This window comes from Pseudidiomarina sp. WS423 (genome assembly GCF_050750165.1).
Taxonomy (GTDB): Bacteria; Pseudomonadota; Gammaproteobacteria; order Enterobacterales; family Alteromonadaceae; genus Pseudidiomarina; species Pseudidiomarina fusca.
Window position 1 is genome coordinate 1 of sequence record NZ_JBOJLN010000012.1, and the last position, 56,711, is coordinate 56,711.

The 56,711-nt window shown below is 49.1% G+C and carries 54 protein-coding genes and 4 tRNA genes (1 of these 58 running past the window's edge); 26 read left to right on the forward strand and 32 right to left on the reverse strand.

Features of this window, described 5'->3' with window-relative positions; translation table 11 throughout:
* Window positions 1-114: 114 nt before the first annotated feature.
* The 15 genes from ACQ661_RS09700 to ACQ661_RS09770 form a co-directional block, all read right to left on the reverse strand.
* Window positions 115-190: transfer RNA gene (locus ACQ661_RS09700), tRNA-Thr, on the reverse strand.
* Between the two features lie 14 nt (window positions 191-204).
* Window positions 205-279: transfer RNA gene (locus ACQ661_RS09705), tRNA-Gly, on the reverse strand.
* A 65-nt stretch (window positions 280-344) separates the two neighbouring features.
* A tRNA-Tyr gene (locus ACQ661_RS09710) sits at window positions 345-429 on the reverse strand.
* Between the two features lie 16 nt (window positions 430-445).
* Window positions 446-521, reverse strand: a tRNA-Thr gene (locus tag ACQ661_RS09715).
* A gap of 89 nt (window positions 522-610) precedes the next feature.
* Window positions 611-1,909 (reverse strand): adenylosuccinate synthase, encoded by a 1,299-nt coding sequence (locus ACQ661_RS09720; RefSeq protein ID WP_110076611.1) that lies wholly within the window; start codon window positions 1,907-1,909, stop codon window positions 611-613.
* A 91-nt stretch (window positions 1,910-2,000) separates the two neighbouring features.
* Window positions 2,001-3,167: an aminotransferase class V-fold PLP-dependent enzyme gene (locus ACQ661_RS09725; RefSeq protein WP_110076612.1), complete on the reverse strand. Its 1,167-nt coding sequence runs from the start codon at window positions 3,165-3,167 to the stop codon at window positions 2,001-2,003.
* Window positions 3,168-3,273: 106 nt separating this feature from the next.
* Entirely contained in the window at window positions 3,274-4,164 is an 891-nt protein-coding gene (gene hflC, locus ACQ661_RS09730) for a protease modulator HflC (RefSeq protein ID WP_110076613.1), read from the reverse strand.
* Window positions 4,165-4,167: 3 nt separating this feature from the next.
* Window positions 4,168-5,355, reverse strand: a complete 1,188-nt coding sequence (gene hflK / locus ACQ661_RS09735) for an FtsH protease activity modulator HflK (protein ID WP_110076614.1) — start codon at window positions 5,353-5,355, stop codon at window positions 4,168-4,170.
* A 43-nt stretch (window positions 5,356-5,398) separates the two neighbouring features.
* Entirely contained in the window at window positions 5,399-6,694 is a 1,296-nt protein-coding gene (gene hflX, locus ACQ661_RS09740) for a ribosome rescue GTPase HflX (protein ID WP_110076615.1), read from the reverse strand.
* Window positions 6,695-6,719: 25 nt separating this feature from the next.
* Window positions 6,720-6,971, reverse strand: coding sequence for an RNA chaperone Hfq (hfq, locus tag ACQ661_RS09745; protein ID WP_110076616.1), 252 nt, complete (start codon window positions 6,969-6,971; stop codon window positions 6,720-6,722).
* Window positions 6,972-7,172: 201 nt separating this feature from the next.
* Window positions 7,173-8,129, reverse strand: a complete 957-nt coding sequence (gene miaA / locus ACQ661_RS09750) for a tRNA (adenosine(37)-N6)-dimethylallyltransferase MiaA (protein WP_110076617.1) — start codon at window positions 8,127-8,129, stop codon at window positions 7,173-7,175.
* A complete protein-coding gene (gene mutL / locus ACQ661_RS09755) occupies window positions 8,129-9,928 on the reverse strand; it encodes a DNA mismatch repair endonuclease MutL (protein ID WP_431668246.1) in 1,800 nt (599 codons plus the stop codon). The genes miaA and mutL overlap by 1 nt, the downstream gene beginning before the upstream one ends.
* A 44-nt stretch (window positions 9,929-9,972) precedes the next feature.
* A complete protein-coding gene (locus ACQ661_RS09760; RefSeq protein ID WP_431668247.1) occupies window positions 9,973-11,289 on the reverse strand; it encodes an N-acetylmuramoyl-L-alanine amidase in 1,317 nt (438 codons plus the stop codon).
* Window positions 11,289-11,774 (reverse strand): tRNA (adenosine(37)-N6)-threonylcarbamoyltransferase complex ATPase subunit type 1 TsaE, encoded by a 486-nt coding sequence (gene tsaE, locus ACQ661_RS09765; protein ID WP_110076620.1) that lies wholly within the window; start codon window positions 11,772-11,774, stop codon window positions 11,289-11,291. Before tsaE ends, ACQ661_RS09760 begins: the two co-directional genes overlap by 1 nt.
* Window positions 11,774-13,333, reverse strand: coding sequence for an NAD(P)H-hydrate dehydratase (locus tag ACQ661_RS09770; protein ID WP_181394949.1), 1,560 nt, complete (start codon window positions 13,331-13,333; stop codon window positions 11,774-11,776). The genes tsaE and ACQ661_RS09770 overlap by 1 nt, the downstream gene beginning before the upstream one ends.
* 37 nt (window positions 13,334-13,370) lie before the next feature.
* Here ACQ661_RS09770 and queG point away from each other — a divergent pair, with 37 nt between their 5' ends.
* The gene (queG, locus tag ACQ661_RS09775; protein ID WP_431668265.1) at window positions 13,371-14,537 is read left to right on the forward strand and encodes a tRNA epoxyqueuosine(34) reductase QueG; all 1,167 of its coding nucleotides are present in this window, start codon (window positions 13,371-13,373) and stop codon (window positions 14,535-14,537) included.
* Window positions 14,538-14,552: 15 nt separating this feature from the next.
* Here the strand turns inward: queG and ACQ661_RS09780 are convergent, their stop codons facing one another.
* Genes ACQ661_RS09780 through ACQ661_RS09805 form a run of 6 tightly spaced genes read right to left on the reverse strand, consistent with a single transcriptional unit; the run spans window position 14,553 to window position 18,380 of the window.
* A complete protein-coding gene (locus ACQ661_RS09780; protein ID WP_431668248.1) occupies window positions 14,553-15,314 on the reverse strand; it encodes an OmpA/MotB family protein in 762 nt (253 codons plus the stop codon).
* Window positions 15,311-16,153, reverse strand: coding sequence for a motility protein A (locus tag ACQ661_RS09785; protein ID WP_110076623.1), 843 nt, complete (start codon window positions 16,151-16,153; stop codon window positions 15,311-15,313). Before ACQ661_RS09785 ends, ACQ661_RS09780 begins: the two co-directional genes overlap by 4 nt.
* Window positions 16,154-16,178: 25 nt before the next feature.
* Entirely contained in the window at window positions 16,179-16,739 is a 561-nt protein-coding gene (locus ACQ661_RS09790) for a DUF1415 domain-containing protein (RefSeq protein WP_431668249.1), read from the reverse strand.
* Between the two features lie 10 nt (window positions 16,740-16,749).
* A complete protein-coding gene (locus ACQ661_RS09795; protein WP_431668250.1) occupies window positions 16,750-17,667 on the reverse strand; it encodes a M14 family metallopeptidase in 918 nt (305 codons plus the stop codon).
* Between the two features lie 17 nt (window positions 17,668-17,684).
* Window positions 17,685-18,101 (reverse strand): MAPEG family protein, encoded by a 417-nt coding sequence (locus ACQ661_RS09800; RefSeq protein WP_369743130.1) that lies wholly within the window; start codon window positions 18,099-18,101, stop codon window positions 17,685-17,687.
* Window positions 18,102-18,155: 54 nt separating this feature from the next.
* Window positions 18,156-18,380, reverse strand: a complete 225-nt coding sequence (locus ACQ661_RS09805; protein WP_431668251.1) for a YheV family putative zinc ribbon protein — start codon at window positions 18,378-18,380, stop codon at window positions 18,156-18,158.
* Between the two features lie 71 nt (window positions 18,381-18,451).
* On the opposite strand from ACQ661_RS09805, the gene ACQ661_RS09810 reads away from it, so the two are divergent.
* A complete protein-coding gene (locus ACQ661_RS09810; protein WP_431668252.1) occupies window positions 18,452-20,362 on the forward strand; it encodes an ATP-binding cassette domain-containing protein in 1,911 nt (636 codons plus the stop codon).
* A gap of 9 nt (window positions 20,363-20,371) precedes the next feature.
* Window positions 20,372-20,599 (forward strand): YheU family protein, encoded by a 228-nt coding sequence (locus ACQ661_RS09815; protein ID WP_110076629.1) that lies wholly within the window; start codon window positions 20,372-20,374, stop codon window positions 20,597-20,599.
* Here ACQ661_RS09815 and cysQ read toward each other — a convergent pair.
* Window positions 20,580-21,437 carry a 3'(2'),5'-bisphosphate nucleotidase CysQ gene (gene cysQ, locus ACQ661_RS09820; protein ID WP_110076630.1) on the reverse strand — a complete coding sequence of 286 codons (858 nt, stop codon included), beginning with the start codon at window positions 21,435-21,437 and terminating at the stop codon, window positions 20,580-20,582. The two genes, ACQ661_RS09815 and cysQ, sit on opposite strands and share 20 nt — an antisense overlap.
* On the reverse strand, window positions 21,434-21,982 hold the full coding sequence (gene nudE, locus ACQ661_RS09825; protein ID WP_431668253.1) for an ADP compounds hydrolase NudE: 549 nt from the start codon (window positions 21,980-21,982) through the stop codon (window positions 21,434-21,436). Before nudE ends, cysQ begins: the two co-directional genes overlap by 4 nt.
* A gap of 104 nt (window positions 21,983-22,086) precedes the next feature.
* Here nudE and sthA point away from each other — a divergent pair, with 104 nt between their 5' ends.
* Window positions 22,087-23,493 carry a Si-specific NAD(P)(+) transhydrogenase gene (sthA, locus tag ACQ661_RS09830; RefSeq protein WP_431668254.1) on the forward strand — a complete coding sequence of 469 codons (1,407 nt, stop codon included), beginning with the start codon at window positions 22,087-22,089 and terminating at the stop codon, window positions 23,491-23,493.
* A 10-nt stretch (window positions 23,494-23,503) separates the two neighbouring features.
* Here sthA and envZ read toward each other — a convergent pair whose 3' ends face one another.
* The 3 genes from envZ to greB form a co-directional block, all read right to left on the reverse strand.
* On the reverse strand, window positions 23,504-24,826 hold the full coding sequence (gene envZ, locus ACQ661_RS09835) for a two-component system sensor histidine kinase EnvZ (protein WP_431668255.1): 1,323 nt from the start codon (window positions 24,824-24,826) through the stop codon (window positions 23,504-23,506).
* An 11-nt stretch (window positions 24,827-24,837) separates the two neighbouring features.
* Complete coding sequence (ompR, locus tag ACQ661_RS09840) at window positions 24,838-25,578, reverse strand: osmolarity response regulator transcription factor OmpR (protein WP_110076634.1); 741 nt, start codon at window positions 25,576-25,578, stop codon at window positions 24,838-24,840.
* 102 nt (window positions 25,579-25,680) lie between these two features.
* Window positions 25,681-26,154: a transcription elongation factor GreB gene (greB, locus tag ACQ661_RS09845; protein WP_431668256.1), complete on the reverse strand. Its 474-nt coding sequence runs from the start codon at window positions 26,152-26,154 to the stop codon at window positions 25,681-25,683.
* Window positions 26,155-26,274: 120 nt separating this feature from the next.
* Between greB and ACQ661_RS09850 the strand changes: the two genes are divergently transcribed.
* Window positions 26,275-28,608: a Tex family protein gene (locus ACQ661_RS09850; protein WP_431668257.1), complete on the forward strand. Its 2,334-nt coding sequence runs from the start codon at window positions 26,275-26,277 to the stop codon at window positions 28,606-28,608.
* 59 nt (window positions 28,609-28,667) lie between these two features.
* Here the strand turns inward: ACQ661_RS09850 and ACQ661_RS09855 are convergent, their stop codons facing one another.
* The gene (locus ACQ661_RS09855) at window positions 28,668-29,822 is read right to left on the reverse strand and encodes an acyl-CoA desaturase (protein WP_431668258.1); all 1,155 of its coding nucleotides are present in this window, start codon (window positions 29,820-29,822) and stop codon (window positions 28,668-28,670) included.
* Between the two features lie 201 nt (window positions 29,823-30,023).
* Between ACQ661_RS09855 and fabR the strand changes: the two genes are divergently transcribed.
* Entirely contained in the window at window positions 30,024-30,644 is a 621-nt protein-coding gene (fabR, locus tag ACQ661_RS09860; RefSeq protein WP_313933209.1) for an HTH-type transcriptional repressor FabR, read from the forward strand.
* On the opposite strand, the gene ACQ661_RS09865 is transcribed toward fabR, so the two are convergent.
* Window positions 30,613-32,391, reverse strand: coding sequence for an SLC13 family permease (locus tag ACQ661_RS09865; RefSeq protein ID WP_313933210.1), 1,779 nt, complete (start codon window positions 32,389-32,391; stop codon window positions 30,613-30,615). The two genes, fabR and ACQ661_RS09865, sit on opposite strands and share 32 nt — an antisense overlap.
* Window positions 32,392-32,506: 115 nt before the next feature.
* Here ACQ661_RS09865 and ACQ661_RS09870 point away from each other — a divergent pair, with 115 nt between their 5' ends.
* Window positions 32,507-34,513 carry a S9 family peptidase gene (locus ACQ661_RS09870; protein ID WP_110076640.1) on the forward strand — a complete coding sequence of 669 codons (2,007 nt, stop codon included), beginning with the start codon at window positions 32,507-32,509 and terminating at the stop codon, window positions 34,511-34,513.
* Between the two features lie 24 nt (window positions 34,514-34,537).
* Window positions 34,538-35,650, forward strand: a complete 1,113-nt coding sequence (locus ACQ661_RS09875) for a diguanylate cyclase (protein WP_431668259.1) — start codon at window positions 34,538-34,540, stop codon at window positions 35,648-35,650.
* Window positions 35,651-35,787: 137 nt separating this feature from the next.
* On the opposite strand, the gene pckA is transcribed toward ACQ661_RS09875, so the two are convergent.
* The gene (pckA, locus tag ACQ661_RS09880; protein ID WP_431668260.1) at window positions 35,788-37,389 is read right to left on the reverse strand and encodes a phosphoenolpyruvate carboxykinase (ATP); all 1,602 of its coding nucleotides are present in this window, start codon (window positions 37,387-37,389) and stop codon (window positions 35,788-35,790) included.
* A gap of 181 nt (window positions 37,390-37,570) precedes the next feature.
* Between pckA and ACQ661_RS09885 the strand changes: the two genes are divergently transcribed.
* Window positions 37,571-38,905: a sodium-dependent transporter gene (locus ACQ661_RS09885; protein WP_313933214.1), complete on the forward strand. Its 1,335-nt coding sequence runs from the start codon at window positions 37,571-37,573 to the stop codon at window positions 38,903-38,905.
* A gap of 63 nt (window positions 38,906-38,968) precedes the next feature.
* Here the strand turns inward: ACQ661_RS09885 and coaD are convergent, their stop codons facing one another.
* Window positions 38,969-39,475 carry a pantetheine-phosphate adenylyltransferase gene (coaD, locus tag ACQ661_RS09890; protein ID WP_153827026.1) on the reverse strand — a complete coding sequence of 169 codons (507 nt, stop codon included), beginning with the start codon at window positions 39,473-39,475 and terminating at the stop codon, window positions 38,969-38,971.
* A gap of 101 nt (window positions 39,476-39,576) precedes the next feature.
* On the opposite strand from coaD, the gene ACQ661_RS09895 reads away from it, so the two are divergent.
* Genes ACQ661_RS09895 through ubiA form a run of 6 tightly spaced genes read left to right on the forward strand, consistent with a single transcriptional unit; the run spans window position 39,577 to window position 44,474 of the window.
* Window positions 39,577-40,770, forward strand: a complete 1,194-nt coding sequence (locus tag ACQ661_RS09895) for a glycine C-acetyltransferase (protein ID WP_431668261.1) — start codon at window positions 39,577-39,579, stop codon at window positions 40,768-40,770.
* 12 nt (window positions 40,771-40,782) lie between these two features.
* Window positions 40,783-41,808 carry an L-threonine 3-dehydrogenase gene (gene tdh / locus ACQ661_RS09900; protein WP_110076645.1) on the forward strand — a complete coding sequence of 342 codons (1,026 nt, stop codon included), beginning with the start codon at window positions 40,783-40,785 and terminating at the stop codon, window positions 41,806-41,808.
* Between the two features lie 7 nt (window positions 41,809-41,815).
* Window positions 41,816-42,139, forward strand: coding sequence for a thiosulfate sulfurtransferase GlpE (gene glpE, locus ACQ661_RS09905; protein ID WP_110076646.1), 324 nt, complete (start codon window positions 41,816-41,818; stop codon window positions 42,137-42,139).
* Window positions 42,140-42,979 carry a rhomboid family intramembrane serine protease gene (locus tag ACQ661_RS09910; protein WP_110076647.1) on the forward strand — a complete coding sequence of 280 codons (840 nt, stop codon included), beginning with the start codon at window positions 42,140-42,142 and terminating at the stop codon, window positions 42,977-42,979. It abuts the gene before it with no gap.
* A 9-nt stretch (window positions 42,980-42,988) separates the two neighbouring features.
* Window positions 42,989-43,609: a chorismate--pyruvate lyase family protein gene (locus ACQ661_RS09915; RefSeq protein WP_431668262.1), complete on the forward strand. Its 621-nt coding sequence runs from the start codon at window positions 42,989-42,991 to the stop codon at window positions 43,607-43,609.
* A gap of 1 nt (window position 43,610) precedes the next feature.
* Window positions 43,611-44,474: a 4-hydroxybenzoate octaprenyltransferase gene (gene ubiA, locus ACQ661_RS09920; protein ID WP_418055315.1), complete on the forward strand. Its 864-nt coding sequence runs from the start codon at window positions 43,611-43,613 to the stop codon at window positions 44,472-44,474.
* Between the two features lie 59 nt (window positions 44,475-44,533).
* Here ubiA and plsB read toward each other — a convergent pair whose 3' ends face one another.
* Window positions 44,534-46,996, reverse strand: a complete 2,463-nt coding sequence (gene plsB, locus ACQ661_RS09925) for a glycerol-3-phosphate 1-O-acyltransferase PlsB (RefSeq protein ID WP_313933220.1) — start codon at window positions 46,994-46,996, stop codon at window positions 44,534-44,536.
* Window positions 46,997-47,141: 145 nt separating this feature from the next.
* Here plsB and lexA point away from each other — a divergent pair, with 145 nt between their 5' ends.
* The 6 genes from lexA to ACQ661_RS09955 all read left to right on the forward strand — a co-directional run bounded on the left by lexA (window position 47,142) and on the right by ACQ661_RS09955 (window position 52,694).
* Window positions 47,142-47,759, forward strand: a complete 618-nt coding sequence (gene lexA / locus ACQ661_RS09930; RefSeq protein ID WP_431668263.1) for a transcriptional repressor LexA — start codon at window positions 47,142-47,144, stop codon at window positions 47,757-47,759.
* A complete protein-coding gene (locus tag ACQ661_RS09935; RefSeq protein ID WP_110076651.1) occupies window positions 47,756-48,184 on the forward strand; it encodes a hypothetical protein in 429 nt (142 codons plus the stop codon). Before lexA ends, ACQ661_RS09935 begins: the two co-directional genes overlap by 4 nt.
* Before the next feature lie 296 nt (window positions 48,185-48,480).
* Window positions 48,481-49,605, forward strand: coding sequence for a cytochrome c oxidase subunit II (gene coxB / locus ACQ661_RS09940; RefSeq protein ID WP_110076652.1), 1,125 nt, complete (start codon window positions 48,481-48,483; stop codon window positions 49,603-49,605).
* Window positions 49,606-49,617: 12 nt separating this feature from the next.
* A complete protein-coding gene (gene ctaD, locus ACQ661_RS09945) occupies window positions 49,618-51,204 on the forward strand; it encodes a cytochrome c oxidase subunit I (protein ID WP_369743103.1) in 1,587 nt (528 codons plus the stop codon).
* A gap of 2 nt (window positions 51,205-51,206) precedes the next feature.
* Window positions 51,207-51,803, forward strand: coding sequence for a cytochrome c oxidase assembly protein (locus ACQ661_RS09950; RefSeq protein ID WP_431668264.1), 597 nt, complete (start codon window positions 51,207-51,209; stop codon window positions 51,801-51,803).
* 9 nt (window positions 51,804-51,812) lie between these two features.
* Window positions 51,813-52,694, forward strand: coding sequence for a cytochrome c oxidase subunit 3 (locus ACQ661_RS09955; RefSeq protein ID WP_369743102.1), 882 nt, complete (start codon window positions 51,813-51,815; stop codon window positions 52,692-52,694).
* A 27-nt stretch (window positions 52,695-52,721) separates the two neighbouring features.
* Here the strand turns inward: ACQ661_RS09955 and ACQ661_RS09960 are convergent, their stop codons facing one another.
* On the reverse strand, window positions 52,722-52,937 hold the full coding sequence (locus ACQ661_RS09960) for a DUF2909 domain-containing protein (protein WP_110076656.1): 216 nt from the start codon (window positions 52,935-52,937) through the stop codon (window positions 52,722-52,724).
* A gap of 26 nt (window positions 52,938-52,963) precedes the next feature.
* Here ACQ661_RS09960 and ACQ661_RS09965 point away from each other — a divergent pair, with 26 nt between their 5' ends.
* The 5 genes in view from ACQ661_RS09965 to ACQ661_RS09985 are tightly spaced (at most 29 nt apart) and all read left to right on the forward strand, a layout consistent with a single transcriptional unit that may run on beyond the window.
* Window positions 52,964-53,713, forward strand: a complete 750-nt coding sequence (locus ACQ661_RS09965; protein ID WP_313933223.1) for an SURF1 family protein — start codon at window positions 52,964-52,966, stop codon at window positions 53,711-53,713.
* Window positions 53,710-54,252 (forward strand): hypothetical protein, encoded by a 543-nt coding sequence (locus ACQ661_RS09970; protein WP_313933224.1) that lies wholly within the window; start codon window positions 53,710-53,712, stop codon window positions 54,250-54,252. Before ACQ661_RS09965 ends, ACQ661_RS09970 begins: the two co-directional genes overlap by 4 nt.
* A 4-nt stretch (window positions 54,253-54,256) precedes the next feature.
* Entirely contained in the window at window positions 54,257-55,231 is a 975-nt protein-coding gene (locus tag ACQ661_RS09975) for a COX15/CtaA family protein (protein ID WP_313933225.1), read from the forward strand.
* A 29-nt stretch (window positions 55,232-55,260) separates the two neighbouring features.
* The gene (cyoE, locus tag ACQ661_RS09980) at window positions 55,261-56,202 is read left to right on the forward strand and encodes a heme o synthase (protein ID WP_313933226.1); all 942 of its coding nucleotides are present in this window, start codon (window positions 55,261-55,263) and stop codon (window positions 56,200-56,202) included.
* A 24-nt stretch (window positions 56,203-56,226) separates the two neighbouring features.
* On the forward strand, window positions 56,227-56,711 hold the 5' portion of the coding sequence (locus ACQ661_RS09985) for an SCO family protein (protein ID WP_313933227.1). 133 nt of this gene lie beyond the right edge of the window; 485 of the gene's 618 nt are visible here — the first part of the coding sequence; it begins with the start codon at window positions 56,227-56,229; the stop codon falls past the right edge of the window.

Here is a 56,711-nt window from a genome sequence, read left to right on the forward strand (position 1 = left end):
AGCCTCTTTTGGACAACGTACGGTGGATTAAACACCAACATTTTTGAAATTAAACAAAACCGGGCAGATTATGCCGAATTTGATGAGATAAGGGAAGAGTTTGGCCGGTGAAAATGGTGCTGATAGGCGGATTTGAACCGCCGACCTCACCCTTACCAAGGGTGCGCTCTACCAACTGAGCTATATCAGCACTTTCAGATTATTTGGAGCGGGTAGTGGGAATCGAACCCACATCATCAGCTTGGAAGGCTGAGGTAATAGCCATTATACGATACCCGCATGCCTTGAATCGGGCCACCTCAAACCACTCTGAACTCACCGCATTCAACAACTAATGCAGAAATTGGTGGAGGGGGCAGGATTCGAACCTGCGAAGGCTGAGCCGTCAGATTTACAGTCTGATCCCTTTGACCGCTCGGGAACCCCTCCGAACCTAATTTTGAGTTGGTGCCGGCAGAGAGAGTCGAACTCCCGACCTACTGATTACAAGTCAGTTGCTCTACCAGCTGAGCTATGCCGGCACCCCGGTTAGGTGGAGCGCATTCTATTGTATCGATTTTGATGATGCAATAGAAAATGCTATTTTTTTTGCTTTTCTGCGTTCGTTTGGTTAAATAGCGAACGGATGACGCAAAATAATGGTTTCTGCACGGTCAGGACCCGTTGAAATAATGTCCACTGGAACACCGGTTAAAACCTCGATACGTTTAATATATGCAAGGGCTGCCGTTGGCAAATCTTTGTGTTCGGTAATGCCAACAGTGCTATCTTGCCAACCTGGCATGGTCTCGTAAATAGGTTCTACGTGATCATAATCTTCCGCGGCCATCGGCGGATACTCAGTGATGTCGCCATTAGGTAATTTATAACCCACACAGATTTTCAATTCTTCTAGGCCGTCCAAGACATCGAGCTTGGTTAAGCAAAAACCGCTCACTGAGTTAATTTGTACTGCCCGACGTGCGGCTACTGCGTCAAACCAACCGGTACGACGTTTACGCCCAGTGGTAGCACCAAATTCATGGCCTTTTACACCTAAATGTTCGCCAACGGCACAATCTAACTCCGTTGGGAAAGGACCACTACCAACTCGGGTGGTATAGGCTTTAACAATACCAAGCACGTAATCAATATAACGTGGACCGAAACCAGCCCCCGTCGACACCCCACCAGCGGTCGTATTTGATGAGGTGACGTAAGGGTATGTACCATGGTCGATGTCCAATAAGGTGCCTTGAGCCCCCTCAAACATGATGTGCTGGCCAGCTTTACGGGTTTCATCTAACAACGATGGAATGTCGGCGATCATGTCTTTTAGTTGCTTGGCAACTTCGTGGCAATAAGCTAATACCTGGTCGGCATCAACGGCGTCGACTTTGTAGTAGTTCACTAAGGTAAAGTTATGGAACTCGACCACTTCGCGTAATTTCTCTTCAAACCGCTCTGGGTTAAATAAATCGCCTACGCGCAGGCCTCGACGCGCTACTTTATCTTCGTAGGCTGGGCCAATGCCGCGACCGGTAGTACCGATAGCTTTGTTACCACGAGCCTTTTCACGAGCTTGGTCTAGGGCAATGTGATACGGCAAAATCAATGGGCAAGCTTCACTGATGAGTAAGCGGTCGCGTACGGGTACGCCACGCTTTTCTAACATCGCAATCTCTTCCATTAAGGCTTCTGGTGAAAGTACGACACCGTTACCGATAATACATTTAACGTTGCTACGCAAAATACCTGATGGGATCAGGTGCAGGACGGTTTTTTCACCATCGATGACCAGGGTGTGACCAGCATTGTGACCGCCTTGATAGCGAACCACTAACGATGCTTTATCGGTGAGTAGGTCGACAATCTTACCTTTACCCTCATCACCCCATTGCGTACCAAGAATTACGACGTTTTTACCCATGAGTTAGATACCAGCTGTGACTGTTAGAAAAACAGGTGTTGAAAAAACAGGCGCTGATTTTAACAGGAATTGCCCTTACAAGGTAGCCCGATCAGTGGCTGCTTAACGCCTTTTTTAAGCGTTGATAGTCGGCCACATCATGGTAAAGAGCAAAGCCAAACCTTAGTCGGTTGCCTCGGTAATCGGTTTCGATACCAGCTTTGGCTAGCTTTTCAGCAAGTTGCTGCACTTGGTCTGGATTATCCAAACGAAAGGTAAAGAAATGCCCATGCTGCGCCAACGAGTTAACTAATAAACGTTGGCGGTTAACTAAGGGGTGCCCTACTTCATCTAGTACGGCCAAAAAACCCTGCTGCAATTGCTGCACATAACCATGCATGTGGTCTACGCTTAACTGTTCTTGCTGCCACCATTGCAGCACACTTTCAAGCCGGTAGAGGGCGCTAAAATCCATCGTGGAGCCGGCGAAACGCAAGCCATCGTCAGCATATTGCACCTCGCCCTGTTGGGGCTTGGCTAAGTTCGCGAAATCAGCGAACCAACCAGTGTACTCTGGGCGTAACTGGCAGCCCTTAGGCACGGCCATGAAACAACAGCCCTCGCCCGCTTGTAGATATTTGTATGCACCAGCCAAGTAAAAAATTCGGTCCGCCACGGTACTTAAGTTGGTGGGTATGGCACCGCAACCATGATAGCCATCGACCACGATAGTACTTTCAGGATCAGCTTGAGGTACCCAATCATTTAAGTCTGGGCCAACCACACCTGAGTTATAGAAAACTTGGCTGGTAAAAATAAGCGTATAAGCATCAGCTGAGACTGCCTCTAACCAGCGTTGCGGGAAGCTAGCAAAGGGTTCTGTGGCAACCACAGTCACGGTTAAGTTACTGCGCTCTTGTAGCCGCCGCAATTGGCGAGAAAAGCTGTGAAACTCGCTATCTGTGGTCAAAATCGAAACGGGTTGGCTCAGGTCAAAACAACTCATCACTCGGTACAGCAGTTCGTGGGTGTTACTGGCGAACACAAATTGCTCAGGATGAGGATGCTGCAGCAGCTCGGCTAGCAAGGTTTGTACGGCGGGTACACGTTCACCAAAAATCTGGTTCCACTTATGATCGACACCTTGGGCGGTATCATCCCAATACTGGAGTTGCGCAGCACGCGTCACATCGGGCCAATAGTGATGACTATGGGGCGCGCAGTGTAAGCTATCCGGATGGCGTTGAAAGAAACCTTGGTAATACTGCTTGTAAGACATATCAGAAATTCTCAGCAAAGTAGTCGAGCGATGACCAGCAGCTTACCTACAAAAAACCCGCGGGACAACCGCGGGTTTTGATAGGTTTCAAAAGCTTAGCTAACAGCTATTTTTTACCACCAGTAACGTCTTTCAAATACTTGAAGAAGTCGCTGTCTGGTTCTAGCACTAACACATCATTGCCACTTTCAAAACTCTTCTGATACGCTTGCAAGCTGCGCAAGAATGAGAAGAACTCTGGGTCTTGAGTGTACACTTCAGCATAGATACCCGCAGCTTCAGCATCACCTTGGCCACGCAGTTCACGTGATTCACGCTCAGCATCAGCTAACATTACGGCTACTCGAGCATCTACATCAGCGCGGATGAATTCAGCTTGCTCACGACCTTCAGAGCGGTGTTCCATAGCTACTGCTTGACGCTCTGCACGCATCCGTTGGTAAATCGACTGGCTAACTTCGGTCGGCAAGTTGATTTGCATTACGCGCACGTCAATCACCTCAATACCCAGCTCTTGAGCGCTATCAGCACCACGAATAAGAGCTTCACGCATTAAGTTATCACGTTCACCCGACACGATTTCTTTAATGGTACGGCTACCAAATTCAGCCCGTAAACCGCTGTTCACCCGACGGGTTAACAAGGCTTCGGCTTGAGCTTGGTTACCACCATTGGTCGATAAATAGTAGGTTGCGAAATCAGAGATACGCCACTTTACATAAGTATCTACAATCAAGTCTTTTTTCTCGCTGGTTACAAAGCGATCGGGGTCACCATCAAGGGTTTTAAAACGCGCATCTAAGCGTTTAACCTGCTCAATAAAAGGCAGCTTAAAGTGTAAGCCCGGCTCAAATACGACGGCTTCGCCAGTATTTGCGTCACGTTGTACCTTACCAAATTGCACCACAATGGCGCGTTCGCCTTCTTTCACTACAAAGAGTGAAGAAACCCCAAGGGCTAAGGCGACTATAACTAAAATGGCTACTAAGTTTTTCATCGTTTACCCCCGGCCACTGTTGAAGCGGTCGCTACTACGTGTGGTATTGCTGTTAGTGCTTGCAGGGTTGTTATTCTGCGAACTTGGGTTCGTTGAATTAATCCCTTGCTGTGGCGCACGCTCTTGGCTTTGCGCTTCAGAACGGCTGCGTTGCTGCTGTTCTAAAATTTTATCTAACGGCAAGTACATCATGTTATTGCTACCTTCAACATCCACCATCACTTTGCTGGTGTTGGCATAGATAGCTTCTAACGTTTCTAAGTACAAACGTTCACGTGTAACAACTGGAGCGGCTTTGTATTGTGGCAGCAATTCTTTAAAACGTGCTACCTCACCTTGCGCTTTCAGTACGGTCTGCTCGCGATAAGCTTGCGCTTCTTGCAGCACTCGACGTACTTGACCACGAGCTAACGGCTCAATTTGTCGGGCGTAAGCTTCAGCTTCACGAATAAAGCGCTGTTCGTCTTCTTGTGCCGCAATAGCGTCATCAAAAGCGTCTTTCACAGCTTCTGGCGGACGCGCAGGCAACAAGTTCACATCAACAATTTGAATCCCTAACAGATAAGGTGCAATGATGTTGTCTAACAATTCTAGCGTGTCAGCACGAACACTTTCACGTCCTACTGTTAGTACTTCATCCATGGTGGTGTGACCCACCACGTAACGCAAGGCACTGTCTGTCGCTTGGGCAAGACTGCGGTCGGCGTTCTCTACTGCGTAGAGATAATCGCGCGGATTGATGATGCGATACTGTACGTCTAGCTCAACATGCACCACGTTCTCGTCTTGAGTCAGCATGAAACCTTCTGACTGGAACTGTCGCACATTGCTCACGTCAACGGTTTGTACGCTATCAATGAATACCGGGCGCCAATGCAGACCTGATTCTACTAAATTGTGGTATTGACCGAAGCGCAGTACCACCCCACGTTCGGCTTCTTTGACCGTATAAATACCCGCCAAAAACCAAACTAATAGGGCGATAATCGCAATCACACCAAAGCCCTTGCCGGATAAACCGCCACTGCTTCGATTTTGATTGTTGCCACTTTTCTTACCACCTAGGCCAAGTTTACCTAGGAGGTTACGCACTGCTTCATCTAAATCTGGCGGACCTTGATCGCGGCCGCCTTGTTGTTTCCATGGATCACGGTCATTGTTATTACCGTTTCCCGGTTGATTCCAGGCCATTGATTACTCCAACTCTGGGTTGCTGTTTAATTGTATTCGTTAGTTATTCTACAAAGCCTTGCAGGTTATCGCCATATTCTTCGGCGACCTGTTTACACAATCTACGCCAATCTACTTGAGACATACGTACCTGCATTGAAAATTGTCCATCGTCCGCAGTAGTTTCTGCGGTGACACTCTTAAGTGCATACAGCTTACCACGTAATTTACCCATCGAGGGTGGAATTCGTAAGGATACGTCAACCATCTGTGGACGCAAGCGTTGCACCAAGGCTTGTTGTAACAAATCTATTCCGGCCCCACTCTGAGCTGAAAGCCAGACCCGGATTGGCATGCCTTGATCATCAGTATCAATGCGCGCTACTCCATTATCAAGCTGATCGATCTTATTACAAATCAACAACTGCGGAATTTCGTCGGCACCAATTTCGGCCAGTACTTCTTCAACTTGATGGATGTTGTCTTGTTGACGGTCATCGGCCACATCAATCACGTGTAAGAGTAAATCCGCTTCTTGGGTTTCTTGTAGGGTCGCTTTAAAGGCGGCCACGAGTTCATGGGGCAAATGCCGAATAAAACCTACCGTATCAGCCAAAATAATAGGCCCCACATCGGTGAGTTCAAGCTTGCGCAAGGTTGGGTCGAGGGTAGCAAAGAGCTGGTCGGCCGCATACACCCCGGCTTCAGTGATCTTATTAAAGAGGGTAGATTTACCAGCGTTGGTGTATCCCACTAAAGATACCGTCGGAATCTCAGCGCGTTGGCGTGCGCGACGACCTTGTTCGCGCTGCTTCTGAACTTTGTCTAAGCGCCCCAAAATGTTTTTGATACGGCCACGAATTAAGCGACGGTCCGTTTCTAGCTGGGTTTCACCTGGGCCACGCAAACCAATCCCGCCTTTTTGCCGTTCTAAGTGAGTCCAGCCGCGTACCAATCGTGTTTGGATATGACGCAATTGCGCTAGTTCTACTTGCAGCTTACCTTCGTGAGTGCGGGCGCGCTGGGCAAAGATATCAAGAATCAAGCCGGTGCGGTCGAGCACGCGACATTGACACAACTTTTCTAAGTTGCGTTCTTGGGTAGGTGTAAGGCTGTGGTTAAAAATAACGATGTTAGCATCGAGCAAGCGCACCTGATCGGCAATTTCTTCCGCTTTACCCGAACCAATAAAATACTTAGAACTGGGTGCGCTACGCGAAGCAGTCACCACACCGAGGGTTTCAACCCCGGCGGATGACACTAATAACTTCAGTTCAGAGAGATCTTCACGATCAATTTCTGCAGGAAAATCAACGTGTACCAGGACAGCCTGTTCACCACTTTCAAACCTATCAAACAAGCTATCACTGCTCCCCTAACATCAATTAATCGATCGCTTCTTCAGAGCTTTCTGCCATAGGCAGATAATTCTGTGGAATGCGCGCTGGCACCACCGTTGAAATGGCGTGCTTATACACCATCTGGCTGACTGTATTTTTCAGCAAAATAACAAATTGATCAAAAGACTCAATTTGTCCTTGTAGTTTAATTCCATTTACTAAGTAAATCGAAACCGGCACACGCTCGCGGCGCAGTGCATTCAAAAAAGGGTCTTGTAGAGTTTGCCCCTTGGCCATAATAGTGCGTCCTTTTTTTTGTTATTGTGAGTGCCTAGCAACATACTACTGCGCTAAAACGTGCCAGCCACTTAAAATATAGACAATTTTTTTAAATAGTGTAACTCAGAACCATTTTATTTCAGTTAATACTGAATATGGGGATTAGTTTAAGCTTTTCAAGGAGCAATTGAACGATAGTTTGTTCGATTGCAGCTATCGCTAAAGCAACTCAGCGAATACTTCGCCTTGGTGTTGCTGACAGTAAGCAATCGCTTGGACCGCTAAATCATCCGCATCCGTATCTAACCAATGCACCCCGGGCCATTTGCGCAGCCAAGTTAACTGCCGCTTGGCTAATTGCCGAGTGGCGGCAATGCCGCGCTCGACCATCTCGTCATAACTGCACTCGCCAGCTAAATACTGCCAAGCCTGACGATACCCCACACAGCGTAACGCGGGTAAATCGAGATGCAAATCGGACCGCTGTCTTAATTGTTCGACCTCGGCGAGAAAATCTTGTTCCAACATTTGTAAAAATCTTACCTTAATACGCTCGTGCAAGACGCTGCGATTATGGGGCGCCACGGCTAATTGCAGTACCGGATAGGGTAATGCTCCAGTGCGCTGGGTGGTAAGTTCAGTAAGCGTTTGACCACTGCTTAAATAGACTTCCAGGGCCCTTACTAAGCGCTGGGGATCATGCGGATGAATCCGTGCGGCACTCACCGGGTCTATCTGTTCTAGGCGCTGATGTAGAGCATGGGTACCTGCGCTAGCAACTTGTTCAAGTAGCTGCTGGCGAATGGCCGGGTCTGCTTCAGGTAAATCGGACATGCCTTCTAGCAAGGCTTTGAAATACAACATGGTACCGCCTACCAGCAATGGAATGCGGCCACGCGCCAGAATGGCTTCTATTTCTTCGCGCGCATCGGCTGCAAATTGTGCCGCTGAATAGCTTTCGCTAGGGTCACAGATGTCAATCAATCGATGCGGTGCTTGCGCTTGTTCAGCGGCACTTGGCTTCGCGGTTCCGATATCCATACCGCGATAGATCAGGGCAGAATCCACCGAGATAATATCGCAGGGTAACGCCTGTGTTAGCGCAATAGCTAAGCCTGTTTTGCCGGCTGCCGTGGGCCCGTAAAGGCAAATGACTTTATTGGTAAAAGTGGTCATCAAGTTTCCTTAGCCGTGTCCGTACTGCTGACTTCAGGTGGCAGTGAAAGCGCATACAAATAGTCGGCAATAGGGTCTTGTAGCCACTGCTGTAACCAGTGTTCAGCTTGGCTCAAATTGAACTGGGACAACACCTGGAACTGGGCCAGCCAACGGAATAACTGCGGGCTGTCCAACTGCTTAACCAGTTGCGCTAAGGTAACTGTGAGGTTGGTTTGCCGCAGCATGGATGGCACTTCTAACAAGGTGACCCGATTGCGGCCAAACTCACAACGGACCCCTAAGCGCGCCAACTGTTCAGCGGGAACAGCCCGTAATGCTGCGATTAAGGGCGCATCCTGTAATTGCAACGGTATCAACAGGGGTTGCCCAGCTAACCCTAACTGCCATTGTTGCTGCAATTGTTTGCTCAGCACATACTGCTGTACTGCAGCTAAATCTAACAGCGCCAGCAGGTGCTGCTGAGAACCCAATTCAACCTGCTGCAATAAGGCAAAACGTTGCTGTATAACTGACAGTAATTTAGGACCGGTGACAGCTGACTCAGACTGACTGGGAGCAGCCACTTGCTGCAACTGAGCCAAACTTGGGTGGGCTTGAGCGCGCTGCGGAAACAGCTGACTATGGCGTGGTTGTAACTCTTGCACCTGTTGACTGAGCTGACTGCTGGCCGGCTGATAACCATGTTGTGGTGGCGCTGCTGCAACCTTGCTGGCATCCGCTGCGCCGGCACCATGAGGCGCTGCCGTAGCACCGCTGCGGGCGGTGCTTGGAGCTTGTTGCAAGGCAGTGCGCAGAGCTGCTAACACAAAGTCATGAATCTGCCGCGCTTGATGAAAGCGCACTTCATGCTTGGCCGGATGCACATTCACATCCACGTCTTGAGGCGGTAATTCTAGATACAACACAAACGTGGGGACTCGATGTTGCCCCATGCTATCGCTGCTGGGGTCCGCTAATCCGCTAGCTTCACCGTAAGCTTGTCGCACCGCATGCGCCAGCAAGCGATCTTTCATCATCCTACCATTAACATAAAAGTACTGAATATCTGCCTGATGGCGACATTCTTCTGGCGCTGCGACCCAACCCCATAGGCGCACTGGACCACTAGCATGCTCCACCGCTAAGGCTGGATCGGTAAATTGCCGACCACACACTTGGCTGATGCGTTGTAATGCATCTTGTTGCGCCGATACCGCAGGGTAGTTACGCACCGGTTTATCGTTGTGGTTCAGGCTAAAACGCACCCCAAAACGAGCCAGTGCAATACGCCGTACGACCTCGTCGATATGGGCAAATTCAGTTTTGTCAGTACGCAAAAATTTGCGCCGCGCCGGTGTGTTAAAAAACAAATCTTGCACATCAACGGTAGTCCCATCCGGGTGACTTGCTGGGGCGATTTCAGCCTGCATATCACGCCCTTCTACCCAAGCCTGCCAAGCCTCGGCTTGCTGCGCTGGCTTTGAGGTTAGGGTTAAACGTGATACTGAACTAATACTGGCTAAGGCTTCGCCTCTAAAGCCTAAGCTTTGAATCGCTTCGAGGTCGTTGAGACTGCTGATTTTACTGGTGGCATGTCGACTAAGGGCTAAACCTAATTCAGCTTTGACAATACCAGTACCATCATCGCGAATACGAATACGCCGTCGACCACCTTGCTCAATATCAATGACAATATGGCTGGCACCTGCATCTAGACAGTTTTCCACCAGCTCTTTCACTACCGATGCGGGACGCTCGATCACCTCGCCTGCGGCAATTTGGTTGGCTAAACTGATCGGCAATAATTGAATCGGCATAACTGGCGTGCTCGTAGCTGGTGAGTCCGAAATAAATCAGGGTGTTATGGGATGTCTAGCACTTGCCCAACTTGCAGTACATTACTGGTTAGGTTGTTCCGTGTTTTCAATGCTTTGACGGTTGTATTGTAGCGCTTTGCAATCACCGATAACGACTCACCAGATTTTACCACATGTTGCGCCGCACGGCTTGATACAAACGACGAGCCATCGGGCGGACGCCGAGTAAAGTAATCGCGCACCCCTTGATAAATGGCGCGCGCCATCCGCTGCTGATAGGCGTTGCTTAACAGTTGCTGTTCTTCTTGTGGATTTGAGATAAAACCGGTTTCCACCAAAATCGAGGGTTTACCTGACGTAAGCACGGCAAAACTGGCATGTTGCGGTTTGTCTTTGTGCATAATGGCAATGCCATCCATATGCTTGAGGACATCTTCGGCCACTTCAAAACCGGCACTCATGGCATGGCCCATGGTCATATCAATGAGAGCTTTGTTTAAGTAACCGTGGGTATCGTCAGACTCTACCCGCAAATCGATGCCTCCAAGCACATCAGACAGCCGCTCTTTATCCTCTAACATACGACCCATTTCAGTGGTAGCGCGACGTGAGGAGAGCACCCACACCGACCCGCCACGGGGTTTCGGTGAGGTAAAAGCATCCGCATGAATGGATACTAACAAATCGGCTTCAATTTCTTGAGCTTTACGGGCGCGCGCTTTGAGACCCACGTAATAGTCACCACTGCGAATCAAGTAGGCCTGCATAGCTGGATCTTGGTTGATCATATCCGCTAGCGCTTTCGATATTTTCAACACAATATCTTTTTCGTAGGCTCCCGATGGCCCAATTGAACCGGGATCATCGCCACCATGCCCAGCATCGATGGCAATGGTCACTTTTCTTTCTTGTAATTCATCGGCACGTAACGGGGTATTTTTGCGCTCAATCGATCGCCCTTTTAAATCGATTACTAAGCGCTCGCCATATTGCTCGTTGGCCCGCACCGGAAAAATCTCAAATTCAATCTTGTCGTTGAGCTCAATCACAACACGAGTGGATTGCTTGTTCTTGGGGGTACTAGTACGAATTTTCTTAATCAACAGTGAGTTATTTTCCACTTTGGCTAAGTCAACCTTGAGAGCGGTTTGGTTAAAATCAATCACCAGCCGATAGGGTGTTTGTTGATACAAGGTAAAATAACTAAAATCAGGAGTTGCAGACAGATCAAAAACGACCCGCGTATTATCAGGCGCAGGCCACATTCGTACATTGTTGATGCTGTTAACTTGCACCGAGAAACTGGTGGTACTGAACAGCAGCAAACTGCAACTAATAAAAACGCGTATCCAATAGGGCATTAAAGTGTTTCGAGAACCGCTCGACCTCGTGTTGTTAGCGCATGTATCGTCATAGTTCGACCCGGTTGGGCATAGTCTATGGTTATAGTTATATCAGCTTCGGGTAAGTATCCTGTCCCTCGCTGCGGCCATTCGGCTAAAATAATCTGATGATCTCCAAGGTAATCGCGGATGCCCATGAATTCAAGTTCTTCTGGATCAGCAAGCCGATACAAATCAAAGTGATGAATGGTCCAAGGACTCAACTCATAGGTCTCTACCAAGGTGTAAGTAGGGCTTTTCACTGCACCTTGGTGGCCCAAGGTCTGGATAAAACCACGGCTAAAAGTGGTTTTACCTGCACCTAGATCACCGTACAAATAACAAGTAAAGGCAGTTGCAGCAGGCCCCGCCTGTTGTAATAGCTTAGTGGTGTTACGGGCTAATTGTTGCGCTACCTGCAGTAGCTCTGCTTCGGTGGCTGCGCTACGAATAATAGTTGTCATCAAGGGTTCACCAAGGCTCTGAGTTCATTCACAATATCGCTTGCTATAGTACCACGTTCTCCGGCTTGCGCAGCATTTTCGCCAGCAACGGCATGCACCCAAACTGCAGTCGCTACCAGTTCATGCAAAGCTGCAGCTGAAGGTTGCCGATGCTGCGCTAGCAAGGCCCCTAAGAGGCCACTGAGCACATCGCCCGAGCCGGCTGTTGCCAAGGCCGAGCTACCACGATCACACACTAAGATGCGCTCAATTTGGTGTGCTGGCCCGGCGATTAAAGTTCCTGCTCCTTTGAGTAGCACCTGGGCATTAAAGTTCGTAACTAATTGCGTTAACGCTTCGTATCGATCCGCTTCCACCACGGCCGTCATATTCTCATCCGCAAACCGAGTGCTCATCACAGACCGTAACAAGCGACCCGCCTCTGCGGGATGCGGAGTTAATACCCACTGCCGTAAGTTGGGTGACGGCTCGCCCTGCGGCAACTGCGCTAAGAGATTGAGGGCGTCGGCATCGGCAACCACCGGCGGTAACGGCCCTGAAAGCTCCGTGAGCCAATCTAACAACTGCTGTAGCTGCTGTTGCGCCCAAGCATCACGACCTAATCCCGGCCCAATCACGATAGCATCCGCTTGCTCAAGCCAAGGGATAAGGCCCTTTTCATCGGTGCCATGCACCATGAGTTCGGGCTGCGCTTGCGCAATAATGGCAAGTGTGTGCGGATGCGTAACCAGAGTGACCTTACCCGCACCGCTGCGTAAGGCTGCCCGCCCAGCCAAAATAGCCGCGCCACTCATACCAGGCCCGCCAGCAATCAAAACAAGATGACCATGGTCACCTTTGTGCGAGCTAGGCTTTCGTTTCGCCAACCAGCGCTGCGCTAGCTCTGGCTGCACCAGCTCAGCCATGGGCGACTGTTTGCTAAAGGCTGCGCCGATGCCCAATTCGGCCAAGCTCAGCTGCCCTACGTAATCTTTGGCCTTACCTGTTACTAGTCCTGCTTTTATCGCTACCATAGTCACGGTGTGTGCTGCAGTTACCGCAATCGGTTGCGGTTGCCCGGTATCACTGTTTAATCCGGTTGGCACGTCCACACTCAACACCCAAGCGGTGTTAGCTGCGGCATTGATAGCCTGCACCGCAGCTAGGTAAAAACCAGCCAGAGGCCGGGTAAGTCCACTGCCAAGCACAGCATCAACAAGGATCTGGTAGCCGTGTAAGCTATCGATGCTACTCTGCCAGCGACCGCCCTCCGCCTGCCACGCCGCCTGTGCTTGTTGTGCTAGCTTGGTAGTTGGGGGCACCGCATAAACCGTCACCTGATAGCCCGCGGCTTGAGCCAGTCGTGCCAGCACCCAACCATCGCCACCGTTATTGCCGGGGCCACAAACAATAGCCACCCTAGCTGGTGCGGCGCAGTGATCCTGGATGGCCTGCAGACATGCTTGGGCAGCCGCTTGCATCAGTTGCGCCATACTCAAGCCAATCGCTGCGGCAGCTGCTTGCTCACCACTACGAACCTGTTCGGTGCGATATATCAAGTGCGATAATTGTGCCACCATGAGTCTCCCTATCGTGCGTTTTTGCCCAGATTTTGCTATGTTAGCCAACATCAATCGCAGGCATACTTACAAGAGTACGACACCATTCATGGATTATCATCAACTAGCTGCAGATATCAAACAATGGGGCCGCGACTTGGGCTTTCAGAAGGTCGGTATTACCGACGTTGACCTGAGCACTGAGCAGCAGCACTTAGAACGTTGGCTGGCAGCGGGTATGCATGGTGATATGGAATGGATGGCGCGACATGCAGAGTTACGCACCCGGCCCGATCAACTGCATCCCGGTGCAGTGCGTGCGATTTCGGTGCGGATGAATTATTTACCGGCTGAAGCTGGCTTTGCTAAAACCCTGAAAAATCCTCGTTTAGGCTACATTAGTCGCTATGCGCTTGGGCGCGACTATCATAAATTAATGCGCAAGCGCCTGAAACAACTAGGCGATAAGATACAAGCAGCATGTGCTGAGCTAGATTTTCGCCCCTTTGTGGATTCAGCTCCGATCATGGAGAAGCCACTAGCTATCAAAGCAGGTTTAGGTTGGCGTGGTAAACATACCTTAGTACTAGACGAAGCCCATGGCTCTTGGTTTTTCTTGGGTGAACTGCTGGTTAATCTACCTCTACCGATGGATTCACCCGTAGCCGAAAAATGTGGTAACTGCAGTGCCTGCATGACTATTTGTCCTACCCAAGCCATTGTCGAGCCCTATGTGTTAGACGCGCGTCGCTGTATTTCTTATTTAACCATTGAGCTCAAGCAAAGTATTCCGGAAGAATTTCGGCCGCTGATTGGCAATCGCATCTACGGTTGTGACGACTGCCAATTGATTTGTCCTTGGAATCGTTACGCCCATCTAACCGATGAAGCCGATTTTTCGCCGCGCCAGCACTTGCATGCTCCTGAACTACTGCAATTGTGGGCTTGGGATGAGGACACTTTTTTGCGACAAACTGAAGGTTCGCCGATTCGGCGGATTGGCCATGAATGTTGGCAGCGGAATATTGCGGTGGCCTTAGGCAATGCGCCAGCCGATGCTGCTATTATCGAGGCCTTGCAGCAGCGTCGTGATAGTGCTAGCGCTATGGTTCAAGAGCATATTGATTGGGCCTTAGCGCGGCAACAAGCAGGTTTAGGCAAAGTTGAAAAGCAAGTGCTAAGGCTGGTACGTGCGGTAGAAAAAGGCATGCCGCGAGATGCTTAAGGCCCAGCGCTGGAGCTATTCAACTTCGGTTAGTACCACGTTAACTCGACGGTTTTCGCTGCGTCCAGCTGCGGTAGTATTAGTCTGCAGCGGCGCACTATCTGCATAGCCGACAGCTCGCATCCGCTCTGGAGCTATGCCTTGCTCTGCTAAAAAGCGTACCACCACACTAGCCCGCGCGGCAGATAACTCCCAGTTGCTAGGAAACCGCTGATTACTGATCGGGATGTTATCCGTATGCCCTTCAACGCTGATAAACAGCTGATTTTTCTTCAACACCTCAGTTAGGGTTTGCATCACCTGGGCGGCCTGCTGATTAAATTCAGCTTCGCCGCTGTGAAATAAAATCTTGTCTTTAAGCTTAATATTAACTTTACCGGGCGAGGTGCTTACTTCTACTCCATCGGCTAAACCACTACTGGCAAACTGCGCCTGCAATTCGCTTTCAGTTAGTGCTAAGCCTGCTGACTGCTCTGCTGCGGCTTGCAATACTTGCTCGGATGGGCTCGGCGAGCCGGACAAGTCAGCATTGGCGAGCAAAATAACAAACAACACCAATAGCAGGGTCAGCAAGTCCATGTAGGTAGTAACCCAACTGTCCTCTTCGTCTACGGGCTGGTCATGCAGCGCCGCCACTCCATGCCCGAATAAACGTGCTGAAGCACCGCGATGCTCACGATGAGGTTCGCGATGTAAGTTGGCGGCTGCGTCCGAAGCTTTGGCTTGGGGGCCGCCGCTACGTTCCATCAGCTCATTTAAAGTAGGTTCGTTGCTCATAGCCGCTCAGATTTACCCTTGCCTAAACCTTCATGGAGCCCATTTTTCGCGGCAATATCGTTAGCCTCGTTGATATCCAGCTCATCTTCTACATGGGCGAAGAAGGTAGCTAAATATTCGCGAATGTAGGCTGGGCTGCGACCACGAGCAATCAGCAAGATGCCTTCTAAAATCATATTCATTAATTGCACGCGGCTCTCAGTACGACGCTCAAATTTAATCGCAATCGGTTTGAACAACATGTTTGCCAAGACCACCCCGTACAGCGTGGTTAATAGCGCAAAGGCCATGTCTACGCCAATCTCGCTCATGCTGCTCTGGCCCATGCCATGCAACATGTTAACCAGACCAACCAAGGTACCCAACATACCAAACGCGGGGGCAAAAGTGGCCATGGTGCGATACACCTGAGCTTCGGCGCGCTCTTTTAGTTTGGTCCGCAGAATTCGCCACTCTAATAACTCAGCGATATCCTCGGTCGGCGTGCGATCGATGAGTAACTGTAAACCGGTTTTTAAAAACGGGTTTTGTACCTGGTTTAATTGATCTTCAGCATTGGCAATGCGTCCCTGCACTAACTGTCGTGCCACCTCAACCAATTCGCGCTGGTCATCTTCGGCGTACATTTTTTCGTTACGCAGCACAATCCACAGAATCTTGAACACCCGCACCACATCACGCAATGGGTATGCCAACAAGGTGGCCGCAAAGGTACCGCCTAGCACTATGGCTAAGCCTGGTAGATTGATAAAGGACCAAGCATCGGCTGCGGTTAGCATCACCGATAGCACCACGATAGCAATGCCCGACAGCATGCCAATAAGAGTTGATAAATTCATGCGTCTCAGTAGTTGGTCACAGATGTTAGGTGTTATCGGCAGGAGGCTCGCCAGCTTTAATTTTATGCAGCAAACGCTCAAAAAATGCGGCACCTTTACGCCGTGCGAAAGCTATATTGCGCTCCGGGATCAGTTCAGGTTGATCAAAGTTATCCAGTGCCTCGGCCAGCTCGTCTTCACGTAAAATATGAAAGATAGGATAAGGTGCACGGTTGGTGTAATTGGCAGGGTCGTCTTCAGGCTCACCGGCGAAGCAGTAGGCCGGATGAAAGCTAGCCAACTGAAACACCCCTTCGTAGCCTTCTAATCGCAATAACTGATTAGCTAAGTCTAAGGTATCTAGATAATCGCTAAAATCGGCTAAAGCATTGGGCACTATCACCAGCGCTGTGGCCACTTCAGGATGCTCATCTAAAAACTTACACTCAGCCACCACGCTCGCCAAGATATCCTCGACCGCAGTAGCTTTGCACACCTGATAGTTAATGCGTTGAGCTTCAATTTCTTGCCGGGCAAACGGGCAAATGTTGTACTTTACAATCACTTGCCACAACCAGCGTTGGGTAACCTCAACCACCTGCTGCATGTTTCCCCCTCTAGGCTTGGTCACGCAAATAGTCCAAGCCACCTACGATCGCAGCCACTTGAGCTAAGATGCATTGCTCAGGGGTGGCATGAGCGCTATCGGGATAAACCTCGGTGGTGGTTACATAAGGTGCATCGGTTAAACCCATACACAATCCGAGTTCACGGCCAGCGTAATGAATCACGCCTTCTTGCTGTAATTCAGCCCCAATGATTTTACCTTCGTCGTCCGCTGGGGCGATATGAGTTACTTTGCGCACGGAGTCGATAATGGCACGCTGAAACTCTGGCGTCGGAATTTCTGAGTTACCCACCGTATAAAAACCATCCGGAATGTTCCAGTTGGTATTAACAGTGCCATCAAGAGCGGCTTTCGCCGGACGAAATTCGCTATTGTCGGTATCAGTCGTTTCGTGCAGATCAAAATGAGCTAAAAATTGCCATTGCTGTTGGCCTAGATAATCCATGATGTTGGCACATTCAGCCGCAGGGCTAGGTGCTTTAAAGGACCGGTTAGGGTCTATCGCATGGGGGTTCCAACGATTGATGGTTTCGTAGCCCCACGGGCTTAGACAAGGTGCGACAACCAGATTAAACCACTGACTGTAATGCTCAGCTTGGGTTTCTAAAAACCGCAGAGCGCCATGTACACCACTGGTCTCATAGCCATGCACCCCGCCCGTAATTAATACCGTAGGCTTGTTTGATTGCCAATCGCGGGTTTTTACTGCAAACAACGGGTAGTTATTCGCTGGATATTCAATCAGGCCATATTGTTCTACATCAAAACGTTCATGCAAAGCGTTGATAGCGGGTACCACGTCCTCAAAATAAGAACGCTTGAGCTGCTGGGCTTGTTGCCATTCGAGTTTCTCTGCAGGCCCCCAAGGTTTGCCCGGAGTACCAATTGGATATTGACGTTCAACCATAATTTACCTCGTGTTCGTTAAGCCCCAGCCAAGACCATCGCTGCTTGCACTAACACTGCAATGTTTGCCACCACGCCCACAATGAAAAAATAACTACGTGGGCTGGGGTTTTTCTCGGTTGCTATCGCATAATACAACACCATGTGAATGATGCGAATAATAGCATAGAGCCACACCCAAGCGACGAACCACTGCGACTGCACTCCACTCAAAATAGCGAGTAACACGGCGGCGGCAAAAAAGGGAACGTTTTCGATGGAGTTCTGAAAGGTGCGATGAGCTCGGAACACAAAGGAGTCATGGCTGAGTTCTGCGCTGATTTTACCCGGTACAGCTCCTGGTGCTGCTGCTTTGAAGCGACTGGCCACAAACCACTGTACCATCACCGTCACTAAAATGACCCACAGGCCCCATAATACCCAATCTACAATCATGCTAATTACTCCCGTGTTGTTGTTATTATCTCCCGCATCTAGCGAGTTCTGAATCTATTCTGGTTTAAAAAACCCGATCACCTGCCCCACGGGGACTTTTTCGGGTTGTTGCGCTGATGCAGGGGCCGGTGCCGCTGCTTGACGCTCCTCAAATTTATGCCCGCATTGCACACATTGCACCTGTTCTTGCTGATTTACAATAGTCAGCATCAGGGTATCTTGGGCCTGGCATGCTGGGCATTCTGCCCCAGCAATAAAGCGTTTCCTAGTTCGAGTCATATTCACCTCTTATGGTATCGGGTATAATTGTCGCAGAAACCTAGCACAAACACCAAGTTCAGGAACTCGTTATGATACAAATGCGCGCCATGTCATTAATGCGCGGTGGCAAGTTATTGTTAGAAAATGCCGATATTACTGTCTTTCCGGGGCACCATGTGGGCCTGGTTGGGCGCAACGGCACGGGTAAATCATCACTATTTGCCTTGCTGCGGGGCGAGCTACAAACCGAACAAGGCAGTTGCGAATTGCCACCGGCATGGCGTATTGCTAGCGTGAAACAAGAAACCCCAGCGTTAGATCAAGCCGCCCTTGAGTATGTGCTAGATGGCGATACTGAACTGCGCCACTTGCAACAGCAACTAGCTGATGCTGAAGCTCGCCACGACGGTCATGCCATTGGCTCCTTACACGATGCCTTAGCTACCATTGGTGGTTATGATGCCAACGCACGGGCTGCCGCTCTATTAAACGGTTTAGGCTTTCAACCCGATCAGATTTATTTACCGGTAAAGGCTTTTTCCGGCGGCTGGCGCATGCGCCTTAACTTGGCACAAGCTTTGATTGCGCGCGCAGACCTACTGCTACTTGATGAACCAACCAACCACCTCGATGTTGACGCCATTTTCTGGCTAGAAGATTGGCTGCAACGGTATCCGGGGACGCTGATGGTGATTTCCCACGACCGCGACTTTTTGGATGCGATTGCCGGACAAATCATTCATATCGAGCACCAGCGCGCTACCAGTTACAGTGGCAATTACAGCAGCTTTGAGCGCCAACAAGCAGAACAGCTAGCGCAACAACAAGCGCAGTTTGAAAAAGAACAAGCTCAGAAAAAGCATCTACAGAGCTACATTGACAGGTTTCGCTACAAAGCCAGCAAAGCCAAGCAAGCCCAGAGCCGAATTAAAGCGTTAGAGCGCTTACAGGCAGGAGCCCCCCTACGTGCGGCGAGTGGCTTTCAGTTCAGCTTTAAAGAGCCGCCTCAATTACCTAACCCTTTACTAACCATGCAGCAAGTGCAAGCGGGCTATGGTGAAGGTGATGCCGCGGTCACTATTCTAGCCGATATTAGCTTTAATTTGGTGCCGGGGAGCCGCATCGGTCTGCTCGGCCGCAACGGGGCGGGTAAATCAACATTAATCAAATTGCTAGCAGGGCAACTCAAACCGCAAGTGGGCGTGGTGCAGTTGAACCCCGGAGTGCGACTTGGGTATTTTGCGCAACACCAATTAGAACTGCTTGATTTGCAAGCCAGTGCACTTTTACATCTGCAGCGCTTAGATCCAAACGCCAGCGAACAGCAGCTACGCGATTTTATCGGTGGTTTTGGCTTTTCCGGTGATGCCGCAACCGCAGCAGTTGGGCCTATGTCCGGCGGTGAAAAAGCACGCTTGGTGTTGGCTCTGATTGTCTATCAAAAACCTAATATGCTGCTATTGGACGAACCTACCAACCATTTAGATAGCCAGATGCGCGAAGCCTTAGTGTTTGCTTTACAAGACTTTGTTGGCGCTATGGTGATTGTCAGCCACGACCGTCATTTATTGCGTACCACGGTGGATGAGTTTTATCTGGTAGCTCATCAACAGGTGCAGCCTTTTGCGGGTGATTTGGATAACTACCACGAGTGGCTCAAACAGCAAGCCAGTAGCGCCAACGCTGATACCACCGACGGTAGTAGCGGTAAGGCCGACCGTAAAGCTGAAAAGCGCCAAGCCGCTGAGCGCCGTCAAGCCCTCAAACCGCTGAAAGATAAGGTGGCCAAGGCTGAGCAGAAACTCGAACACGTAAGTGCAGTGTTAGCCGAAATCAATCAGTTGCTTGCTGATAATAGTTTGTATGAGGCCGCCAACAAGGCTCAACTGACTGAGCTTCTACAACGTCAGGCCGCACAACAACAAGCCTTACAAGCGGCCGAAGAAGCCTGGATGGAAGCAGAAGAGGCACTCCACCAAGCCAGTGAACAAGATAACTAAGGAGATTTCATGCTGATCCCATGGCAACAACTTGATGCCGAAACCTTAACCGCGCTGATTGAGAGTTTTGTGCTGCGCGAAGGCACGGATTATGGCGAGCAAGAAAAATCACTCGCTGCCAAAGTTGAGGATGTACGGCGGCAGTTAGAGCACAAACAGGCGGTGCTGGTCTGGTCTGAACTGCACGAAACCGTAAATATTATGGCCGCTGATGAATTTAACCCAGGTGGTGAGTAAACACTTGCTGCCATGGCACCTTGGCATCACCTAACACGATAAAGTTTGGGTTGCCTAAGCTAGTTTCGCGGTTGTAGCTTAAGGGCTGAAAGTATTCATCGACAATACGACCGCCGGCTTCGCCTACAATAACTTCTGCTGCGGCAGTATCCCACTCGCCCGTTGGCCCCACTCGTAAAAAGCAATCGGCACTCCCTTCGGCCACAAGACAGGCTTTTAAAGAGCAACTCCCGGTGGCCACCGTGGTGTAACTGCGTGCGGCACTCATCCGTTGTAGCACCCGTGCTGGCGGCTGGCGGCGACTCATAGCAATGGTAATGGCTTCTTGCTCCGGTTGGCTGAATTGGCGAACTTGCAGGCGTTCGGTGCCCGCCGCCGAGATCTTCACTGCTCCTTGCCCGCGCTGGGCGCAATACAAGGTTGCGGTTGCCGGCCAATAAATCACCCCAAGCACCGGCAGATGCTGCCCCGGTTGTGATTGCTCCACCAGTGCGATAACAATCCCAAAATCGCCGCTACCAGCGATAAATTCTTGCGTACCATCAATAGGGTCAATTAACCAATAGCGTGACCATTGCTGGCGTTCGTCCAAACTCAGGTGTGAGCCCTCTTCCGATAAAATCGGAATGGTCTTATCTAAGGCTGTTAAGCCATCAATGATCACCTGATTGGCAGCATAATCGGCGCTGGTGACCGGCGATTCATCGTCCTTCGCATAGGTTTCGTAGGCTTGATTCTGGTAGATATCCATCACTACAGCACCGGCTTGGCGGGCGACCACACAGGCACCATCAAGCAACTCAGCTAATTCTGCTACATCAGTATCGGCTCGTTTCATGCGTGTCCCTCGCGCAAAGTCATTAATAACGCGGCTATGCTGCGTGCTTCAGTAAAATCAGGCTGGGCCAACAAGGCATCGATGTCATTGGTTGACCAAGGCACTAGTTCTAACGGTTCTGGCTCATCACCTTGCAACTGCTCGGGATAGAGATCTCGCGCCACAAAAATATGCATGGTGGCAGCAAAAAACTGCGGCGCCATAGTCACACTCTTCAGCGGAATCAGCTCTCTTGCGCCATACCCTATCTCTTCTTTAAGCTCGCGATTCGCGGCCTGTTCAGGCGACTCGCCGGGGTCGATTAAACCTTTCGGAAAGCCCAACTGATAATTGTGTAAGCCTGCCGCATACTCGCGCACCAACATCAGGGTATCCGCCTTTAAGAAAGGCACTATCATTACGGCGCCGCGACCACTACCCGCCATGCGCTCAAATTGGCGTTCTTCCCCATTACTAAAACGCAAATCGACCGCCTCAATTTTGAGTAACCGACTTTGCGCCACAACTTGACGAGTTAAAATTTCTGGAACTTGTTTGCGCGCCATGATGATTCCATTAACTAGCTTGACACATCGGACGTTATTTTTTCCGCGACAGTGGTACTATAACGATAAAGCGCAAATGGGTACAACCCACAAGGAGCATTCATATGGCGACACCCCCTATTCAATTTGATGCGGTAGTGATTGGCACCGGCCCCGGCGGTGAAGGTGCAGCTATGCAGTTAGCTAAACATGGCCGTCGCGTTGCCGTGATTGAAAAGTACGATTCAATTGGTGGTGGCTGCACCCACTGGGGCACGATCCCATCAAAAGCACTGCGGCATTCAGTAAGTCGCTTAATTGAATATAACAGCACGCCCTTGTTTGCCGGCGAAAAAGTTCACCGCGGGCTAACCTTCGCCGAAATTTTACGCCATGCACAAGGGGTGATTGGTAAGCAGATTCGTTTACGCAGCGGTTTTTACGAGCGCAATAATGTCACTGTGTTGCACGGCGTCGCAAGCTTCGAATCGGCCCACGAGCTGCGCATCACCCAAGCCGATGGTACTTATGAAATCATTGGCAGCAAACAGATTGTGATTGCTACAGGTTCACGCCCTTATCATCCTCAGGATGTCGATTTTAGTCACGAACGCATCTACGACTCAGACACAGTATTGCAACTCAAACATGAACCACGCAGCATCATTATTTATGGTGCTGGGGTGATTGGTTGTGAATATGCCAGTATCTTTCGGGGGTTAGGCGTTAAAGTAGATTTAATCAACACCCGTGAACGGCTGCTATCGTTTCTAGATGCAGAGATCTCCGATGCGTTAAGCTATCACTTGCGCAACAGTGGCGTGGTGATCCGTCATAACGAAGAATACCAAAGCATCCGCGGCCATGAAGATGGGGTGACTATGTACACCCAGTCTGGTAAACGTATCGATGCTGATTGCCTGCTGTTTGCCAACGGCCGCTCTGGTAACTTTGAGCAGTTACAACTTGAGACAGTGGGTTTAACCACCAATCATCGGGGTCAGTTAGAAGTAAATAAGCACTATCAAACTGCGGTTGATAACATCTATGCTGTGGGGGATATTATCGGCTATCCGTCGCTAGCAAGTGCAGCCTATGATCAAGGGCGCATCTGTGCCACCGCCATGCTCTTTGGTGACTGTGATCAGCGCTTGATCAGTGATATTCCTACCGGAATTTACACCATTCCAGAAATCAGCTCGGTGGGCAAAACTGAAGAAGAATTGACTGCGCAAAAAGTACCCTATGAAGTGGGCCGAGCGCAATTTAAGCACCTGGCTCGAGCGCAAATTTCTAATATGTTGGTAGGTAACTTAAAAATTCTGTTCCATCGTGAGACCAAACAAGTGTTAGGGATTCATTGCTTTGGCGAACGCGCGGCTGAGATCATTCACATCGGCCAAGCCATTATGGAGCAACAAGGTGAAGGCAATACCATCGAGTACTTTGTCAACACGACCTTTAACTACCCAACCATGGCTGAAGCCTATCGCGTGGCAGCACTTAATGGCTTAAACCGAGTAAAAAATTAATCGTTAAGAGCTAGACCACCGCCGGCAATTCAACCCGGATGCATAATCCACCAAGCCGTTGACTGGTGCTAAACACCACGCGGCCTTGGTGGCGTTCGACAATTCGTTTCACAATCGCTAACCCCAACCCAGAACCTTTAGCGGCGCGGGCCGTGTCACCTTGAGTAAAAGGCTGAATCACTTTCGCTACTTGCTTGGCAGGGATACCCGGGCCATTGTCACAAACCTTAAACCACACTCGCTGCCGACTTTGGTCATACCCCGTTTCGATAAGTACTCGTCCGTTACCATAACGCTCAGCATTCTCGAGTAAATTTTGCAGCACCCGTTTAATGGATATGGCACGCACTGCAACATCGGGCACCTCGGTGTAAATCACCTCGATCTTGCTGTGCCAATTTTCGGGACTATGGCCCACCACTTCTTCAACTAAATAATTCAGATTATTACGCTCGTTATCGGCTACAGTATCAATGCGAACATAATCAATAAATTGATCAATAATGGCGTTCATATCATCAATATCATTAATGATACTTTCAGCTAAATAATCTTCATCTGGTGGCATCATCTCTGTCGCCAAACGAATCCGTGTGAGTGGTGTCCGCAGATCATGAGATACCCCTGCCATCAGTAAGGCGCGGTCTTGCTCAAGTTGGCGTACCCCTTCTGTCATTTGGTTGAAAGCCCGAGTTACTGCCACCACCTCGGTCGAGCCAGCTTCTTTAAGTTGATCTGGATATTCGCCGCGACCGATACGTTTAGCTGCTGCTTCTAGGGCCTTGAGCGGACGGTTTTGCCACGTTGTAAACAGCATGCCACCGAATATGCTTAACAAACCAATCAGGCCTAGATAAAAGAGTAACGGTGAAAACCGTGCTTCATCAAACTTATCCAGATCTATCACCAGCCAATAGTCAGGAATCACAGCCGTTTTTATCCAGACTCGATACACGTCGCCCTGTGAAATACGAACTTCGGTATCGGCCTGCAGCAATTCTGACATTTGTGCGGAGAGAAAATTATAACGAGAGGTTTGTTGCAAACCTCGCTTCACCGCTTCTAACTCAGACAGCGGCAACACCCCGGTGGCGGCAGTGTAGTCCTGGACCAACTGTTGGTGCTCAGCACGTGCCCGTTCACTCTGTTGCAGCCAAGTATCTAGCACTAAGATGCCCTGCACTTGGCGCGCCACCACACTACTGATTTGCTGCATACTGGGTTTGACGACATATAAACCAACCATCACATACGATACCAGTTGGTTAATCAGCAGTACCACAGCAATCAAAGCAACGGTGCGAGCAAAAGCTGAGCGAGGTAGTAGGCGCATCGTGACCTTAATTACTTAGATTTATCAGCTGTCGGTGCTTTACCATCTGGCACAAACACATAACCTAGCCCCCACACAGTCTGGATGTAACGCGGATTAGCAGGGTCTACTTCAAGCATCCGCCGCAACCGTGATACCTGCACATCAATACTGCGCTCTAACGCACTGTAATCTCTGCCTCGGGCCTGATTCATTAGTTTATCCCGTGACATCGGCTGGCGTGGATGAGTCACCAAGGCTTTGAGTACGGCAAACTCGCCACTTGTTAGTGGCATCTGCTCGTCGCCTCGATACATTTCACGGGTACCCAAATTAAGCCGAAACTCACCAAACACGATTTCTTCATCTTGCGCCGCCGGAGCACCGGGGATTTCATTACCACGGCGTCTTAGCACCGCCCGAATACGTGCCAGCAGTTCACGGGGATTAAAAGGTTTCGCCAAGTAGTCATCCGCACCAAGCTCAAGGCCGATGATACGATCCACTTCATCCCCTTTGGCGGTGAGCATCACAATGGGAATATCATTGTTCTGTTGGCGTAAGCGCTTACAAATAGTTAGACCATCTTCACCGGGAAGCATCAAATCTAGCACCATCAAGTGAAAGTTTTCACGCTCCAGCAACCGATTCATTTGCTCGCTCTCGGCCGCACTACGAACATAAAAACCTTGTTCTTGCAGGTAACGCTCTAACAAACTGCGCAACCTTGCATCGTCATCTACAACCAGTATTTTAAAAGTAGTTTGACTCATTATTTAGTGCTCTTATTATGACTTACCTGAACTATAAAAGATGCCTACCATAATTACCAAAATTGGCTTGTAAGCAAACATGTCGAAGCGCAACCCCTGCGGCTATGACTCATACTCAATGGTATGTACTAGCCAGTACTTAGTGCCAGTGGGAGTTGTCACAGTCACCTCATCATCCACTTGTTTTTTCAACAGTGCGCGAGCCATCGGCGAGTCAATCGAGATATAATCGTTGCGGCCATAGATCTCATCCGGCCCCACGATACGAAACCGGCGCTGTTGCCCACTCTCATCTTCAATCACCACCCAGGCGCCAAAAAAGACTCGGCCTTGTTGTTGTGGCGAGTAATCCACTATACGCACTTCTTCGAGTCGTTTACGTAAAAATCGTACGCGCCGGTCGATTTGCCGCAACAGTCGCTTATTCTCCTTGTAATCAGCATTTTCGCTGCGATCACCAAGGCTTGCCGCCCAGGCTACTTTCTGGGTGATTTCAGGACGGTATTCGCGCCACAAATAATTGAGTTCATCGGTTAATTTAGTGAACCCAGCACGGGTAATCAAATTTGTCTTCAACGCCTAATCCTTGCTTGGCAAACTGCTGATGGCAAGCATCTTAAGAGGTTTAATTTGAGAATGCTAGCACCTCTATAGACTGGTATACTTGGCCCCAATTTTTAGCTAACGAGAGAAACCATGAGCTCGATTACCCAGCAAATTGCGACCGAATTAGCGGTAGGCTCGCAGCAGATCCAAGCTGCTATCGCGCTATTAGATGATGGCGCTACCGTCCCTTTTATTGCCCGTTATCGTAAAGAGGCTACCGGTGGCCTAGACGACACTCAGTTGCGCAATTTAGCCCAACGCTTAACTTACTTGCGTGATTTAGAAGACCGGCGCCAAGTTATTTTGGCCAGTATTGCCGAACAGGGTAAGTTAACTCCTGAACTAGCAGCCGCGGTTAAGAGCACCCAAGCCAAAACCGAACTAGAAGACTTGTATTTACCCTACAAGCCAAAGCGTCGCACTAAGGGGCAGATCGCGATAGAAGCAGGGCTAGAGCCCTTGGCTGAGACCTTGTTTACACAACCGCAGCAACAGCCAGAATCCTTAGCCGAGCAATACATTAATGCCGAAGCTGGGTTTGCTGATAGCAAAGCCGTTCTTGAAGGTGCGCGTTTTATTCTGATGGAGCGCTTTGCCGAAGATGCGGCCCTATTGAAGAAAGTACGTGAATATTTATGGCAACAAGCGGAAATTGCTAGCACCGTTGCCAGTGGCAAAGAGCAAGAGGGAAGTAAGTATCGCGACTACTTTGCCTTCAGCGAAGCACTTAAGAAAATCCCTTCGCACCGAGCCCTAGCGCTGTTCCGCGGGCGCAATGAAGGGATCTTGCAACTCAAGCTGGTGGCAGATCCACACCAAGAGGATGCTAAAGCCCCCAGTTACTGTGAACACATTATTGCTAGCCATTTGGGCTGGCAGCACCAGCAGCGTGCCGCGGACGCTTGGTTGCAACAAACGATTCAATGGACTTGGCGGATTAAGATCTTGTTGCACATGGAAACCGAACTCTTTGGCGCGATACGCGAACGAGCTGAAACCGATGCCATTCAGATTTTTGCCAACAACCTAAAAGACTTACTGATGGCAGCACCAGCTGGTGCGAAAGTGACCATGGGGCTTGACCCAGGCGTACGTACCGGGGTGAAGGTTGCCGTAGTAGATGCTACCGGCAAAGTCCTTGCCACCAACACCGTGTTTCCTTTTCAGCCGCAAAACCAAGTGGATAAATCGCTTCGGACTTTGGCGACTTTGTGTAAGCAATATAAAGTTGAACTGATTGCTATCGGTAACGGTACTCACTCGCGTGAAACCGATAAATTGGTCGGCGATATGCTTAAAGCACTACCCGAACTCAAGGCGCACAAGGTTATTGTGAACGAGGCGGGTGCCTCGGTGTACTCGGCGTCTGAGCTTGCGGCGCAGGAGTTTCCTGATTTAGACGTATCGCTACGCGGCGCTGTCTCCATTGCCCGACGCCTGCAAGACCCACTGGCAGAGTTGGTGAAAATTGAGCCCAAATCTATTGGCGTGGGCCAATATCAGCATGATGTGAGTCAGGCGCAATTGGCGCAAAGTTTGGATGCTGTGGTAGAAGACTGCGTTAACGCCGTTGGAGTAGATATCAATACGGCCTCGGCGGCGCTATTAGCACGAGTAGCTGGCCTATCGAAATTGGTGGCACAGAATATTATTGCTTACCGCGATACCCACGGCGCGTTCGAGCAGCGCCAGCAATTATTAAAAGTGCCGCGCATGGGGCCCAAAGCCTTTGAGCAAGCTGCTGGCTTTCTACGCATCATGGGAGGTACTCAACCTCTGGATGCTTCGGCGGTGCACCCAGAGGCTTATCCAGTGGTCGAGCGCATTGCTCAGAGTAACAACAAGCAAGTTGCTGAACTCATAGGTGACTCTGGGTTCTTGAAAACCCTGAAAGCGGCCGATTATGTCGATGATAAATTTGGTATTCCAACCATCATCGATATTTTGCGTGAGCTGGATAAGCCAGGTCGCGACCCACGCCCTGAGTTTAAAACAGCCAGCTTTAAAGAGGGTGTCGATAGCATTAACGACTTAACTCCAGGCATGACGCTAGAGGGTGTGGTGAGTAACGTTGCTGCCTTTGGTGCCTTCGTCGATATTGGCGTGCATCAAGATGGGTTGGTGCATGTGTCGGCTCTTTCAGACAAGTTTGTAAGCGATCCGCGCGAGGTGGTCAAAGCGGGTGATATCGTGAAAGTCAAAGTACTCGAGGTAGATGTCGCACGTAAACGCATCGGTTTAACCATGCGTTTAACCGATGACCTCCCTGCCCCGGCTCCGGCGGGTAATGCGGGTAAGAATGCCGCTAAGACGAACCGCAAAGGTGCGCCAGCTCGCGCATCAACATCACCAAACAAACCGGCCGCTGCAAATTCAGCGATGGGTTCGGCTTTTGCCGATGCCTTTGCCAAAGCTAAAAAGTAATAAAAAAAGCCCTACTCATGCTGAGTAGGGCTTTCTTATCTGTTCAGCAAGGGTTGCTGTTAGCTCGCAGGTACCAACTTCAACTGCTGCTGAAATGCTCGTTTATGCGCCATAAAGGTAGCACGCAACTCTTCCGCTCGGTGCTGTAATTCAGCCATCGTAGGTAGGTGCACACTATCTGCTAAAGCTTTGGCTTTAACGTCTAGCAGTTGCTTACGTACTTGATAGTACTCGCGCAATTTAGCCATCAGCTGGTCATACTCTTCATGCCATCTAGCTAAGGTTGTCTCACAGGACACTTGTGCTTTTTGCTTGGCCTTTTTGAATTGCATTTCTAGCCGGGCTTTTTCAATTTGATAACCATTGGTGCGCTTAAGATCACTAGTTAAACCAAGCCATGAACAAGCTCGAATCAACCATTTGGTTGGGTCAAAATGCCACCAACGAATGCCGTTGCGATAATCCGCTGAAAAGATATGGTGGTAGTTATGGTAGCCTTCACCAAAGGTTAATAAAGCCAGTACTCCGTTATCACGCGCGGTGTTGCGGTCAGTGTAAGTTTGCTTACCCCAGACATGCGCCAGCGAGTTGATAAAGAAAGTGGTGTGATGATTAATCACTAAGCGAGCCACGCCCACTAATAACACTGAACCCCAGATATCACCCACTAACAGGCCAAACAAGATGGGCCAGCCAAAACTGGTTAACAAGGTTAAGGTTAAGTAGTTACGATGCTGCCACATGACCACTTTGTCTTGTTGCAGATCTTTGACGTTATCGTAGTTGGTGTAACGCGACGCTTGATACTCACGCAGCATCCAACCGATATGCGAATACCAGAAGCCGCGTTTGGCTGAGTAGGGATCTTTGTCGTTATCATCGACATGCTTGTGATGTTCACGATGATCTGAAGACCAATGTAACGCACTGTTCTGTACGGCTAAAGCACCGCCCAGCGCAAACAGTACGCGTAACGACCAATGTGCGTTGTAGGCACGGTGCGCCCACAAACGATGGTAACCCGCAGTAATTGAAATACCGGCAAAACCAATGGTTGCCAACATTCCCACAATCAATGCGGTAGAGAATCCGTGCGTTATTGCATACCAAGGCACAGCAACAACAGTAATACCAAAGGTAATTGCGAAAACTAACGCATTTAGCCAAATGATAGGGGGTTTTTCAGCGGCTGCTGAATTATTTTGTGCAGACATAACACCAACCAATAAACAAAAAATGAAACACTATGTTCCACTTTAAGTGAACACGTGTACGCTCAATTTACCTAGGTTAGGCGTTTGGTGCAAGCAAAAGTTCCTAAGATACGATGAATTGCGTGAACATGAGTTCACTGACATAATCACCCTTGAGCCACTTCAATAGTTCCATCACCTTCGATAATCAGAGATATCACCATGGCCGGTATTCGTGCTGCACAAAAAGAAAAAACTAGACGCGCGCTCATTCAAGCAGCGATGAATCAATTAAGCGCCGAACATGGCTATGCAAGTTTGAGTTTACGCGAAGTTGCGCGGGAAGCCGGAATTGCCCCTACTTCGTTCTATCGGCACTTTCAAAATATGGAAGAGCTAGGCTTAACGTTAGTTGATGAAGGTGGTTTAACGCTACGGCAATTATTACGCCAGTCGCGGCAGCAAATCGCCAAAGGTGGCTCGATTATTCGCGCCTCAGTGACCACCTTTATGGAGTTTGTGAACAACAACACGGCTATTTTCAGGTTGTTATTGCAAGAAAAATCCGGCAACTCACGAGAATTTCGGATGGCGGTAGCGCGCGAAGTCGAGCACTTTACCTCGGAGCTAGAAGATTATTTAGTAGACGAGCAAAAATTTACGCGTGAACTTGCAGAACTGCAGGCCGATGCGATTGTGCGCATTGTGTTTAGTGTAGGCGCCGATGCGCTCGATGCGGACAACAAGGAGCGCCAACGGCTGACCGAGCAAACTATTCATCAGCTACGCATCATTGCCCGTGGTGCAGAAGCTACGCGGACAGCGGCCATACCCAAAGAATAAGCGGCACAGCGGCAGCAATCATCAATAAGGTGAGCGGTAGTCCAAGCTTCCAATAATCACCAAAAGCATAACCGCCCGGTCCCATCACGAGGATATTTGATTGATGCCCTATCGGCGTCATAAAAGGTAGTGCCGCACCTATGGCCACTGCCATTAAAAACGGATCAGCGGAGACCCCTAAAGTGCTAGCCATGCTTAGCCCTATCGGTGCCATCAATACCGCGGCAGCCGCGTTGTTAACAACATTAGAGAGTGCCACTGTCACTATTAAGAGCACCACCATGGCTACCGCAGCGGGGGCACCTGAACTAATATGTAGCGCCCAATCGGCTAAGGTGGCGGCAGCACCACTACGCTCCAACGCAGACCCTAGCGGAATAGTAGCGCCCAGCAATACCACAATCGGCCAGTCGATATTTTCATAGAGCTCGCGCAAGGGAATAATATTGGCAAATACCATAGCGCCAGCGGCAGCGGTGAAGGCTACCGGCACACTCAGCCAGCCAAGCGCACTCAAAACAATAGCTACCGCAAAGATAATCAGTGGGGTAAATAATTTGCGGGTCCCCCCGATGCGCATACTGCGCTGGGCTAAGGGGAAACAACCGAACCGCCGAAACACATCCGCAAGCACTTCGGCATCGCCCTGAAGTAACAACACATCGCCAGGCTTAAAGCGAATATTTGCTAAGTTAGGTTTTACTGGCTGCCCCTGCCTAGCAACAGCCAAAATATTGACGCCAAAGCGGTGACGAATGCGTAGATCCGCTGCCGAGCGACCAATCAGCCGCGAGTCAGGGCCCACCACGCCTTCTACCACTTGAATATCATCGGACACCAAAAATCGTTGATCTAATTCTTCATCTGCATTGAGTTCAAAACCCGTCGCATCGATAATTTTTTGAAGGGTTTCGGTGTCTGCTTCGATAATTAACACGTCTTCTTGTTTAATGCGGTAATAGCGCGGTGGCGCGGTAATCACTTGTTTGCCCTGCTTCACCGCCACCACCGCAAAGCTATCTTTGATTTTGGTTTCAAACTCATACAGGGTTTCACTAATGAGCGCAGCTCCAGCCGGCACGTAAAGTTCAGTTAAGTACGAGCTCATATCGTAGGGTGAATTAGCCGCATTCCGGCTGCCACTGCTAGGTACCAAAATACGACTGAAGATCCACATAAACACCAGCCCGACCAAGGCTAAGGTGAGGCCAACAGGGGTAAAATCAAAAATCCCAAAGCTAGTGCCCAAGGCTGCTTGCCGAATGTCGGCGATGATGATGTTTGGTGGCGTACCTATCATGGTAATAGTACCGCCTAACAGCGAGCCAAACGCCATTGGCATCAGCACTTTTGAAGCATGGCCTAAACCGCTTCGAGATAACTGTAAGGCTACCGGAATCATGATAGCCATGGTGCCGGTATTGCTGATAAAGGCAGAGCATAAGGTGGTTAGCCCCGTTAACGCCACCATTTGTAAAAAGCTGTTATCGCCCACCCGCTTCATCAAAGAAGCCAGGGCATCTACCACCCCTGAGCGCCACATGGCATGACTAATAATAAGTACCGCCGCTACCGTGATCACAGCGGGATTTCCAAACCCAGTAAATACTTCTGCAGCCGGCACTAAGCCAAACACTGCAGCGGCTAACAAAGCCAACATAGCGACCAAGTCGTAACGCCATTTATCCCAAATAAAAAGTGCCAACGCCGCAAGTAAAATCGCACCTATAAGTAGCTGGTCGGTCATAAAGAGTCCATTAGTCGCTCGATAACCTACAGATTGGCGTGATTTTTTGTGAAGTCAATAAAATTACTGTTAATATGAAGCGAAATTTACAATAACAATCACCAAGGAGTATTCTATGTTGCGACGACTTAGCCTGGTGCTATTAACGGCAACCCTTGCGTTACCAGCCATGGCACGTGATATCTCATTAACTGAAACCATTACGGTACGTTCAGTTAACAGCGCCGTGCTTGCCGCAGATGGCCAACTTGCTGCCTACACGCAAGTCACCCCAAGAACGCCATACAAAGATGATGATGGTGGTTCTTATCAAGCGCTCTACACAGTGCTGGGCGATACTAAGGTGCCTTTTATTACCGGTAAAGAGAGCTTCAGCCAAGTTAGTTTTCATGGTCAAACTCTGTACTTCTTAGCCAAGCGTGGTGATGACAAGCACACTAGTCTGTACCGTATGGCAACCACAGGTGGTGAAGCCCAGAAAGTGGTGAGCCATGTAAACAACATTTACAGCTACAGCATTAGCGCTGATGGCCGTTATGTTGCTTTTAGAGCACAAACCAAAGCTGATGAAAACAAGAGCAAATTAGCTAAGAAAGGCTTTCGCGCAGAAATTTATGAAGAACAACATGTCTTTACTCACGCGTGGTTAGTTGACACTCAAGTAGATACTGTTGAGCCAGTCCAAGTGACGGATAATCAGCAAGTTCTTTCGGTGGCATTCCGTCCTGGCAGTGAGCAGTTGTTGGTACGTACCGCACCTACGGCCTTAGTTGATGATAACTACATGAGTAGTCAGTATCAGTTAATCGATTATGCTGGCAAGCCTGTCTCCACATTTGCGTCAGAAGGAAAACTTGGCAAAGCTGAGTTCTCTCCGGATGGGCGGTATTTGGCGGTGATTGCGGCGGCCGATTACAACGACCCAGCAAGTGGCCGTTTGTACGTTTATGACACCAGCAAAAACAACGAACGCAAAGATGTACTGCCTGATTATCAAGGCCACGTGCAAGACATTGCTTGGCGTAAAAATGATGAGTTGATTTGGTTAGGTCATCGCGGCACTCAAAGTGAGGTACAAGCACTTACCATGCAGTGGTTCGAAAGCCGTACCCTACTCGAGCCAGGTAAGCTGATTGCCGTAGATATTGAAGCAGCACCAGGCCAGAACGATATTCTTGTTCGCGCCCACAGTGCTGAGCATCCAACTGAACTGTTCCGTTTGAGCAACCAACAGCTTCAACGCGTTACCGACTCAAACCCATGGCTAGCTGATATTACCCAGCCACGCCAAGAAACCATCACTTACAAAGCTCGTGATGGTTTAGAGCTTGAAGGCATTGTGGTGTATCCAACTGATTACAACAAAGGCACCAAGTACCCGTTGATTATGGTCGTACACGGCGGTCCTGAGGCCCATTACAGCGATGGTTGGTTGGATCGTTATGGCAGCCCGGTAAAATACGCTGCCCAGCAGGGCTTTGCATTATTCTTCCCGAACTATCGTGGTAGTACAGGTCGTGGCGTTGAGTTTTCTAAACTTGGCCAGAACGATTATGCTGGTAAGGAATTTGACGATTTAGTTGATGGCAAAAACCATTTGGTTGAGATGGGCTTAGTAGATGCCAAAAAAGTCGGTATCACCGGTGGCTCGTACGGCGGTTTTGCTTCTGCTTGGGGTGCCACCGCACAAACTGAACACTTCGCCGCAAGCGTGATGTTTGTAGGTATCAGCGATAACATTTCTAAGTTCGGTACCACCGATATCGCCAAAGAAATGCACGCGGTGCACGCCCGTAGCTACCCATGGGAGAAATGGCAATGGTACCTAGAGCGCAGCCCTATTTACCACGCCGAAAAAGCTCGCACGCCGATTTTAATTATGCACGGTAAAGAAGATACGCGAGTTCATCCAAGTCAGTCGATGGAGCTCTACCGTTATCTGAAGACCCATGGCAAAGTTCCTGTACGGTTAGTGCTGTATCCGGGCGAAGGCCATGGTAACCGTCGCGTTGCAGCGCAGCTAGACTACTCCATGCGTTTGATGCGTTGGATGCAACACTTTTTAGTAGATGGTGGTAAAGAAGCGCCAGCGCATGAATTACCGCACGCTGATAATCTTTAACGGCTAAGACAAGGATCACTCACCATGGATGCAATCAAAAGTTACCTTAGTTGGTGGGTGATTCCGCATCAGTTTGAACCTGAAGATTTACGGTATCGGCAAGTACAGCTATTACAAGCTGTGCTTGCCTTTTTACAGGTTTATTTTGTCTTTTTTGTGCTCCTAAACAGTTTAGTGCTATTGCTGTTCGATATGGCACTGGTGGACTTAGTGGCAGCAGTTTTGGTTACCGCAGTTCAACGCTATACCAAAAGTACGCTTAATATTCGTTTAGCTGGGCAGCTTACGGTAGGTTTGATCATTAGCTTTATGTTGGTCTACTTGCATGTAGCTGAAGGCCGCAACTATTCTTATTACTGGCTGACGATTGTGCCATCGCTGTCTTTCTTTTTGCTTGGTGGGCGCCAGGCTATTTATATCAATCTTTTGTTTTTCAGTTACGTGATAGGCTTTTTACTATGGCGTGCACCTGAATGGTCAGAGCACTCATTTAACTTGGCCAGCCTTTTTAATATCACTTTAGCGACCACTTTTTTGGTGATGACCATCCGTCATCATGAACGCACCCGGGCGGCGGCCCAAATCATTCTTGAAGATAAAAATAAACAACTCACTTTGTTGGCCACTACCGATAGGCTTACTGAGCTTTATAATCGCTCGCACCTAGATCACATGTTAGGGCACTTAGTATCGCAAGCAAAACGCCAACAGCAACCGCTGGCAGTGATCATGATTGACGCCGATTTGTTTAAATTAATTAATGATGAATTTGGTCATCTGGTGGGTGATGAAGCGTTGATTGAGCTAGCTAAGCTGTTGCGTAATAACGTGCGCGAAGCAGATATTCTGGGGCGTTGGGGCGGTGAAGAATTCTTGATTATCTGTCCCCAAACCAACAGTAAAGAAGTGGCTGAGCTGGCCGAACGCATTCGTGTCAATGTAGGTAATCATAGTTTTACTAACCTACAACTTAATCTAACCTTAAGTCTAGGTACCGCAGTACTTACCCCAGAACTTGCGGCGGCTTCGGGTAAATCAACTTCTGCGCTTGCAGTAGAACTTATTCAGCATGCTGATAATGCCCTTTATAAAGCTAAGCATGGTGGCCGTAATTGCGTGGTAAGTAGTAGTTATTAAGGCTATGAGGTTTAAGCAGACAGAGCAAAGGAAGCTGTTTATTTAAAAGCTCAGCTTGTCTCGGTAAGACAGGTCTCATACTAGAGACAAGCTGAGTTGTTGTGCTATAAAGCCAGCTATAGGCACTAGCTTACATGTTATAGCTGCGGGCCAGCAGCAACCAAGGCTTGGCCTTCTGCGTTATCAGTAAACTTCTCAAAGTTCGCGACAAAACGCTGTGCCAAATCTTTCGCTTTTAAATCCCATTCAATCACGTCGCTATAAGTGTGACGTGGATCTAAAATATTGCTGTCTTCAACCCCAGCTAATGCCGTTGGCATGGCTAGGTTAAAGTATGGCAACTGCACAAAATCAGCATCTTCAATGCTGCCATCCAAGATAGCATCAATAATAGCGCGGGTCGCTTTGATAGAAATACGCTTACCAGTGCCATTCCAGCCAGTATTGACTAAGTAGGCTTCTGCGCCGGCAGCTTCCATACGCTTGACCAAAACTTCAGCATATTGAGTTGGGTGCAACGACAAGAAGGCTGCGCCAAAACAACTAGAGAAAGTTGGGGTCGGCTCAGTGATGCCACGCTCAGTTCCCGCTAATTTAGCGGTAAAGCCTGACAAGAAGTAATACTCAGTTTGCTCTTTGCTCAGCTTAGACACTGGCGGTAGTACGCCAAAGGCATCAGCGGTCAAAAAGATAACTTTCTTCGCATGACCAGCTTTAGACACTGGCTTAACGATGTTATCGATGTGATGAATTGGATAGGAAACCCGAGTATTTTCAGTTTTTGAGCCATCATTAAAGTCAACGGTACCATCCGCTAAAACAGTGACGTTTTCTAACAATGCATCGCGTCGAATAGCACGATAGATATCTGGCTCAGCTTCTTCAGACAGATTGATGGTTTTCGCGTAGCAGCCGCCTTCAAAATTGAACACGCCATCGTCATCCCAGCCATGCTCATCATCACCGATTAACTGACGTTTCGGATCCGTCGATAAGGTGGTTTTACCGGTACCTGACAAGCCGAAGAAGATCGCCACATCACCGGCTTCACCCACGTTGGCTGAACAGTGCATCGAAGCGATACCTTTTAATGGTAAAAAGTAGTTCATCATCGAGAACATACCTTTCTTCATTTCGCCGCCGTACCAAGTACCACCAATTAACTGAATACGTTCAGTTAAATTGAAAGCCACGAAGTTTTCAGAATTCAAACCGTGCTCTTGCCACTTCGCATTGATACATTTAGCACCGTTCATCACCACAAAATCTGGCTTGAAGCTAGCTAGTTCTTCTGCGCTTGGACGAATGAACATGTTTTTTACAAAATGGGCTTGCCAAGCAACTTCTGTGATAAAGCGCACCGCTAAACGGGTGTCTTCGTTAGCTCCGCAGAAAGTATCTACTACAAACAGACGCTTACCTGATAACTGAGTGGTTACGGTCTGCTTTAAATCGGCCCAGATTTCTGGTGAAATAGCTTTGTTGTCGTTTTTGCCTTGATCAGCCCACCACAACGTATCCTTGGTTGTTTCGTCACGAACGATGTATTTATCTTTCGGCGAGCGACCAGTAAAAATACCGGTATCAACGGCAACTGCGCCTAGTTTAGTGACGGTTCCTTTTTCGTAACCATGAAGGTCATCGCGCGTTTCCTCTTCGAACAAAACATCGTACGAAGGGTTGTGTACGATTTCACTGACGTCTGTGATGCCATATTGGCTTAAATCCAGATCAGTCATGGGCTGAACTCCTGCGGGTTTAGTTTAGCTTAAATTAACGACAATTCGTGGGGCGAGATTTTAACCCGAAATGCTCAAAAATAATAGTCTAACCTATGTCTTAGGGGCTAGAATGGCTGAGTTTTTGCTAACTTTTTAATTCCTAAGTGGCGCTAGAGTGCCAACTTGCCAACCTATAGTTGTGATTATGATACGTGATGCTTTTAATACCAGAATAGGCTTTATTCTTGCAGCCGCGGGCTCTGCCGTAGGGCTTGGCAATATTTGGGGCTTTCCGACCCAAGTGGCTAATCATGGCGGCGGCGTGTTCTTGTTGGTCTATTTGTTAGTGGTATTAATTCTCGCTATTCCAGCACTTTATACCGAAATCTCGTTGGGCCATGCGGCTCAAGCCAACCCCGTGCAAGCCTTACGTAGCTTGGCACAACGCCCCGCTGGAGTGGGTGCTGCGGCCGGTGCCGGTATGGGCTACCTGAATGTCGGTGGCGCCATCTTGATGCTGAGTTTTTACCATTTAGTCGCCGCTTGGATGTTGGCGCAGGGGTTAGCGTCGCTCGCTCTTGCGCTCAACCTAGACCAACTAAGCCAGTGGCTGCAAACCGGTAGTCATAGTCGCGACTTGGTGCTGATGTTTGCCTTTATTAGTCTTACTTTTGGGATTGTCATTAAGGGCGTGCAACAAGGTATCGAACGCTGGTCACGGCGTTTAATGCCGGTGTTGGTGCTTCTACTACTGAGTCTCATTGCCTACATTCTTACTTTGCCGGGTGCTAGCACTGGTTTAGCGGCCTACTTAATTCCTGATTTATCCGCATTACAACAACCGGGGCTGATTGTCGCAGCGATGGGACAAGCGTTTTTCTCGTTGTCGATCGGCTTGGGCGGCATGATGATCTATGGGAGTTACCTGCCTAAAGACACCCGTATCGGCAAGTTAGTCTTTGGGGTGGCAGGGCTGGATACACTGATTGCGTTTCTAGCCGGGTTGCTGATCATTCCTGCGTTATATGTCGCTATGGCACAAGGGCTCAGCGTTGCAGAGGGCGACCAACTGATTGGAGAAGGCCAGTTGATCTTTCAAATCTTGCCGCAATTGTTTGCTCAATTAGGTACGGCCGGAGCTTGGCTAGGCTTTGCCTTTTTTGCGCTACTCAGTATTGCTGCGCTGACCTCAACGATTGCTACTGCGGAAGTGCCCATTGCCTATGCCATCGAGCAACACCAGCTGTCACGACGCCAAGCAGCTTGGATTATTGCTGCGCTGATAGCCGTCATCGGTAGTGCTTTGGTGATTTGGTTTGAACCACTCTTCAACTGGGTGGTGACCTATGTTACTCAGTTCCAATTGCCGCTGTCTGGGCTGTTTTATTTTATTGTGTTGGGTTGGTTATGGCAGCGGAGCAATCGCTTACGTGAACTTGCCCAACAGCAGTTGAAGTATCGTTTGCTGTTCTGGCACTTACGGGTCGTGTGCCCGCTACTATTGCTCTGGGTATTCGTGGATGTTGCGTTTTAAGCTGTTCAGTTGCAGCTTATCGAGCGTTAAGGCTCACTAGAGCCTTAACGATGATTCATCGAGTTAATTCTGATTGGTTGCCTGATCGCGCAGTTTAACTTGCTGTTCTAAAGCTGCTGCGACACGACTATCGGTAAACTGGCGGACATCGCCATGATGAATAGCGACTTCTTTCACTAACGTTGAAGAGATAAAGGAATTCTCTTCAGCGGGCGTCAAAAAGACACTTTCTAGGCCCGGAAACAGCCGGCGATTCATATTGGCTAACTGAAATTCATACTCAAAATCTGAAACCGCACGCAACCCACGAATAAGTACAGTAGCGCCCTGCTCTTTAGCAAAATCAACCAACAAACCACTAAAACCAACAACCGTAACGTTGTTCAAATTCTCTGTGACTTGCTGTACCAAAGCTACTCGTTCTGCTAATGAGAACATCGGCTTTTTGCTAGGACTGTTGGCAACGCCTACAATCACTTCACTGAATAAATTTGCTGCCCGCTCAATCAGATCCGCATGGCCGTTCGTAATAGGATCGAAGGTGCCTGGGTAAATAGCGCGTTTATGCATCAATTATCTCCCGTTGCATAAATGAGGATGCGCAGCCCCCTGTAGATCAGGTAAACTATGCAACATAAATCCATGAATCAGTCCGAACCACGGAGAATTACATGAAGAGCGATTTTTATCAACAGCTTGAAGCCCAGCTCGTGGAGCTTGAAAACGAAGGCTTGTACAAAAACGAACGCATCATTTTAGGCGACCAAGACGCTGAAATCGAAGTAGGTAACGGCGAGTCCGTACTTAACTTCTGCGCCAATAACTACCTTGGTTTAGCCAATAATTCTGAACTGATTGCGGCAGCAAAGCAAGGTCTAGATGAACACGGCTTTGGTACCGCATCAGTACGTTTTATCTGTGGTACCCAAAACATTCACAAGCAATTAGAAGCTAAATTGAGTGAGTTCTTAGGTACCGAAGATACCATTCTTTATTCATCATGCTTTGATGCCAATGGCGGCTTATTTGAGACCCTCATGGGCCCCGAAGATGCCATCATCAGTGACGAGCTTAATCATGCCTCGATTATTGATGGAATTAGATTGAGCAAGGCGAAGCGCTATCGTTACAAAAATAACGATATGGCCGACCTTGAAACTCAACTGAAACAAGCAAAAGCCGACGGCGCTCGTAACATTCTGGTAGCCACCGATGGCGTGTTCTCAATGGATGGCGTGATTGCCAACCTTAAGGGCATTTGTGATTTAGCCGATGAATATGGCGCCCTGGTGATGATGGACGACTGTCATGCCACAGGTTTTTTAGGTGCTAACGGTAAAGGTACTCACGAGTACTGCGAGGTCATGGGCCGCGTTGATATTATTACCGGCACCCTCGGTAAAGCATTGGGTGGCGCTTCAGGTGGTTACACCTCAGGTAAAAAGCCAGTGATTGATTGGTTGCGTCAGCGCTCGCGTCCTTATCTGTTCTCCAACTCAGTGGCACCTGCGATTGTGCAAGCCTCTATCCGCGTACTTGAGATGCTTGAGCAGGGCCATGAGCGACGCCAGAAACTTTGGGATAATGCTAACTACTTCCGTGAGCAAATGACTGCCGCTGGCTTTACTTTAAGCGGTGCAGACCATGCCATTATTCCAGTGATGATTGGTGACGCGCGCTTGGCCTCAGAGATGGCCGACCGAATGCTCAAAGAAGGTATCTATGTGGTAGGCTTCTCATTCCCTGTAGTACCGCGTGGTAAAGCTCGTATTCGTACGCAAATGAATGCTGCCCATAGTCGTGAGCAGCTTGACCGTGCTATTGATGCCTTTACCCGTATTGGTAAAGACCTCGGAATTATTTAAGGAGTGTTGCCCATGAAAGCGCTCGCTAAATTACATGCAGAACCCGGCATTTGGATGACCGAGGTTGAACAACCTGAATACGGTTACAACGATCTCCTTATTCGGATCAAGAAAACCGCTATTTGCGGTACTGACGTACACATTTACAAATGGGACGAGTGGTCACAAAAAACCATTCCAGTACCTATGGTGGTTGGCCATGAATACGTTGGTGTCGTTGAAGCCATGGGGGATGGCGTGCGTGGTTTTACCAAAGGTGACCGCGTATCGGGCGAAGGCCATATCACGTGTGGCTACTGCCGTAACTGCCGTGCCGGGCGTCGGCATTTATGCCGCAATACCGTAGGCGTTGGCGTTAACCGTCCGGGTGCTTTTGCTGAATACTTGGTGATTCCAGCCGAGAATGCCTTTAAATTACCCGACGATATCAGCGATGATTTAGCGGCTATCTTCGACCCTTTTGGTAATGCTGTCCACACCGCACTTGCTTTTGATTTAGTCGGCGAAGACGTGCTTATTACTGGAGCAGGCCCCATTGGTATTATGGCCGCGGCCGTTGCCCGCCATGTTGGGGCTCGCCACGTGGTGATCACCGATGTCAACCAGTACCGGTTAGATCTAGCGAAGCAAATGGGCGCAACTCGTGCCGTTGACGTCAGCAAAGAAAATTTGCGCGATGTGATGCAAGAACTAGGCATGAAAGAAGGCTTTGACGTAGGTCTTGAAATGTCAGGGGTGCCTTCGGCATTTTCACAAATGCTAGAAACCATGAACCATGGTGGCAAAATCGCCATGCTCGGGATCCCACCACAAAGCGTTGCTATCGATTGGAACCAAGTCATTTTCAAAGGCTTAGTTATTAAAGGCATTTACGGCCGCGAAATGTTTGAAACCTGGTACAAAATGGCCAGCTTACTGCAATCAGGGCTAGATTTATCACCTATTCTAACCCATAGTTTGCCGGTTGCTGACTTCCAGCAAGGTTTTGATATCATGACTTCAGGTCAATCCGGTAAAGTCATTTTAGATTGGAGTTAAGCTTACTATGGCAGAATTTACGCGTATCAACTGTGCTACCGCGCACCAATTATGGCAGCAGGGCAACACGGCATTCGCCGATATTCGCGATGCGCGTTCATTCGCCATGGGCCATATCCCAGGGGCTGTGCATTTAACCGATGCCAGCCTCAATGAGTTTTTACAACAGTTAGATGATGAGCAACAGGTGGTCGTGGTTTGTTACCATGGTAACAGTAGCCAAGGTGCCGCCCAGTATTTGGCTGGCCAAGGCATTGAGCTCGTCAGTAGCCTTGATGGTGGCATGACGGCGTGGGGCCAACAATATCCTGAGGCTATGGAGCGCGGTTAAATGCAAAAGCTGATGAGTACTGAAGATGCTGAGTTAATGGCCAAAACCTACCGGTTCTTAAGCCAGCGCGGCGTTCCAGTCACCGTCAGCGAACATGGTAGCCAATTAGAGTTATGGCTTACCGTGGCAAGTTACAGTGCGCATGCGAAGGCGCTGTTGCAAGAGCTCAAGCACCATCCCGAGTTACTCGATCAAGCCGAACCGGCGCACACGCCTGCGTCCGCAAGCAGTCATGCCACCCCTAGTTTGCTCAAGCAACTCTTGCAACAAAGTGGTTGGTTTACTGCGGGCTATGCACTGTTAGTAGTGCTGGTTTTTGCGGGGCTACAAGTCGATGCGCTGCAAGAGCCGATATTATACGCCTTGCTCTATAATCCCGACTCATTTGAGCAACTGCCATGGGCTCAACCTTGGCGCTTGTTAACCCCGGCTTTGTTGCACTTTAGTGCCATGCATATTTTGTTTAATGTGTTTTGGTGGTGGTATTTAGGCGGCCGTTTTGAGCGCTATTATGGCTCAAAATGGCTGATTTTAACCTACGTTTGCGTAGCGCTGGTCTCTAACACTGCACAGTTTATGGTAAGTGGCCCGTATTTTGGCGGTTTATCGGGTGTGGTTTATGGTCTTTTTGGCCTAGCCGTGGTGGTTGCATGGAATCGTCCTCGCCACCCGCTCTTTCTACCCCGTGGATTAATCATCTTTATGTTGGCTTGGCTGCTGTTAGGCTACACCGACTTACTTTGGGTGAATGTTGCTAACACCGCCCACACCGCAGGTTTAGTCAGTGGCTTAGTGGTTGGTGCACTGATCCAGTGGCTAAGCCGTTTCAGCACCAAATAAGGTTTTAATATGGGGTTTTTACTTCCCAATGGGGTTAACTTTCCGGTGATTGGGGTGGCGCAACAAGCGAACTGGTGCAAGGCCAAGGCCCAACACCTAAGCCAGCATGCTGAGCTCGATAGTTGGTTACAAGACCCGCAATCCCTTACCGCCAAACTCAAACAGCATAGCAGTGATTTTCAGGTTATCGTTATCGGCCAGCAACCAGGTATCATTCGTGCCGATGAAGCCACTTGGCTGGGCACCCATCTAACCGGCGAACATGCGATTATCCGTGAGGTGCTGTTGTGCTGCGATGGCCAGCCTTGGGTGTTTGCGCGTAGTGTTTTTCCTGCCAGCGCCATGGATACCAAGCAGTTACAACTAGGCCAGCTTGGCGATAAACCCTTAGGGGCGCATCTGTTTGCCCAACCGGATCTGCAGCGCAGCGCGATTGAGGTCTGCTGCTTTGCCGATAACTCGGTAGTCAGTGACCTCAATCAACAACTCGGTTTTGCTCGCCAACAGTTATGGGGACGCCGCAGTTGCTTTACTGCAGCACAACAACAGGTGCTGGTAGCAGAAGTGTTTATTGGCGCTTCCATACCAGCTCAGTTGGCGTTATCTGCTAGTTCATCAAGGGGAAGTTAACATGACCAACATACGTTCGTTGGCGCGGGCAAGCTGGCAGCTGATGCGTGCTGACCGCCCCATTGGCACCCTATTGTTAGGTTGGCCTACGTTAATCGCTTTGTTCATTGCTGGTAACGGTAACCCTCCGTTAAAAGTGGTGGTGTTGTTTATGCTGGGTGTGTTTGTGATGCGTTCGGCTGGCTGTGTCATTAATGATTACGCTGATCGCCACATAGATGCTCATGTCACTCGTACTAAACAACGACCGCTAGCAACGGGGGCTATCAAACCTTGGCAGGCGCTCGTTTTGTTTGTGGGCTTGTTGTTCATCGCTCTACTGATAGTTTTGCAATTTAATGTAGCCACCATTTTACTAAGTATCGCTGCTGTTGCCGTAGCTACTCTCTATCCCTTCTGTAAACGTTTTACCCAGCTGCCCCAAGTAGTGCTGGGCATTGCCTTCAGTTTTGGCGTGCTGATGCCCTTTACCGCGTTGGAGCAAGGCTTACCCTTGGTGGCTTGGCTGCTGTTTTTCGCCAATATCGCTTGGACGGTTGCCTACGATACCGAGTACGCCATGGCGGACAGACCTGATGATTTAAAGATTGGGGTGAAATCTACAGCTATTTTGTTTGCTGGCTTTGATAAGCTGGCGATTTTTAGCCTGCAAGTGATTACCCTGCTGCTACTACTGTGGCTAGGCATTGAACTAGCTTATGGATTAGCCTATTGGCTGGGGTTAAGTATCGTGGCAATACTGTTTTTATGGCAGCAAAAGATGATTTGGTGGCGCGAGCCTGATGCCTGCTTTAAGGCCTTTTTACACAACAATCATGTAGGCTGGATCCTTACGCTGGCGGTCGCGCTCGAGTACTGGTTTTAAGTTTTTAGGTTCAAGCTTAGCTAGCGCAAGCCCGGTCTGCACCGAGCTTGCGCATTTTTTTACTCGCTGGTGGAGGTATCCGCCTGCATCAACAGTTGTTGCACCGATTGCCTAATGGTTTGCAGCACAGTAGGTTCTAACAACACATCGATGGCATCACTGAACAAGCCTACCCGCGCATCAGCCAACAACATGCCGTCGGTATTAACGCTGATGTAACCCTCACGCTTAATGGTCGCAACCAAGGTTGTCAGTACTTTTCGATCAAAGAACTCTGGCGCATTAACCCCATGAATGGCACTCAAACGTTCCGCCAGCGTCACCGCATGCTGCTCTAAATCGCTACGACTTATTGGCTGCGCTTGCTGTAATAGCTCCAACACAATAGCATAGCGCTGCAAGGTTTCACTGGCGCTGCGGGCCAGGAGTACCAATTGGAAATAACGCTGCGAATCACGTGCAGGTACGCCATAAACACAGTCTTGCTCGTTGGTTAACAAACCAATCTGTACGTAATGCTCTAATAATGCGGCTACCCAAAGCTCGATATCTTGTTCTGGATGACTCAAAAAGAGTTCATCGCGTAATAAGGGCTGCAGTTGTTTTATTAAGGCCTGCAAGCCCGCGATACCAAACTTTTTATGCCCCATCGCATAGGCGGCGACGATTGCAGGCACGATCACCATGTGGATGATATTATTACGGTAATAGGTCATGGCGATGGCCGTGGTACCGTCTAGCCGAATCAATTCCCCCATGGTATCGGCTTCTACCACAAACTTATCGTGTCGTTTCGCAAGTTCCCACAATTCAGCACCCGTTTGGTCTGGAATATAGGCATCCTTACTGTAAGGCACATGGCGCAAAATATCTGTGTATAAGTCCAGTTGGCCAATCAGTTCTTCACGAGTTAACGCATGGTGCTCAGAGCTGAGAATGGCTAGCGCCGACAAGTTAATGCTATTCAACGCCGCCGCATTATTGATTCGACACATGATTTCATCAGCCAACACATTTACGGTTGGGGTTAACCATTGGGGCCGCGATGGCTCCTCGGCACCCAACGTAATAGATTCACGCCAGTTCGGCTGCAATTTATCTAAGGTATCACCAAGGTTAATAGGGTCACCAAAGGAGACATAGCCTTGGCCAAAATTGCGTAAATGACGCAAGCTACTCAGCACCTGCCACACGGATTCTTTTTCTTTGGACTTACCTTTAAGCTCTTTTAAGTAAGTACCCACTTCCATGACATGCTCGTAGCCTAAGTACACAGGCACCAAGGATATCGGACGCTGTTGACCACGTAACATGCCTTGAATGGTCATCGCGACCATACCTGTTTTAGGGGGTAACAAACGACCGGTTCTACTGCGCCCACCCTCGGTAAAATATTCTACTGGGTAGCCCTTTTGGAACAAGCGGTTCAAGTATTCACGAAACACCGTCGAGTAAAGTTTGTTGCCTTTGAAGCTACGGCGGATGAAAAAAGCACCGCCACGGCGGAAAATAGGACCCGCCGGGAAAAAGTCTAAGTTCACCCCCGCAGCAATGTGCGGCGGCACCAAACCTTCTTTATAAATCACGTAACTTAACAGCAGGTAATCCATGTGCGAACGGTGACACGGCACATAGATCACCTCATGCCCGGCTTGCGCCAGCTCGCGAATACGCTCGCCGCCATCCACATGAATCCCGTTATAAATACGACTCCAACACCAGGTCATAAAGCGGTCTAAAAGACGCACTAAGGTATCGTTATAGTTAGCAGCTATTTCATGCAAGTATTTTTCAGCAGTCTTACGCGCTTGTGCTTCGGTTTGCTTTTTGCTCTTCGCCTCATCAGCGATGGCTTGGCGTAACGCTGGCGTATCCAGGAGGTCTTGAATCACCACCGCCCGTTCCGTCATCTTCGGCCCTGCAACTGCATGGCGCATCCGGACAAAATGAACGCGTGCTACCCGTGCCAGCTTGTGCGCTAGATGTTTGGTACTACCGCGCTGTTCGGCCATCTCTTGCAATTGCACCGGCCGACTGCCACGCACCAGAATATGCCGACCCGAGAACAGCACCAGCCAAAATTTACGCCAATGCCCTGGGTTATCCACATCTGCAATCATGGTGCGCCCCTGCCGTCGCTCCTGACCGGCTTGGCGCCCCCAAAATAATCCTACTGGCACCAAGGAAACCGCCAAGCTTCGATCCTGTTGATGGGCATTAAGCAACTGTTCGAAATCCTTAATCGCCTGTTGAGCACTATGCTGGTCGGTCTGATCTAAATACATGACCCGCGCATACTCGTTACCGTTTAACAATAACGGCTGGGTAGGGTCAGGTAAGCCCGCTGCACGCAACGCTCGTTGGGCCACCAATAAGTCGGCATTGGACACACTGCGCATCACATACACCACGTGGTCGCTGCCCTTTAGCCCTTGTACCGACTCATCAACAATAATCTCAAAGCGTGTTAACCAACGCACTGGCCAGTGCAACAGGCTGCGCCAAAAGCCTTTTAGACTCATGAACCTTCCTCGACAAAATGAAACCCTTAAAGAATATCATTGTTGTTTGAATTTGTCTGATAGAAAAAAATTGCACAAAAAAGTTGCGATTCCAAAACACCTGTATATACTCACAGTACTACTGTATAGATAAACAGGTAAACATATGCGTCCGTTAACACCTCGTCAGCAACAAATTCTGACTTTAATCAAAGACAATATTGATGCGACTGGTATGCCACCCACCCGTGCTGAGATAGCTGAGCGTTTGGGTTTTCGTTCCGCTAATTCAGCCGAGGAGCATTTAAAAGCACTAGCCAAAAAAGGCGTGATTAAGATGATGCCTGGCATGTCTCGAGGTATCCAGTTAATGGACACAGAAGACGAAGCTCCAAACGGTTTACCACTGATTGGTCAAGTAGCCGCAGGTGAACCTATTTTGGCGCAGGAGCACGTTGAGAGTCACGTTCAGGTTGACCAAAACCTGTTTCACCCGGCGGCTGATTTCCTGTTACGCGTTAACGGTATGAGCATGAAAGATATCGGTATTCTCGATGGCGACTTACTAGCTGTTCACAAAACTCAAGAAGCTCGTAATGGCCAAATAGTGGTTGCCCGCGTTGAAGATGAGGTGACGGTGAAACGCTTTGAGCGACGCGGCAATGTTATCTTCCTACATCCCGAAAACGACGAATTCGCCCCGATTAAAGTCGATTTAACCTCACAGTTTTTCACGATTGAAGGGTTAGCTGTAGGCGTGATTCGCAATGGAGCATGGTTATGAGAAACAAATTTTATCACCACGATATGTTATCAGCAGTCCACGAAGTAACACCTGATACTTGGGCTAGTGAGCTTGAAGCAACTGCAACAAGTTCATCCTTAGAGGCCTTGTTGCCGCGTTTACATGCCCTCTCATTGCGTTCTCACCAATGGGTGACCGTTATCGGTGCGACAAAAGATGTCGTAGAAAAATTGGTTGCAGCCGGGATCAGTCGTACCCGCATTCGATGGGTCTGCGGACGCAATCAAGACGAGCGCGAATGGGCAACTGAACAAGCCCTACTCGCAGGCACTAGCAGCATTGTTTTAAGCTGGTTAGGTGAATTAGCACCGCGTACTCAGCAACGTTTAAAAATGGCAAGTAAAGTTAGCCATACCCACAGTTTCATCTTTGATGAACAACCTTCACGTACCCCACTCCACTAAATCTGCCGTGAAGGATTTGATAGGGCTGCCGTGATGGCAGCCCTTTTTTTATCCTTAAATGAAAAAAATCTTAACTTTTGCGGTGGCAATTTGTGCAGAAGGTGGTATTTTGATCAGGCATTAACTGCTAACACAATAAATAAAAACAAATATTGATACACAACAACAAAGGGTTAGTGGGGAAAGCGATTTTCGAAGGAAATGCTGTTCCTTTTTCTACTCACCTCTTTGTTCTTCAGGCAAGCACTTCGGTGTAATCGCGGTTACCGCGTCGGAAGAATGAGAGGAGCTGTCGCGTGAGAACGAGACTCATCACTAGCTTACTTGCGAGCATTCCATTTGCTGCAAGCGCACAATCGTCGCAATTAAACTTAACTCAAGGCGTTACTGAGATAAGTAATCGCGTCTATGACTTACACATGACCATTTTTTATATCTGTTGTGTGATAGGTCTCTTAGTTTTTGGGGCCATGTTTTGGTCCATGATAGCCCACCGCAAAAAGCAGGGGGTTAAACCAGCCACTTTCCATGAAAACGTGAAAGTTGAGATTGCTTGGACGGTCATCCCCTTCTTAATTTTGATAGGTATGGCTATTCCAGCAACGTCAACGCTCATTGCTATGGAAGACACCAGTGAATCTGACGTTACCGTGTTAGTAACTGGCTCGCAATGGAAGTGGCATTACAAATATTTTGACCACGACGTTGAGTTCTTCAGCCTCCTAGCTACTCAACAAGAGCAAATCAATAACCGCCTTGATAAAGGCGAGAATTACTTGCTTGAAGTTGACCGGCCATTAGTTATTCCTACAGGTAAAAAAGTCCGCTTTCTCATCACCTCAGATGATGTTATCCATTCTTGGTGGGTACCTGACTTTGCGGTGAAAAAGGACGCGAACCCCGGCTTTATTAATGAAGCTTGGACCAAAGTAGATGAACCCGGTATTTATCGTGGCCAATGTGCTGAGCTTTGCGGCAAAGACCATGGCTTCATGCCGGTGGTTGTTATTGCTAAGGAACCGGCCGAATACGATGCTTGGATTACCGAGCAGGAGCAAATCGCTAAGCAAGCCAAAGCTGAGGAACAACGCTTATTGGCCATGTCGATGACCGAAGCCGAGCTTATGCAACTTGGCGAAAGCGTGTACTTAGGTAACTGCGCTGCTTGTCACCAACCTAATGGCCAAGGTATTCCTGGGGTGTTCCCAAGCTTAGTCGGCACCGATATGGTACTCAACGATTTACCCGCACACATTGATATTGTGGTGAATGGTAAGAATGGCACCGCCATGCAAGCCTTTGGTAACCAGCTAAGCCTTCGTGAGTTGGCTGCGGTCATCACCTACGAGCGTAATGCTTGGGGCAACAGCACTGGCGATTTAGTACAAGCCGCCGATGTTAACGAATATAAGAATAATTAAGGAGACCCGGCTATGAGCACAGTTGTTGGCGAGATGGATCACCAAGATCATCACCACCACGCGCCGTCGGGAATTACCCGTTGGCTATTTACCACCAATCATAAAGACATAGGCTCTATGTATTTATGGTTCAGTTTTATTATGTTTTTAGTAGGCGGCTCGATGGCGATGGTTATTCGCGCCGAGTTATTCCAACCTGGATTGCAGTTGGTCGATCCGCACTTCTTTAATCAGATGACCACAGTACACGGCTTGATCATGGTATTCGGCGCGGTGATGCCAGCCTTTACCGGATTAGCAAACTGGATGATTCCGATGATGATTGGTGCGCCAGATATGGCGTTACCTCGGATGAATAACTGGAGTTTCTGGATCCTACCCTTTGCGTTCGCTATTTTGCTAGCCTCGCTATTTATGGAAGGCGGCGGCCCCGCTTTTGGTTGGACCTTCTATGCTCCCCTTTCCACCACTTACAGTAGCGATTCAACGGCTCTGTTTGTATTCTCTGTGCACATCATGGGTATTTCATCCATCATGGGCGCCATCAACGTGATAGTAACCATCATGAACATGCGTGCACCCGGGATGAATTACATGAAGATGCCGCTGTTTGTCTGGACTTGGCTCATCACTGCTTTCCTGTTGATAGCTGTGATGCCAGTGCTCGCAGGAGCGGTGACCATGGTGTTGACGGATAAATACTTTGGTACCAGCTTCTTTGACGCTGCCGGGGGCGGCGACCCGGTCATGTTCCAGCACATTTTCTGGTTCTTCGGGCATCCAGAAGTTTACATCATGATTTTACCGTCATTCGGTATTATTTCGGCGATTATCCCAGCATTTGCACGTAAGCCGCTGTTTGGTTACTCGTCCATGGTGTACGCCACCGGAGCTATCGCCATACTCAGTTTCTTGGTCTGGGCGCATCATATGTTCACCACCGGTATGCCGGTAGCAGCCGAAATGTTCTTTATGTATGCAACCATGCTGATCTCGGTGCCTACTGGGGTGAAAGTATTTAACTGGGTTGCCACCATGTGGCGCGGTTCGATCACTTTTGAAACCCCGATGTTATTTGCTTTAGCCTTTGTGATTCTGTTCACCATTGGCGGCTTCTCGGGCTTAATGCTGGCTATTACCCCGGTCGACTTTCAATACCACGACACTTATTTTGTAGTGGCTCACTTCCATTATGTTTTAGTGAGTGGTGCGATTTTCTCCATCATGGCAGCGGCTTACTATTGGCTACCTAAATGGACTGGCCACATGTACGACGAGAAGCTTGGGCGCTTGCATTTCTGGTGCTCGTTGATCTCAGTTAACGTGCTGTTCTTCCCCATGCACTTTGCTGGCTTGGCTGGTATGCCGCGGCGTATCCCTGACTACTCACTACAATTTGCTGATATTAACCAAATTGTCAGTATCGGTGGCTTTGCGTTCGGCCTCTCCCAGTTAATTTTCTTATGGGTGGTGATTAAGTGTGTTAAAGGTGGAGAGAAGGCCCCTGCCAAACCTTGGGAAGGAGCCGAAGGGTTGGAATGGACAGTGCCTTCACCAGCGCCTTATCACACCTTTGAGACCCCACCTGAGGTGAAGTAATCATGCAAAAGCCCGAACCAACAGTCACCAAAGTACCCCGTGCAGACAATGCACGGGTAGTACGCAAACTGCTGTTTATTGTCGTAGGTATGTTTGGGTTTGGTTTTGCATTAGTGCCCCTGTACGACGTTTTTTGTGACATTACCGGCTTTAACGGTCGCACCAAGAACGAACAAGCAATGGCGAGTACCCGCAGTGTGGACACCTCACGAACCGTGAATGTGCAATTTCTAACGCGAGTAAACAAAGGGATGCCATGGGGCTTTGAAGCCGAAGTGAAATCGGTACGGGTGCACCCTGGCGAAACCAAAGTGGTGAACTTTTTAGCGCATAACCTCACTGGTAATAATATGGTGGCGCAGGCGATTCCGTCAGTAGCCCCTGGTGAGGCCGGTTTGTACTTAAATAAAACCGAATGTTTTTGCTTTAACCAGCAGCCACTAGCTGCTGGTGCAGAAACCGTTATGCCAATGCAGTTTTACCTAGACCCTGATATTCCAGATCATATTCACACCTTAACTTTGTCATACACCATGTACGATATGACAGCCCATGCAACGCCTGATGTGCTGGCGAGCATTGAGCAACCAGCAGACTGAGGAAGAGTTATGGCAACACAACACGAGAAATATTATGTCCCAGCTTCCAGCCCTTGGCCTATCGTTGGCGCAATTGGGTTAGGATTAATAGCCTTTGGCGCTGGCCATACCGTCATCGATATGAAAAACGAAACGGTTGATGGCTGGGGTAGCAATGTACTTTGGGGCGGCATTGCCGTCATGCTAATCATGTTATTTGGTTGGTTCCGCGACCAAATTAACGAATCTATGGGCGGTTTATACAGTCCACAGCTAGGCCACTCCTACCGTCAAGGCATGAGCTGGTTTATCTTTTCTGAGATTATGTTCTTTGCGGCTTTCTTTGGTGCTCTTTTCTACGCGCGCGTCATTGCCGTGGAGTGGTTAGGCGGCGCCAGCAACAATGCCATGACCAACGAAGTGCTATGGCCTGGCTTTGAGGCTATGTGGCCGCTCACGGAAACTCCGGGGGGCACCACCACACAAGCTATGGGCTGGATGGGTTTACCTTTGTACAACACCATTATTTTGGTGATTTCTAGCTTTACCTGTCATTTTGCGCATGTTGGCTTAGAAAAGAATAACCGCAAGCAACTCACGTTGTTTTTGGGGATTACCATCGTCTTGGGCTGTATCTTCTTGTATTTACAAGGTGCCGAATATGTTCACGCCTACCAAGATCTTGGATTAACTTTATCCTCTGGAGTGTACGGTAACACCTTCTACATGCTGACGGGCTTCCACGGCATGCACGTTACTCTGGGCACCATCATGTTAATCGTGATGTTTTTCCGAGTTCTGAAAGGTCACTTTACCCCAGATAACCATTTTGCATTCCAAGCTACCAGTTGGTACTGGCACTTTGTGGATGTGGTCTGGGTGTGTTTGTTTATCTTTGTTTATGTCATTTAAAGCAAGTTACCGTACTGGGCCATGTGCCTAGTACGGTCTTGGGTTTGGTGCTAATACACCAGACCCCAGTAGTACCACAATAATCACTAGGGCAATCGCCGAGAATAACACGCGACGCCCCAAATAGTGCGTCATTGGTGGTTTGGTAGGGTCGTTTCTGAGCATGGCTAACAAAGCCCGCATGAGGTTTACGACCATAAATAACATGAGTAGTACCAGAATGATTTTTGCAGCTATAACCATTATTTTTGCTCCAGTGGCGCACGCTTATGCGTAAGTCGATGTGGCTTGGCATGGGCTTAACTGTGCTAGCAATTGCACTTTTGGTCAAGCTAGGATTTTGGCAGCTGCAACGTGCCGCAGAAAAACAACAGCTGTTTGACCAATTTCAACAAGGTGAAGCTCAACAGCAAACTCCCGTGCCACTGCAATCTATCGAGCAACTGCAGGATTTAGAGCAGTATCAACCCGTTACTATTAGTGGCCGATTTTTGCCCGCGCCCATTTTGCTGTTGGATAATCAGGTATGGCAAGGTCAGGTGGGCTACCAAGTGATTGGCTTATTTGAACCTACTACCGCAGCTCGTTTGATCGGCGTTAGTGTAGGCTGGGTAGCGGCGGGCAGTGATCGCAGTCAACTACCAACATTGAGCTTACCAACCCAACCCATGAATATCAGCGGACTGGTTTATACGCCCAGCCTTGGCGGATTTCGTTTATCTGAGCAGGTGGTTACTGAGGCAGCAACAAACGCCGCTCAAACCGAGCTGATCCGTATTCAACGCTTCGACCCAACCGCACTGACAAACCTGCTCAGTCTCCCCTTAGCCGATCGGCAGCTATTATTAGCAGAAAGCGAAGCCTGGGGCTGGCCACGTGCTTGGCAACCTCAAGTAATGTCGCCCGCCAAACATCAAGCTTATGCATTGCAGTGGTTTTCACTAGCATTAGCTTGCTTGATTGTGTTTACTATAGCTGCACGTTCCAATAAAAAGAAAAATAATAAGGAATGCCCATGAGTACTGTTAAAAAATCCAGAGCCACCTTAATAGGCGTTGTACTTGCCTTTCTTATTCCGGTGATTGGCGCCAAATTGGTACTAGACCAAAACTGGTATCAGGGGGCGGTCACCAATAAAGGCACCATGCTAGTACCGCCCATCGAACTGAACCAACTGAACCAGCGCTTGCCTGCAGGATGGCGGGTAGCCCTACGCACCGAGCAAGATTGCGGTGCCGGTTGCCAACAGGGTTTGTATGCCATTAATCAGCTCGATATCGCCTTGGGCAAAGAGACTGAACGAGTTACCCCAATCATGATCAGCGCCCAAGCGCCGAGCATCGATTTACAACAAACACCATTAGTGCAGGCTGTGGTCGACAGTCAGTTAGCGGCAGCTGTTGCCAGCATCCCAGATCAGCACTTGTTTATCATCGATCCCTTGGGAAATATCGTCCTTTATTACCCAACGCATGCCGATGAATCAGCCATGCGCACCGAGGCTAAGAACATCCTGGCCGATTTGCGTACCTTGTTAAAACTTTCAAAGATAGGGTGATAGCATGCGGGCCTTAGTTAAATTTAGCTTACTGCTGACCTTAGTGGTGATTGTACTAGGTGCCTACACGCGTCTTACTGATGCGGGTTTAGGCTGCCCTGATTGGCCTGGCTGTTACGGTGAATTAACGGTCCCCAAAAGTGCAGAGCAGGCTGCCATAGCCTTTCCTGATGCACCGTTAGAAACTCAAAAAGCTTGGAACGAAATGATTCACCGGTATGCCGCTGGCAGCTTGGGTTTATTTATTCTAGCAATAGCCATCAGTGCCTTGGTTCGCGTTCGTAAACATCCAGAACAACCGGTTAAACTGCCGTTGCTACTGCTCGTCCTGGTCATATTTCAGGCAGCACTGGGGATGTGGACAGTTACCATGAATTTGCAGCCGTTGATTGTTATGGGGCATTTATTAGGCGGCTTTAGCACCCTTAGCTTGCTCTATTTGTTGCACCTAAGGTTACAACGCATCCATATGCCTATGGGCGATGCTGGTATGCGCAAACTCGCCGGATTAGCCGCGTTAGCCTTGCTTGTGGTCATCGCCCAAATCGCACTTGGTGGCTGGGTTGCCGCTAACTATGCGGCACTCGCTTGTACCGACCTGCCGTTCTGCGAAGGCAACTGGACCGAGCGCTTAGACGTAGCCGGAGCTTTTAGTATTCCAGAAGCGCAAACCTATCAATATGGCGCTCATGACTATGCTGAACGCATGACCATGCATGTAGCTCACCGGCTTGGTGCCTATGTGACAACGGTAGTAGTGGCACTGCTGTTGTGGTTTGGTTTTGCTAAAGCCCAATCCAAAGTGATGCGACGTGCGCTAACCTGGGTGGCCGTTGCCTTAGTGGTGCAATTAGCACTAGGCTTTAGTAATGTTATTTTTATGCTACCGTTAAAGGTAGCCGTAGCGCATAACTTAGTAGGAGCCTTGTTGCTTCTTAGCTTAGTTGGGCTAAATTATAAAATTGCTCGCAACGCATAAAACAACAATAAGCGAGTAAGGAGAACCAGATGGCAGAACATGCAAGTATCAAAGGCGCCAGCCAAGACTTGGCAGCAACCTATAATAAATCTAGCTCATGGCGTGATTACCTTACGTTAACCAAACCCAACGTAGTGCTCTTGCTGCTACTCACGGCCTTGGTAGGCATGGCCTTAGCCACGCCAACTTGGGTCGCCTGGCAGGTGCTAGTGCCGGCACTGGTCGGTATTGGCTTAATGTCGGCTTCAGCGGCAGCGGTAAATCATTTGGTGGACCGTCACATCGATGCTCGGATGGCGCGTACGTTACGACGGCCACTACCCTCTGGCGCCCTATCCCCCAAACGCGTGCTAACCTTTGCTGCGGTTATTGGGGTGTTAGGATTTGTGGTGTTAGCCGTTTGGGTCAACATGCTCACCGCATGGCTGACGCTAGCTAGCTTAGTGGGTTACGCATTTATCTATACCATGTATTTAAAACGGGCCACGCCACAAAACATCGTCATCGGCGGCCTTGCTGGAGCAGCGCCTCCGCTATTGGGCTGGACCGCAGTCACCAATGAGATCCATCCCTTTGCCATTTTGTTGGTGATGATTGTCTTTACCTGGACCCCACCGCATTTTTGGGCGTTAGCCGTGCATCGAGCCAAGGATTACGCCAAAGCTGAAATTCCGATGCTGCCTGTGACCCATGGTATTGAATTCACCAAAACCTGCATCCTGCTGTACACCATTTTATTAGGCGTGGTCTGCTTGTTACCCTATTTAGTAGGAATGTCTGGGGTGATTTACCTGATTGGCTCCACAGTCTTGAGTCTTTGGTTTTTGGTGTATGCGTGGAAACTCAAATTTGCTCCGCAACAGCATACTGCCTTTAGCATGTTTAAGTTTTCTATTTGGCATTTAATGATTTTGTTTGTGCTGTTGTTGGTAGACCACTACTTGGTATTACCTCCTATGAGTTCGTTTTAATTTTCAGCGATAGGACAAGATAAAATGCAAAGATTAGTGGCAACGGCAGTGGCTTTAGTAGCCTTGGTCGCGGGGTTGGTGATTTACAATAGTTTGCCACAAGCGCAACCCCAAGCCTTAGTGTACGAACCAGCACGACAACTACAGCCATTTACGCTACAGGGCAGCGATGGTAGTCAAGTAACGAACGAGCGTCTGCAAGGACAGTGGACGCTGTTGTTTACGGGGTACACTTTTTGTCCAGATATTTGCCCCACCACCATGGCTGACTTGCGCCAGATCATGCCTAGCCTGCAACAGCATACGGATACCCCGGTAAAGGTTTGGATGATTTCAGTGGACCCACAGCGCGACGATGTCGGACGCATTGCGGCTTATACGGAGTTTTTTGGCCCGGAGTTTTTTGGGGTTCGCGCTGAACATCCGCAACTGTATCCGTTTGTGAACAACCTTGGTTTGATGTATTCCATCCCCGATGAGGGTGCCATGGATTATCTAGTGAATCACAG

Excerpts from the sequence above, each read along its gene's own strand:
- ACQ661_RS09720 (WP_110076611.1), bottom strand. The coding sequence starts at position 1,909 with ATGGGTAAAAACGTCGTAATTCTTGGTACGCAATGGGGTGATGAGGGT.
- ACQ661_RS09725 (WP_110076612.1), bottom strand. The coding sequence starts at position 3,167 with ATGTCTTACAAGCAGTATTACCAAGGTTTCTTTCAACGCCATCCGGAT.
- hflC (WP_110076613.1), bottom strand. The coding sequence starts at position 4,164 with ATGAAAAACTTAGTAGCCATTTTAGTTATAGTCGCCTTAGCCCTTGGG.
- hflK (WP_110076614.1), bottom strand. The coding sequence starts at position 5,355 with ATGGCCTGGAATCAACCGGGAAACGGTAATAACAATGACCGTGATCCA.
- hfq (WP_110076616.1), bottom strand. The coding sequence starts at position 6,971 with ATGGCCAAGGGGCAAACTCTACAAGACCCTTTTTTGAATGCACTGCGC.
- miaA (WP_110076617.1), bottom strand. The coding sequence starts at position 8,129 with ATGACCACTTTTACCAATAAAGTCATTTGCCTTTACGGGCCCACGGCA.
- mutL (WP_431668246.1), bottom strand. The coding sequence starts at position 9,928 with ATGCCGATTCAATTATTGCCGATCAGTTTAGCCAACCAAATTGCCGCA.
- ACQ661_RS09760 (WP_431668247.1), bottom strand. The coding sequence starts at position 11,289 with ATGCCCTATTGGATACGCGTTTTTATTAGTTGCAGTTTGCTGCTGTTC.
- tsaE (WP_110076620.1), bottom strand. The coding sequence starts at position 11,774 with ATGACAACTATTATTCGTAGCGCAGCCACCGAAGCAGAGCTACTGCAG.
- ACQ661_RS09770 (WP_181394949.1), bottom strand. The coding sequence starts at position 13,333 with ATGGTGGCACAATTATCGCACTTGATATATCGCACCGAACAGGTTCGT.
- queG (WP_431668265.1), top strand. The coding sequence starts at position 13,371 with ATGTTAGCCAACATCAATCGCAGGCATACTTACAAGAGTACGACACCA.
- ACQ661_RS09780 (WP_431668248.1), bottom strand. The coding sequence starts at position 15,314 with ATGAGCAACGAACCTACTTTAAATGAGCTGATGGAACGTAGCGGCGGC.
- ACQ661_RS09785 (WP_110076623.1), bottom strand. The coding sequence starts at position 16,153 with ATGAATTTATCAACTCTTATTGGCATGCTGTCGGGCATTGCTATCGTG.
- ACQ661_RS09790 (WP_431668249.1), bottom strand. The coding sequence starts at position 16,739 with ATGCAGCAGGTGGTTGAGGTTACCCAACGCTGGTTGTGGCAAGTGATT.
- ACQ661_RS09795 (WP_431668250.1), bottom strand. The coding sequence starts at position 17,667 with ATGGTTGAACGTCAATATCCAATTGGTACTCCGGGCAAACCTTGGGGG.
- ACQ661_RS09800 (WP_369743130.1), bottom strand. The coding sequence starts at position 18,101 with ATGATTGTAGATTGGGTATTATGGGGCCTGTGGGTCATTTTAGTGACG.
- ACQ661_RS09805 (WP_431668251.1), bottom strand. The coding sequence starts at position 18,380 with ATGACTCGAACTAGGAAACGCTTTATTGCTGGGGCAGAATGCCCAGCA.
- ACQ661_RS09810 (WP_431668252.1), top strand. The coding sequence starts at position 18,452 with ATGATACAAATGCGCGCCATGTCATTAATGCGCGGTGGCAAGTTATTG.
- ACQ661_RS09815 (WP_110076629.1), top strand. The coding sequence starts at position 20,372 with ATGCTGATCCCATGGCAACAACTTGATGCCGAAACCTTAACCGCGCTG.
- cysQ (WP_110076630.1), bottom strand. The coding sequence starts at position 21,437 with ATGAAACGAGCCGATACTGATGTAGCAGAATTAGCTGAGTTGCTTGAT.
- nudE (WP_431668253.1), bottom strand. The coding sequence starts at position 21,982 with ATGGCGCGCAAACAAGTTCCAGAAATTTTAACTCGTCAAGTTGTGGCG.
- sthA (WP_431668254.1), top strand. The coding sequence starts at position 22,087 with ATGGCGACACCCCCTATTCAATTTGATGCGGTAGTGATTGGCACCGGC.
- envZ (WP_431668255.1), bottom strand. The coding sequence starts at position 24,826 with ATGCGCCTACTACCTCGCTCAGCTTTTGCTCGCACCGTTGCTTTGATT.
- ompR (WP_110076634.1), bottom strand. The coding sequence starts at position 25,578 with ATGAGTCAAACTACTTTTAAAATACTGGTTGTAGATGACGATGCAAGG.
- ACQ661_RS09850 (WP_431668257.1), top strand. The coding sequence starts at position 26,275 with ATGAGCTCGATTACCCAGCAAATTGCGACCGAATTAGCGGTAGGCTCG.
- ACQ661_RS09855 (WP_431668258.1), bottom strand. The coding sequence starts at position 29,822 with ATGTCTGCACAAAATAATTCAGCAGCCGCTGAAAAACCCCCTATCATT.
- fabR (WP_313933209.1), top strand. The coding sequence starts at position 30,024 with ATGGCCGGTATTCGTGCTGCACAAAAAGAAAAAACTAGACGCGCGCTC.
- ACQ661_RS09865 (WP_313933210.1), bottom strand. The coding sequence starts at position 32,391 with ATGACCGACCAGCTACTTATAGGTGCGATTTTACTTGCGGCGTTGGCA.
- ACQ661_RS09870 (WP_110076640.1), top strand. The coding sequence starts at position 32,507 with ATGTTGCGACGACTTAGCCTGGTGCTATTAACGGCAACCCTTGCGTTA.
- ACQ661_RS09875 (WP_431668259.1), top strand. The coding sequence starts at position 34,538 with ATGGATGCAATCAAAAGTTACCTTAGTTGGTGGGTGATTCCGCATCAG.
- pckA (WP_431668260.1), bottom strand. The coding sequence starts at position 37,389 with ATGACTGATCTGGATTTAAGCCAATATGGCATCACAGACGTCAGTGAA.
- coaD (WP_153827026.1), bottom strand. The coding sequence starts at position 39,475 with ATGCATAAACGCGCTATTTACCCAGGCACCTTCGATCCTATTACGAAC.
- ACQ661_RS09895 (WP_431668261.1), top strand. The coding sequence starts at position 39,577 with ATGAAGAGCGATTTTTATCAACAGCTTGAAGCCCAGCTCGTGGAGCTT.
- tdh (WP_110076645.1), top strand. The coding sequence starts at position 40,783 with ATGAAAGCGCTCGCTAAATTACATGCAGAACCCGGCATTTGGATGACC.
- glpE (WP_110076646.1), top strand. The coding sequence starts at position 41,816 with ATGGCAGAATTTACGCGTATCAACTGTGCTACCGCGCACCAATTATGG.
- ACQ661_RS09910 (WP_110076647.1), top strand. The coding sequence starts at position 42,140 with ATGCAAAAGCTGATGAGTACTGAAGATGCTGAGTTAATGGCCAAAACC.
- ACQ661_RS09915 (WP_431668262.1), top strand. The coding sequence starts at position 42,989 with ATGGGGTTTTTACTTCCCAATGGGGTTAACTTTCCGGTGATTGGGGTG.
- ubiA (WP_418055315.1), top strand. The coding sequence starts at position 43,611 with ATGACCAACATACGTTCGTTGGCGCGGGCAAGCTGGCAGCTGATGCGT.
- plsB (WP_313933220.1), bottom strand. The coding sequence starts at position 46,996 with ATGAGTCTAAAAGGCTTTTGGCGCAGCCTGTTGCACTGGCCAGTGCGT.
- lexA (WP_431668263.1), top strand. The coding sequence starts at position 47,142 with ATGCGTCCGTTAACACCTCGTCAGCAACAAATTCTGACTTTAATCAAA.
- ACQ661_RS09935 (WP_110076651.1), top strand. The coding sequence starts at position 47,756 with ATGAGAAACAAATTTTATCACCACGATATGTTATCAGCAGTCCACGAA.
- ctaD (WP_369743103.1), top strand. The coding sequence starts at position 49,618 with ATGAGCACAGTTGTTGGCGAGATGGATCACCAAGATCATCACCACCAC.
- ACQ661_RS09950 (WP_431668264.1), top strand. The coding sequence starts at position 51,207 with ATGCAAAAGCCCGAACCAACAGTCACCAAAGTACCCCGTGCAGACAAT.
- ACQ661_RS09955 (WP_369743102.1), top strand. The coding sequence starts at position 51,813 with ATGGCAACACAACACGAGAAATATTATGTCCCAGCTTCCAGCCCTTGG.
- ACQ661_RS09960 (WP_110076656.1), bottom strand. The coding sequence starts at position 52,937 with ATGGTTATAGCTGCAAAAATCATTCTGGTACTACTCATGTTATTTATG.
- ACQ661_RS09965 (WP_313933223.1), top strand. The coding sequence starts at position 52,964 with ATGCGTAAGTCGATGTGGCTTGGCATGGGCTTAACTGTGCTAGCAATT.
- ACQ661_RS09970 (WP_313933224.1), top strand. The coding sequence starts at position 53,710 with ATGAGTACTGTTAAAAAATCCAGAGCCACCTTAATAGGCGTTGTACTT.
- ACQ661_RS09975 (WP_313933225.1), top strand. The coding sequence starts at position 54,257 with ATGCGGGCCTTAGTTAAATTTAGCTTACTGCTGACCTTAGTGGTGATT.
- cyoE (WP_313933226.1), top strand. The coding sequence starts at position 55,261 with ATGGCAGAACATGCAAGTATCAAAGGCGCCAGCCAAGACTTGGCAGCA.